The sequence below is a fragment of the Shinella sp. HY16 genome (assembly GCF_028534175.1).
Taxonomy (GTDB): domain Bacteria; phylum Pseudomonadota; class Alphaproteobacteria; order Rhizobiales; family Rhizobiaceae; genus Shinella.
Genome location: NZ_JAHYXL010000006.1, coordinates 1 through 56,003, shown reverse-complemented (window position 1 = coordinate 56,003; position 56,003 = coordinate 1). Strand labels below are relative to the sequence as shown.

54 protein-coding genes, 1 pseudogene and 1 riboswitch (1 of these 56 running past the window's edge) are annotated in these 56,003 nt (G+C 64.2%); of the genes and pseudogenes, 22 read left to right on the top strand and 33 right to left on the bottom strand.

The features are described from left to right. The 4 genes from K0P03_RS31970 to K0P03_RS31955 form a co-directional block, all read right to left on the bottom strand. Positions 1–261 carry the start of a purine-cytosine permease family protein gene (locus tag K0P03_RS31970; RefSeq protein ID WP_050745007.1) on the bottom strand. The gene continues 1,203 nt to the left of window position 1, outside the view, so only the first 261 of its 1,464 coding nucleotides appear in the window; the start codon lies at positions 259–261; its stop codon lies off the left edge, out of view. 1 nt (position 262) lies between these two features. Next, on the bottom strand, positions 263–430 hold the full coding sequence (locus K0P03_RS31965; RefSeq protein WP_023516567.1) for a hypothetical protein: 168 nt from the start codon (positions 428–430) through the stop codon (positions 263–265). Positions 431–564: 134 nt separating this feature from the next. Continuing rightward, a complete protein-coding gene (locus K0P03_RS31960) occupies positions 565–2,073 on the bottom strand; it encodes an aldehyde dehydrogenase family protein (protein ID WP_272791776.1) in 1,509 nt (502 codons plus the stop codon). A 56-nt stretch (positions 2,074–2,129) separates the two neighbouring features. Beyond that, positions 2,130–2,288, bottom strand: coding sequence for a hypothetical protein (locus K0P03_RS31955; protein ID WP_272791775.1), 159 nt, complete (start codon positions 2,286–2,288; stop codon positions 2,130–2,132). A 92-nt stretch (positions 2,289–2,380) separates the two neighbouring features. Here K0P03_RS31955 and K0P03_RS31950 point away from each other — a divergent pair, with 92 nt between their 5' ends. Continuing rightward, positions 2,381–3,313, top strand: a complete 933-nt coding sequence (locus K0P03_RS31950) for a LysR family transcriptional regulator (RefSeq protein WP_272791774.1) — start codon at positions 2,381–2,383, stop codon at positions 3,311–3,313. 96 nt (positions 3,314–3,409) lie between these two features. Here K0P03_RS31950 and K0P03_RS31945 read toward each other — a convergent pair whose 3' ends face one another. Genes K0P03_RS31945 through speB form a run of 4 tightly spaced genes read right to left on the bottom strand, consistent with a single transcriptional unit; the run spans position 3,410 to position 6,788 of the window. Beyond that, positions 3,410–4,300, bottom strand: a complete 891-nt coding sequence (locus tag K0P03_RS31945) for a polysaccharide deacetylase family protein (RefSeq protein WP_272791773.1) — start codon at positions 4,298–4,300, stop codon at positions 3,410–3,412. Then, positions 4,297–5,034 carry an SDR family NAD(P)-dependent oxidoreductase gene (locus K0P03_RS31940; RefSeq protein ID WP_272791772.1) on the bottom strand — a complete coding sequence of 246 codons (738 nt, stop codon included), beginning with the start codon at positions 5,032–5,034 and terminating at the stop codon, positions 4,297–4,299. The genes K0P03_RS31945 and K0P03_RS31940 overlap by 4 nt, the downstream gene beginning before the upstream one ends. Continuing rightward, positions 5,031–5,813 carry an SDR family NAD(P)-dependent oxidoreductase gene (locus tag K0P03_RS31935; protein ID WP_272791771.1) on the bottom strand — a complete coding sequence of 261 codons (783 nt, stop codon included), beginning with the start codon at positions 5,811–5,813 and terminating at the stop codon, positions 5,031–5,033. Before K0P03_RS31935 ends, K0P03_RS31940 begins: the two co-directional genes overlap by 4 nt. A gap of 3 nt (positions 5,814–5,816) precedes the next feature. Then, positions 5,817–6,788 carry an agmatinase gene (speB, locus tag K0P03_RS31930; protein WP_272791770.1) on the bottom strand — a complete coding sequence of 324 codons (972 nt, stop codon included), beginning with the start codon at positions 6,786–6,788 and terminating at the stop codon, positions 5,817–5,819. A 312-nt stretch (positions 6,789–7,100) separates the two neighbouring features. On the opposite strand from speB, the gene K0P03_RS31925 reads away from it, so the two are divergent. Continuing rightward, complete coding sequence (locus K0P03_RS31925; RefSeq protein ID WP_272791872.1) at positions 7,101–7,715, top strand: TetR/AcrR family transcriptional regulator; 615 nt, start codon at positions 7,101–7,103, stop codon at positions 7,713–7,715. Between the two features lie 120 nt (positions 7,716–7,835). Here the strand turns inward: K0P03_RS31925 and K0P03_RS31920 are convergent, their stop codons facing one another. Next, positions 7,836–9,227, bottom strand: a complete 1,392-nt coding sequence (locus K0P03_RS31920) for an APC family permease (RefSeq protein ID WP_023516558.1) — start codon at positions 9,225–9,227, stop codon at positions 7,836–7,838. A 309-nt stretch (positions 9,228–9,536) separates the two neighbouring features. Next, on the bottom strand, positions 9,537–10,463 hold the full coding sequence (locus K0P03_RS31915) for a dihydrodipicolinate synthase family protein (protein WP_272791769.1): 927 nt from the start codon (positions 10,461–10,463) through the stop codon (positions 9,537–9,539). 267 nt (positions 10,464–10,730) lie between these two features. On the opposite strand from K0P03_RS31915, the gene ada reads away from it, so the two are divergent. Genes ada through alkB form a run of 3 tightly spaced genes read left to right on the top strand, consistent with a single transcriptional unit; the run spans position 10,731 to position 13,188 of the window. Continuing rightward, positions 10,731–11,828, top strand: a complete 1,098-nt coding sequence (gene ada, locus K0P03_RS31910; RefSeq protein WP_272791768.1) for a bifunctional DNA-binding transcriptional regulator/O6-methylguanine-DNA methyltransferase Ada — start codon at positions 10,731–10,733, stop codon at positions 11,826–11,828. 16 nt (positions 11,829–11,844) lie between these two features. Then, positions 11,845–12,486, top strand: a complete 642-nt coding sequence (locus K0P03_RS31905) for a DNA-3-methyladenine glycosylase family protein (protein WP_272791767.1) — start codon at positions 11,845–11,847, stop codon at positions 12,484–12,486. Positions 12,487–12,537: 51 nt separating this feature from the next. Beyond that, entirely contained in the window at positions 12,538–13,188 is a 651-nt protein-coding gene (gene alkB / locus K0P03_RS31900) for a DNA oxidative demethylase AlkB (protein WP_272791766.1), read from the top strand. On the opposite strand, the gene K0P03_RS35725 is transcribed toward alkB, so the two are convergent. After that, a complete protein-coding gene (locus tag K0P03_RS35725) occupies positions 13,166–13,366 on the bottom strand; it encodes a hypothetical protein (RefSeq protein WP_443020633.1) in 201 nt (66 codons plus the stop codon). The two genes, alkB and K0P03_RS35725, sit on opposite strands and share 23 nt — an antisense overlap. Before the next feature lie 193 nt (positions 13,367–13,559). Here K0P03_RS35725 and K0P03_RS35720 point away from each other — a divergent pair, with 193 nt between their 5' ends. Continuing rightward, positions 13,560–13,859: a methylated-DNA--[protein]-cysteine S-methyltransferase gene (locus K0P03_RS35720; protein ID WP_443020634.1), complete on the top strand. Its 300-nt coding sequence runs from the start codon at positions 13,560–13,562 to the stop codon at positions 13,857–13,859. After that, positions 13,856–14,605 carry a 2OG-Fe(II) oxygenase gene (locus tag K0P03_RS31890; protein WP_272791764.1) on the top strand — a complete coding sequence of 250 codons (750 nt, stop codon included), beginning with the start codon at positions 13,856–13,858 and terminating at the stop codon, positions 14,603–14,605. Before K0P03_RS35720 ends, K0P03_RS31890 begins: the two co-directional genes overlap by 4 nt. 146 nt (positions 14,606–14,751) lie before the next feature. Here K0P03_RS31890 and K0P03_RS31885 read toward each other — a convergent pair whose 3' ends face one another. The 6 genes from K0P03_RS31885 to K0P03_RS31860 form a co-directional block, all read right to left on the bottom strand. Beyond that, positions 14,752–15,252, bottom strand: coding sequence for a methylated-DNA--[protein]-cysteine S-methyltransferase (locus K0P03_RS31885; protein ID WP_272791763.1), 501 nt, complete (start codon positions 15,250–15,252; stop codon positions 14,752–14,754). 234 nt (positions 15,253–15,486) lie between these two features. Next, positions 15,487–16,245, bottom strand: coding sequence for an amino acid ABC transporter ATP-binding protein (locus tag K0P03_RS31880; protein WP_023516550.1), 759 nt, complete (start codon positions 16,243–16,245; stop codon positions 15,487–15,489). Between the two features lie 29 nt (positions 16,246–16,274). Further along, the gene (locus tag K0P03_RS31875; protein ID WP_272791762.1) at positions 16,275–17,405 is read right to left on the bottom strand and encodes an amino acid ABC transporter permease; all 1,131 of its coding nucleotides are present in this window, start codon (positions 17,403–17,405) and stop codon (positions 16,275–16,277) included. Continuing rightward, positions 17,402–18,610: an ABC transporter permease subunit gene (locus K0P03_RS31870; protein ID WP_272791761.1), complete on the bottom strand. Its 1,209-nt coding sequence runs from the start codon at positions 18,608–18,610 to the stop codon at positions 17,402–17,404. Before K0P03_RS31870 ends, K0P03_RS31875 begins: the two co-directional genes overlap by 4 nt. Positions 18,611–18,675: 65 nt before the next feature. Then, positions 18,676–19,707: a transporter substrate-binding domain-containing protein gene (locus K0P03_RS31865; protein ID WP_050745151.1), complete on the bottom strand. Its 1,032-nt coding sequence runs from the start codon at positions 19,705–19,707 to the stop codon at positions 18,676–18,678. Positions 19,708–19,962: 255 nt separating this feature from the next. After that, a complete protein-coding gene (locus K0P03_RS31860) occupies positions 19,963–20,931 on the bottom strand; it encodes a LysR family transcriptional regulator (RefSeq protein WP_272791760.1) in 969 nt (322 codons plus the stop codon). A gap of 132 nt (positions 20,932–21,063) precedes the next feature. On the opposite strand from K0P03_RS31860, the gene glyA reads away from it, so the two are divergent. The 4 genes from glyA to K0P03_RS31840 all read left to right on the top strand — a co-directional run bounded on the left by glyA (position 21,064) and on the right by K0P03_RS31840 (position 25,716). Further along, the gene (glyA, locus tag K0P03_RS31855; RefSeq protein WP_023516285.1) at positions 21,064–22,341 is read left to right on the top strand and encodes a serine hydroxymethyltransferase; all 1,278 of its coding nucleotides are present in this window, start codon (positions 21,064–21,066) and stop codon (positions 22,339–22,341) included. A 90-nt stretch (positions 22,342–22,431) separates the two neighbouring features. After that, positions 22,432–23,328, top strand: a complete 897-nt coding sequence (gene folD / locus K0P03_RS31850; protein ID WP_272791759.1) for a bifunctional methylenetetrahydrofolate dehydrogenase/methenyltetrahydrofolate cyclohydrolase FolD — start codon at positions 22,432–22,434, stop codon at positions 23,326–23,328. Positions 23,329–23,348: 20 nt separating this feature from the next. Further along, positions 23,349–24,245 (top strand): formyltetrahydrofolate deformylase, encoded by an 897-nt coding sequence (gene purU / locus K0P03_RS31845; protein ID WP_272791758.1) that lies wholly within the window; start codon positions 23,349–23,351, stop codon positions 24,243–24,245. A 139-nt stretch (positions 24,246–24,384) separates the two neighbouring features. Next, a complete protein-coding gene (locus K0P03_RS31840; protein ID WP_272791757.1) occupies positions 24,385–25,716 on the top strand; it encodes a D-serine ammonia-lyase in 1,332 nt (443 codons plus the stop codon). 61 nt (positions 25,717–25,777) lie between these two features. Here K0P03_RS31840 and ribB read toward each other — a convergent pair whose 3' ends face one another. The 5 genes from ribB to K0P03_RS31815 all read right to left on the bottom strand — a co-directional run bounded on the left by ribB (position 25,778) and on the right by K0P03_RS31815 (position 31,053). Next, positions 25,778–26,413, bottom strand: coding sequence for a 3,4-dihydroxy-2-butanone-4-phosphate synthase (gene ribB / locus K0P03_RS31835; RefSeq protein ID WP_272791756.1), 636 nt, complete (start codon positions 26,411–26,413; stop codon positions 25,778–25,780). Positions 26,414–26,503: 90 nt separating this feature from the next. Next, positions 26,504–26,650, bottom strand: a riboswitch (FMN riboswitch). Between the two features lie 67 nt (positions 26,651–26,717). Further along, complete coding sequence (locus K0P03_RS31830; RefSeq protein ID WP_272791755.1) at positions 26,718–27,506, bottom strand: SDR family oxidoreductase; 789 nt, start codon at positions 27,504–27,506, stop codon at positions 26,718–26,720. 14 nt (positions 27,507–27,520) lie between these two features. Beyond that, a complete protein-coding gene (locus tag K0P03_RS31825; protein ID WP_272791754.1) occupies positions 27,521–29,008 on the bottom strand; it encodes a sugar ABC transporter ATP-binding protein in 1,488 nt (495 codons plus the stop codon). Positions 29,009–29,027: 19 nt separating this feature from the next. Further along, the gene (locus K0P03_RS31820; RefSeq protein ID WP_024270639.1) at positions 29,028–29,960 is read right to left on the bottom strand and encodes a substrate-binding domain-containing protein; all 933 of its coding nucleotides are present in this window, start codon (positions 29,958–29,960) and stop codon (positions 29,028–29,030) included. A gap of 118 nt (positions 29,961–30,078) precedes the next feature. Next, the gene (locus K0P03_RS31815) at positions 30,079–31,053 is read right to left on the bottom strand and encodes an ABC transporter permease (RefSeq protein ID WP_023517410.1); all 975 of its coding nucleotides are present in this window, start codon (positions 31,051–31,053) and stop codon (positions 30,079–30,081) included. A 209-nt stretch (positions 31,054–31,262) separates the two neighbouring features. Here K0P03_RS31815 and K0P03_RS31810 point away from each other — a divergent pair, with 209 nt between their 5' ends. The 5 genes from K0P03_RS31810 (at position 31,263) to K0P03_RS31790 (ending at position 36,403) form a co-directional block, all read left to right on the top strand. Further along, positions 31,263–32,072: a transketolase gene (locus K0P03_RS31810; RefSeq protein WP_272791753.1), complete on the top strand. Its 810-nt coding sequence runs from the start codon at positions 31,263–31,265 to the stop codon at positions 32,070–32,072. Continuing rightward, positions 32,072–33,040: a transketolase family protein gene (locus K0P03_RS31805; protein ID WP_272791752.1), complete on the top strand. Its 969-nt coding sequence runs from the start codon at positions 32,072–32,074 to the stop codon at positions 33,038–33,040. Before K0P03_RS31810 ends, K0P03_RS31805 begins: the two co-directional genes overlap by 1 nt. Before the next feature lie 83 nt (positions 33,041–33,123). After that, complete coding sequence (locus K0P03_RS31800; RefSeq protein ID WP_272791751.1) at positions 33,124–34,593, top strand: FGGY family carbohydrate kinase; 1,470 nt, start codon at positions 33,124–33,126, stop codon at positions 34,591–34,593. 23 nt (positions 34,594–34,616) lie between these two features. Continuing rightward, positions 34,617–35,567 (top strand): sugar-binding transcriptional regulator, encoded by a 951-nt coding sequence (locus K0P03_RS31795; protein ID WP_023514057.1) that lies wholly within the window; start codon positions 34,617–34,619, stop codon positions 35,565–35,567. A gap of 50 nt (positions 35,568–35,617) precedes the next feature. Continuing rightward, a complete protein-coding gene (locus K0P03_RS31790) occupies positions 35,618–36,403 on the top strand; it encodes an SDR family oxidoreductase (RefSeq protein WP_272791750.1) in 786 nt (261 codons plus the stop codon). Positions 36,404–36,802: 399 nt separating this feature from the next. Here the strand turns inward: K0P03_RS31790 and K0P03_RS31785 are convergent, their stop codons facing one another. From K0P03_RS31785 to iolE, 7 genes are all read right to left on the bottom strand, one after another. Beyond that, complete coding sequence (locus tag K0P03_RS31785) at positions 36,803–37,729, bottom strand: Gfo/Idh/MocA family protein (protein ID WP_272791749.1); 927 nt, start codon at positions 37,727–37,729, stop codon at positions 36,803–36,805. A 47-nt stretch (positions 37,730–37,776) separates the two neighbouring features. Beyond that, positions 37,777–38,769, bottom strand: coding sequence for an inositol 2-dehydrogenase (iolG, locus tag K0P03_RS31780; protein ID WP_023514061.1), 993 nt, complete (start codon positions 38,767–38,769; stop codon positions 37,777–37,779). Between the two features lie 124 nt (positions 38,770–38,893). Next, positions 38,894–39,709 carry an ATP-binding cassette domain-containing protein gene (locus tag K0P03_RS31775; protein ID WP_023514062.1) on the bottom strand — a complete coding sequence of 272 codons (816 nt, stop codon included), beginning with the start codon at positions 39,707–39,709 and terminating at the stop codon, positions 38,894–38,896. Beyond that, the gene (locus tag K0P03_RS31770; RefSeq protein ID WP_023514063.1) at positions 39,709–40,827 is read right to left on the bottom strand and encodes an ABC transporter permease; all 1,119 of its coding nucleotides are present in this window, start codon (positions 40,825–40,827) and stop codon (positions 39,709–39,711) included. The genes K0P03_RS31775 and K0P03_RS31770 overlap by 1 nt, the downstream gene beginning before the upstream one ends. A gap of 68 nt (positions 40,828–40,895) precedes the next feature. After that, positions 40,896–41,885, bottom strand: coding sequence for a rhizopine catabolism ABC transporter substrate-binding protein (locus tag K0P03_RS31765; protein ID WP_023514064.1), 990 nt, complete (start codon positions 41,883–41,885; stop codon positions 40,896–40,898). Between the two features lie 57 nt (positions 41,886–41,942). Continuing rightward, positions 41,943–42,830, bottom strand: a complete 888-nt coding sequence (locus tag K0P03_RS31760; RefSeq protein WP_272791748.1) for a polysaccharide deacetylase family protein — start codon at positions 42,828–42,830, stop codon at positions 41,943–41,945. Then, on the bottom strand, positions 42,827–43,738 hold the full coding sequence (gene iolE / locus K0P03_RS31755) for a myo-inosose-2 dehydratase (RefSeq protein WP_023514066.1): 912 nt from the start codon (positions 43,736–43,738) through the stop codon (positions 42,827–42,829). The genes K0P03_RS31760 and iolE overlap by 4 nt, the downstream gene beginning before the upstream one ends. A 196-nt stretch (positions 43,739–43,934) precedes the next feature. Here iolE and mocR point away from each other — a divergent pair, with 196 nt between their 5' ends. Beyond that, complete coding sequence (gene mocR, locus K0P03_RS31750; protein WP_272791747.1) at positions 43,935–45,407, top strand: rhizopine catabolism transcriptional regulator MocR; 1,473 nt, start codon at positions 43,935–43,937, stop codon at positions 45,405–45,407. A 15-nt stretch (positions 45,408–45,422) separates the two neighbouring features. Here mocR and K0P03_RS31745 read toward each other — a convergent pair whose 3' ends face one another. Continuing rightward, the gene (locus tag K0P03_RS31745; RefSeq protein ID WP_050745138.1) at positions 45,423–46,337 is read right to left on the bottom strand and encodes a LysR family transcriptional regulator; all 915 of its coding nucleotides are present in this window, start codon (positions 46,335–46,337) and stop codon (positions 45,423–45,425) included. Between the two features lie 269 nt (positions 46,338–46,606). On the opposite strand from K0P03_RS31745, the gene K0P03_RS31740 reads away from it, so the two are divergent. The 5 genes from K0P03_RS31740 (at position 46,607) to K0P03_RS31720 (ending at position 52,008) form a co-directional block, all read left to right on the top strand. After that, positions 46,607–48,103 carry an APC family permease gene (locus K0P03_RS31740; RefSeq protein WP_272791746.1) on the top strand — a complete coding sequence of 499 codons (1,497 nt, stop codon included), beginning with the start codon at positions 46,607–46,609 and terminating at the stop codon, positions 48,101–48,103. 47 nt (positions 48,104–48,150) lie between these two features. Beyond that, positions 48,151–49,344 (top strand): iron-containing alcohol dehydrogenase, encoded by a 1,194-nt coding sequence (locus K0P03_RS31735; protein ID WP_272791745.1) that lies wholly within the window; start codon positions 48,151–48,153, stop codon positions 49,342–49,344. A 150-nt stretch (positions 49,345–49,494) separates the two neighbouring features. Continuing rightward, positions 49,495–50,607 (top strand): tyrosine-type recombinase/integrase, encoded by a 1,113-nt coding sequence (locus tag K0P03_RS31730; RefSeq protein ID WP_272791744.1) that lies wholly within the window; start codon positions 49,495–49,497, stop codon positions 50,605–50,607. Between the two features lie 123 nt (positions 50,608–50,730). Further along, complete coding sequence (locus K0P03_RS31725; protein WP_272791743.1) at positions 50,731–51,198, top strand: hypothetical protein; 468 nt, start codon at positions 50,731–50,733, stop codon at positions 51,196–51,198. Between the two features lie 492 nt (positions 51,199–51,690). Further along, positions 51,691–52,008 carry a hypothetical protein gene (locus K0P03_RS31720; protein WP_023514554.1) on the top strand — a complete coding sequence of 106 codons (318 nt, stop codon included), beginning with the start codon at positions 51,691–51,693 and terminating at the stop codon, positions 52,006–52,008. Positions 52,009–52,291: 283 nt separating this feature from the next. Here K0P03_RS31720 and repC read toward each other — a convergent pair whose 3' ends face one another. From repC to repA, 3 genes and pseudogenes are all read right to left on the bottom strand, one after another. Further along, entirely contained in the window at positions 52,292–53,506 is a 1,215-nt protein-coding gene (gene repC / locus K0P03_RS31715) for a plasmid replication protein RepC (RefSeq protein WP_272791742.1), read from the bottom strand. Positions 53,507–53,703: 197 nt separating this feature from the next. Continuing rightward, positions 53,704–54,723 (bottom strand): plasmid partitioning protein RepB, encoded by a 1,020-nt coding sequence (gene repB / locus K0P03_RS31710; protein WP_272791741.1) that lies wholly within the window; start codon positions 54,721–54,723, stop codon positions 53,704–53,706. Continuing rightward, positions 54,720–56,003, bottom strand: a pseudogene (repA, locus tag K0P03_RS31705) (plasmid partitioning protein RepA). Before repA ends, repB begins: the two are co-directional and overlap by 4 nt.

Here is a 56,003-nt window from a genome sequence, read left to right as displayed (position 1 = left end):
CACGCCGACAATGTTGCCGATGACAATGGCGGCAATGCCCTCCTTCGGCCCGACGAAGAGGCCCACCGCGCCGCCGATCAGGAAGGCCCAGGTGGCGATGGCAAGCGCCGAATTGGCGTAGGTGAATTCCCAGAAGCCCCAGAGCCGCTCGGAGGGCAGCAGCGGCGCGTCGCCGCGTTCGGCGGCGGCGCGGTTGCGCTCGGCCTCAGCCTGTTCCGTTTCGATGGCGGCAAAGCCGCCGTGGGTGACATGATCAGTCATCTCACGCCCCCCAGATCCAGAAGCCCGCGACCAAGGCGAGCGTGAGCGCGCTCATGCAGGCATAGTCGATGACGGACATGGCGCCCTCGAAGCGGTGTTCCGCTTCAATGCCCTCATAGATGCGGGCACGGCGCGCCAGTTCGTTTTGCCAGGCAATATCGTTTTCCATTGTCGTTCCCCTTTCGCGTCGCGCCTTCGGCGTCTTTCCGCGATGCATACGGCTCCATCAGCCGCCGATCATGCGGACGCGCAAAGCGCCCGCGGTGAAGATACCGGCCGCCGATGGATGGCGGCCGGCGGATGTCATGGCAGGGTGATCCACACCGCCTTGGTCTCCATCAGATAGTCGAGCTGCTCGGGCCCGAGGTCCTTGCCGAAGCCGGAATCCTTGAAGCCGCCGAAGGGCATGGACGGGTCGATCGTGCTGTGCGCGTTGACATAGACGGAACCGGCATGAAGGCGCGGAATGAGGCCGTGCACGCGCGCGAGGTCGTTCGAATAGATCGCGGCGGCGAGGCCGAAGGGCGTGTCGTTAGCCAGAAAAACCGCCTCGTCGAGCGTGTCGAAGGGGCTCGTCACCAGCACCGGCCCGAAGATCTCCTCACGCACGATGCGCATCTCCGGCTTGCAATGGGCGAAGATGGTGGGTTCGATGAAATGGCCCGGTCCGTCGAGGCTTGCGCCGCCATGCACCAGCTCCGCCCCTTCGCGGCGACCGGCCTCGATGTAGCCGGCAACGACTGCTTTCTGCTGCGCCGAGACCATGGGGCCGATGTAGCAGTCCCGGTCGAGGCCCGGCGCGATCTTGAGCGTGCGGGTGACCTTGACGAGTTCGTCGAGGAAGGCATCGTGCACCGCGCGCTGGACATAGACCCGGGTGCCGGCGTCGCAGACCTGGCCGGAATTGAAGAACACGCCGTTCGCCACCGCGAGCGCGGCGCTCGGCAGATCGGCATCGTCGAGAACGAGCACCGGCGACTTGCCGCCGAGCTCCAGCGTGACATGCTTGAGACTGCCGACCGCGGCGCGGCCGACGTCCTTCCCGACAGGCGTCGAGCCGGTGAAGGTAACCTTGTCGATGCCCGGATGCGTGGACATGGCCGCGCCGATGACGCTGCCGCGGCCCGTGACGATGTTGACCACGCCATCGGGAATGCCGGCCTCCTGCACCAGCTCGGCAAAGCGCAGGGTGGAGAGCGAGGTCAGCTCAGCCGGCTTGACGATGACGGTGCAGCCGGCGGCAAGGGCGGCCGCAAGCTTCCAGGCCATTGTCTGCAGCGGAAAATTCCACGGCACGATGGCGGCAACCACACCCAGCGGCTCCTTGCGGGTATAGGCGAGGTAGTTGCCGGGAATGGACGGCTCGACGGTGCGTCCGTGCAGCTTGGAGGGCCAGCCGGCAAAATAGCGGAACGTGTCGACCGTGCCCTGGATGTCGATGTCCCGGGCGAAGCTCACGGACTTGCCCATGTCGACGGCTTCGATTTCCGCCAGCTCGTCGCCATGCGTTTCGATGAGGTCGGCAAGGCGGTGCAGCAGGCGCTCGCGCTCGAGTGGCTTGAGGCGGCGCCACTCTCCGCCGTCAAACTGGCGGCGCGCGGCTGCAACAGCCTGGTCGAGATCCTCCGTCGTGCCGGACGGCGCGCCGGTGATCCGCCCGCCGGTGGACGGTTCGAAAACATCGAAGGTCGCACCGTTGCCGCTATCGACCCACGTCCCGTCGATGAACATCTTCTGGGGCTTGGCGAGAAAACGCCGCGTTGCATCGCTGACGTCGTAGCGATCGAGATAGTTTCGGACGCTTTCGTCCATGTGCTGTTCCTCCTCAGCCTGCCGCCCGGACATGCCGGTCTTGCCCTGTTGTTCAGTCAGCGCCGCCGCGCCCATGCGTGCGGCATGTGTCCGGTGAAGGTCATGGAAACCCGTGCCACCAGGGTGAATGCGTCACTGGCGGCAGCGATCCCGACGAGATCCACGCCGGCGAACGGCAGGGTTACGCATTCGGTCGCACAGGATTTGCTGGCCACGTCCCCTCCACCAAAGGTGAAGGGAGTGTGCCAAAGAAAGATACGTTTAAAAATATCTATGATTGCATGTCCACTTGTGCATTAATCAATGAATGATCAACAAGGTCCGGCACCGCATTCTCAATCTCTCGCTTGGCGATGCAGAACTCAGGCTGCTGCGCGTTTTCGCCTCCGTTGTGCAGCATGGCGGCTTTTCCGCCGCACAGTCGGCGCTCGGCATGACGCAGGCGACGATCTCCACCCATATGCGCCATCTGGAGGAGCGGCTCGCCCTTCGCCTGTGCAGCCGCGGCCGCGGCGGTTTCCAGCTGACCGACGAAGGGCGGCTCGTCTACGAGGCGACGCTTGAGCTTTTCGGCTCGCTGGAAAAATTCCAGAGCCGCATCGGGGAGGCACAGGGGGAACTGACGGGCGGCCTCAGCTTCGGCACGGTCGACGCCATGATCACCAACCGCGGCCTCGACCTTCAGGGCGCCCTGGCAGCCTTTCACCGCGCGGCTCCGCGCGTGCACCTGGAAATCGACGTCGCCGCGCCGCAGGTGCTGCATCAGGGCCTGCTCAACGGTTCCTACCAGATCGTGCTGATGCCCTTCGTCGGCAGCGTCATGCCGCATTTTCGCAGCCAGCCAGTCTTCTCCGAGGTCCAGAAGCTCTATTGCGCCGAGGGTCATCCACTCTTCGCCTGCCCCGATGCGGAACTGACCGACGAGGTGCTGGCAGCGCAGTCCTTCGCCGGCCGCACCTATATGCCGAATGAGACGATCTGCGGCGTGAACTTTACCTGGTCCGCTGCGACGCCGCATATGGAGGGCACGCTGCTTCTTCTGCTATCGGGCGCCTATATCGGTTTCCTGCCCGACCACTATGCCGAGGAATGGGTTCGCACCAACCGCCTGCGCGTGCTTTCGCCCGAGCGCATGCGCTTCGAGGACATGTTCCACATCGCCTATCCGCGCAACAAACCCTCCCGCGCCGCCGAAACGCTGGCCGAAGCGATCACCGTGAGCGTGCGCAAGGCGCACTGATGTTTTCCGCCCGGCCCCGGCAGACCAGGACCAGGCGCAGCCTTCGTCCAGGACATGAAGGCACTCCGCAGGGCGGCGAACATGCCGCCGGCCTCGTCACCGCACCCGGACAGGCTCGGCATAGTAGGGCAGCCGGTCGATCCGGGGCGACCACAGCCCCTTGTCGACGACAGAGCGTACATGTGCCGCGATTTCCTCCATCGGCGCGAACCAGACGTCCCCCTGCGCAAGAACCTGTTCGAGGAAACGGTGCACCACGTCCCAGCGCGCAAGGCGGCCCGTGGCAAAGGGATGCACGACCGGCACCCAAAGCGCGCCATACCGCCGAGCAGCCTCGAACTCCTGTGCGAAGGCGGCAAAGCCCTGTTCCGGCGCGCGGATCGGCATCATGTAGTCGAGATCCATCGACTGGACATATTGCGGCCAATCGTCGAGCCCCCAGTGCGAGGGCAGCTCGACCAGCCGCCCGGCCTCGCATTCCAGAAGATAGGGAATGTCGTCGCCCATCAGCGAGGCGTCGTACTCGAAGCCGCGCGAGACCAGAAGGTCGGCCGAACGGTGCGAGAAGTTGTAGAGCGGCGCCCGCCAGCCGCGCGGTCGCTTGCCGCTCGCCTTGACGATCACCTCGATGCCGCGGTCCAGCCAGTAGGCCTCGTCCTCGTCGGAAAGCTCGCGCGGATGCTCGTGCAGGAAGCCGTGATGGGCAAGCTCGTGGCCGCCTTCCAGAATGGCCTCGATGGCCTCCGGATAGCGCTCGATGCACCAGGCCGGCACGAAGAAGGTCTGCCGGATGCCGAGCCGGCGATAGCTTTCGACAATGCGCGGGATCGCCACCTTCGGCCCGTATTGCAGCATGGAGATGCCGGCGACACGGCTGTGGCCATCCTCCGGGTGGGCGATATGGATGAGGCTGTCCGCATCCATGTCGAAGGTGATGCAGGCGGCACATTTCGCACCGTTCGGCCAGGGAATGGGATTTCTGATCACGGCATGATGCTCCCGCCGTTGCTGCCGACACCCTGTCCGGTGAAGTACCGCCCGCCGGGACCGGCGAGGAACAGCGCGAGCTCGCCGATCTCCTCCGGCTGACCGAAGCGGGCAAGCGGAATGGCAAGTTCCCGCGCCCGCCATTCGGCGCTCATATTGGCCGCACCGAGCATTTCCGTATCGATCGGGCCGGGGCAGATGGCGTTGACGAGGATACGCGGCGCGAATTCCTTCGCCCAGGAGCGGGTAAGGCCGAGCACGCCGTGCTTGGAGGCGACATAGGGCGAGAAGGTCTCGCGGCCGTAATAGGCCATGTCCGAGGCAATCAGGATCACCCGGGCCGGCGCTTCCACCGTTCCCTCCATCAGTCCGATCGCCATCTTGCCGACGAGGAAACTGCCCCGCAGGTTGATGGCGATCACCCGGTCGAAATCGGCGACCGGCGTTTCGAGCAGCGGCGCCTCATGGATGACGCCCGCACAGTGCACGACGACATCCAGTCCGCCGAACCTTTCCTTCACCGCATCGCCGACCGCAAGGACTGCAGCTTCGTCGGAGACGTCGCAGGCGAGCGCCAGCGTTTCCGCTGCGCCGGCCTTCATGGCCGCCGCAGCGGTTTCATCGGGCTTGCGGATATCGGCGAGCGCGACACGCGCACCGGTTCCGGCAAAGGCGAGGGCACAGGCTGCGCCAATGCCGCGATAGGCGCCCGTGACGAGAACGCGCCGGCTCATGCCATCACCTCGCCGCGATCGAGCATCAGGCCCTGGCCCGTCATGTCCTTCGCCCCGTCGGAGGCAAGGAAGAGATAGGGCGCGGCAAGGTCTTCCGGTTCCAGCAGGCCGGGCAGAACCTGCGCACCGACGATTTCGGCCAGCAGGTCCTCCTCGCTGCGGCCGGTGCGCAGCGACATGTTCTTCAGCGACAGCATGGCCGCTTCCGTGCGCACCCAGCCGGGGCAGACGGCGTTGACGCGAATGCCCTTCGGGCCGAGCTCCTTCGCCATCACGCGCGTGAAGCCGAGATTGGCGTGCTTTGAGGTGATGTAGGCGGCAAATTCCGGCACCGCGACACGGCTCCAGATCGAGGCTGTCACGATGATGCGGCCTCCCTCCACCATATGCGGCACGGCATTGCGGGTCACGTAGAACGTGCCGTTTGTGTTGATGTCGGTGATGCGGCGGAACGTATCCTCGATCGACGGATCGGGATCGAGCAGCGGCGTGATGCGCTCCAGCCCCGCATTGTTGACGAGCACGTCGATACGGCCGAGCGGCGCAAGCGCGGCCTTCACAGCGGCGCTGTCGGTGATGTCGCATTCGATCGCCGCGACCTTACGGCCGAAACGGGCCGACATTTCCCCGGCCGTTTCATGGATGCCCGAACCGGAGGAAAGGATCGTGACATCGGCGCCAGCGGCGGCAAAACCTTCCGCCACAGCCCGGCCGATGCCCCGGCTCGCCCCCGTGACGAGCACATGCTCGCCGGAGAAATCGTAATGAAGTCGTCCCATGGATCAGCCCTTCCTTGCGTGCATGATGCGTCCGATGAGGTTCATGAGAACCTGGGCGGCGAGGATGGCCGTGCCGCCGGTATGGTCGTAGTCGGGGGCAACCTCGACGAGGTCGATGCCGACGATGTCGCCGCGCCTGGCGAGCGCCGCCAGGATTTCCAGCACCTCGTAGTAGATGAAGCCGCCATGCGAGGGTGTGCCCGTGCCCGGCGCGATCGAGGGATCGAAACCGTCGATGTCGATCGTCACGTAGTAGCGCACGCCGGCCGGGATGCGCTCTACCACCGCATCCGTGCCGAGCGCCCGGATCTGGCGAACAGAGAGGATATCGGAGCCCATGTTCCGCGCATCCTCGTAGCCCTCCTTGGCCGTCGAGGAGACGTTGCGGATGCCGAGTTGCGAGAGGCCGCTGACATAGGGTTTTTCCGCCGCGCGGCGCATCGGGTTGCCGTGGCCGTAGCGCACGCCATGGCGCTCGTCGACGAAATCGAGATGGGCATCGATCTGCACGATATGGATCGGGCCGTTTTTGGCGCAGTCCTCGGCAAAGGCATTGATGCAGGGGATGTTGACGGAATGGTCGCCGCCCAGCACCACCGGCAGCGCACCGGCCTCAAGGATCTTGCGCACGCCGAATTCAATGTTCGCGTGGCTCTTCATCGTGTCGGTGTGCACGATGTCGGCGTCGCCGATGTCGACGATGGAGACCTCGCCGCTCGGAAGATAGGTGACGTCGTCCTCGTGGTCGTAGGCGCCGCCATGGCCGAAGGAGAACAACGTGGAGGCCTCGCGGATGGAGCGCGGCCCGAAACGGGTGCCGGCACGCCACTGGGTGCCGCCGTCGAAGGGCGCGCCGAGGATCGCGACATCGGCGTTGATGGCGTTCCAATCCGGCTGGTAGGGGTATTTGCCGAAGGTACAGATGCCGACGAATGGCAGGTTCAGGCGGCCGGTCTCATAGGAATTGCTGGTCATGGTCGTTCCGTTTCAGGTGGATGACAATCAGTTTGAAGGTTGCGCGCGCCTTGCGGCTCCGCGTCGTTCGGGGCGGCGGATCTCAGGGAAACCGCACACGAAATGGTCGGCTGCCGGCTCCTGCCGCCCCGGTCGGGCAGCGCCCTCGCTAGCGCAGGGAATGTCGGGAAATGCACATGCCGGCTCCTCCTAACCTTTATGCGATAAAAACTTTATGTCACTAAAAATTCTTGTCAACACCAATTTTGGTTGCACATCAAGGAAATCGCAGGCAAAAGCCATTGAGAGAGGCAGACGGGTGATATGGCCTTGATGGGACTGAGAGAACGGCAGAAGGCAAACCGCCGCGAGCGCATCCTGGAAGTCGCAAAGGCGCGCTTCCAGACGGATGGCTACGCGCCGACGACGATCGAAATGATCGCCAAGGATGCCGACGTCTCCGCCGTCACCGTCTACAATTACTTCGACACGAAGGCCGGGCTTCTCCTCGCGCTGGTCGGCGAGAGCGACCAGCTGCTGATCCGCCAGCTGAAAACGATGATCGCGCGCGAGCCGACGGATATCATCGACGCCGTCGCGACCTTCGGCCAGATCCTGCGTCGCCACGCCATGCGCTACCTGGAGAAGTCGACCTGGCGCGAGGTGCTTTCGGCCAGCATCCAGGAGGGCAGCAGCGACTTCGGCCGGACCTATCTGGAACTCGACCGCATTCTCATCGAGCTGATGCGCGCGATGATCCTCGCGTTCCAGAAGCGTGGCCTGATCGCTGAGAGCGTGGACAGCGAGGCGCTGGCCGATTGTTTGTTCTCCCTGCAGAACATCCGCTTCTTCCAGTTTATAGCCGACGACAACAGCGACGATGCGGAAATCGACCGCCGCCTGCGCAGCGACCTCACCGCCCTCAAGGGGCTGTTCTCCGCACAATAAAGATCCCGCACGGCCGGCGTCGGCTTCCCGACCGGCCTGCTCCATACTGCCGTCCGGCCGTGTAAAACCCGCCGCATCGGACGATGCGACGGGCTGAACGGTTCTTAGATGTCCCGACCGTCAGGCCGTCTTGCGCCAGAGCTTCGAGAGAGCCCAGAGGCCGACGGCAATACCGGCCAGCACCAGTTCGCCGATCAGGAAGTCGGTGGTCTGGGTCACGAGAGCATAGCCGGTGAAAGCGACGACGATGACGGGCGGAAGCGGCCAGAACGGCATTCTGAAGGGCCGGTGGACATGCTTCTGGGAGATGCGGCTCCAGAAGGCGGCGATCCCGACGAAGAAATAGACGGTCGCGATCATGGTTCCCGCGAACATGATGAGCCAGTCGAGGCTGGACATCATGATCAGGAAGACCGAGGGAACGAGCAGTGCGGCGACACCCCAGCCGGGCGAGCGGAAGCGGTTCAGTTCGGCGAGCCTGTTGCCGATCGCCGGCGGCCAGAGACCGTCACGCGCCGAGGCGAAGACACCACGGGCAAAATACATCTGGAGCGTGAGCGCCGCATTGAAGAGCGCCGCGATGACGCCGATATTGACGATCGTGCTGGCCCAGGGGCCGAGCGCGCTTTCCACAGCGGAAACGATCGGCGCATCCGACTGCAGGAAGGCGACGAGATCCGGCGCGGCGATGACGCCGGCAAAGAGCGGGATCGTGATGAGGATCGAGGCGAGGATCGCGGCATAGATGACGGCCCGGCCGACATCGCGCGCACCGCCGACAAGCTCCTCGACGAAGCCGCAGACCGCATCGTAGCCGTTGAGGACGTTGAAGGCCGGAGCCAGCGTCGCCAGTGCGATACCAAGTGTCAGCGGCACGAGCTGGCCGTTCTCCAAAACGACAGGATGGAACACGATATCGACAGGGTTCTGGACCGGAGCGACGATCGCCGCCAGCACGATGAGCCCGACCACGACGAGCTGCACCAGGAGAATGGCGATGTTCACCTTCGCGCCGATTTCGACCTTCGTGATGGCGATGGCGCCAGAAATGGCCAGCAGCAGGAAGGCGATCACCTCATTGGGCACGGTAATCCACGGCAGCAGGTTCTTCAGGAAGATCGGAATGCCCAGCAGCAGCGAGGCCGGGATCACGATACCCTGCGTCACGAAGTTGAAAAGCGTGATCCAGGCCAGCGGTTCCGGCAGGGCACTGCGCACCATCGAATAGGAACCGCCCGTCGACGGGTAGGTCGAGGCGAGTTCGCCGAGGCACATCGCGATCAGGACCACGACGACGCTAAGGATCAGCATCGCCCCGACGCCAAAGGTTCCGCCCACCTGGAAGACCCCCGCCGTCAGCAGCAGCACAGCCATGGCCGGCGAGGCGTCGGCCATGGCCAGGCACACCACATGCGACACCTGGAGCCGCCGCCGAAGCGTATGCGCCTCTCCATCGGCCCCTTCAAACTCCGAGCTTTGCCCGGATCCTTCCATCACTTTTGTCGATGACATCGCTCACTCCCCCTCTTTGCATCCGGCATGGATGCAACCGTCTATCCCTCGGCCCGACGTCCACCACGTCATAGGGCGGGCTCGATCCCTCCGATCGAACACGCCATGCAGGGCCCAATAATCTATAGCCGCTTAAAACTTTTACTGAGTAAATTTTTTAGTCACGAAAACTTCCTTCGTCAACGGCGAATCTTCTGAAACACGCACGGACGGCTTGGTTCACCGCTGGACTATCCGGCCAGGCAACGCCAAGCCCCTCCATCCGTGTTCGCGGAGGAGCGGAACGAGAGAAGGGTTTCTGGCTGTGGCTTACACGGCGGCCCGCCTGTCGTATCTGGCGATACGCGCGAGGAGGTAATCGATCTCCGCCTTCGCCGTTGCGGAGAGCAGCTGGGCCGGCTTGCGCTGCGCGTCGGAGGACAGGACGCCGCGCCGCTTCAGAACGTGCTTCCGGATAGCAAGGCCGATGCCGAGCTGCTGCTCGTAGCGGATCAGCGGCAAATGGGCATCGAACAGGTCGTGCGCCTCGTCACGCCTGCCGGCGGAGAAGAGATCGACGAGTTCACACAACATGTCCGGAAAGCCGTAACCGGTCATCGCGCCGTCGGCCCCGCGTTCCGGCTCGAAATCCAGGAACAAGCCGCCATTGCCGCAAAGGATCGAGAAATCCCGAAGCGTACCGGCCTTCTGCATGGCGCGAAGCTTCGAGACCTTCTCGAGGCCCGGCCAGTCCTCATGCTTCAACATTTGGCACGACGGATGATCGCTCATGATCCTTGCGATCACTCCCGGCGTCATCACGACGGTGAGGGTGAGCGGGTAATCCTGCAGCACCCACGGAACATCCTCGCCCACCGCTTCGACGGCACCGGCGAAGTAGTTGACGATCTGGTCGTCCGTGCGCAGGGCCGGCGGTGGCGCGATCATCACGCCGGACGCGCCGATCTCCATCGATTCACGCGCCAGCGAGCGCATGGCGGCAAAACCCGGCGCCGAGACGCCCACGATGACGGGAACCGCGGCGCGCGACACGACGCGGCGGACGATGGCACGGCTTTCATCCGGCTCCAGCTTCGGTGCCTCCCCCATGATGCCGAGAATTGTGATGCCCGTGCATCCGCTCTCCACATAGAAATCCGTCAACCTGTCGATCGAGTCGAAGTCGATCGAGCCGTCATCGAAGAACGGCGTGGTGGCGATCGCATAGACGCCGCGGGATCGCGTATCGAATGTCATGTCCCGCCCTCCTGCCAGGCCTGATGCCGCTTCGTTGTCTCCGCATCCATCTGTCTCGTCCTCCCTGAAAGCGCCTCCGTGGAACCTTACCATCAGATTTCGGACGCGAGGACCGGTGTTGCGAACCATTCCGAAATCTTTCGTCTCCCTGCCCACGCATCTCGGCAAGAATCGGGTGGGCGCCCATTCGATTTGAGCGCAAGGATCGGAGTGTGGCCGCGATGGAACGGGAGCATGGTCGGGCTGGACCGATACGGGAAGACAACGATGACGACCGCCGCGCAACAGACCCCTGCCCTTCGCCTAGCCTCCCTGCCCGTCACGGAGGATCCTCGCTGGGCGCGTATCGTCAGTCGCGACAAGACCGCCGACGGTCAGCTCTGGTATTCCGTCTCGACGACCGGCGTTTACTGCCGCCCCTCCTGTCCCTCGCGCACGGCGAACCCGAAGAACGTCACCCTGCATGACACGATCGATGCTGCCCGGGCGACGGGTTTTCGCCCCTGCCGGCGCTGCAATCCCGACCGCCCCACGCTCGAATGCGAGAACGCAGCCCTGGTCGCCAGAGCCTGTCGCCTCATCGAGGGCAGCGAAGAGGAGCCCTCGCTGGAGGAACTGGCGGCGGCCGTCGAGCGCAGCCCGAGCTATTTTCATCGCCTGTTCAAGGCATCGACGGGCCTGACGCCGAAGGCCTATGCCGCCGCCGACCGCGCGAAGAAGGTGCGCGAAGGCCTTGCGACCGGCAACAGCGTCACCGCAGCGATCTACGATGCGGGCTTCAATTCGAGCGGCCGCTTCTACGAGAAATCGACCGGTCTGCTCGGCATGACACCGACCCGCTATCGCGCGGGCGGCGCCAACGAGGAGATCAGGTTCGCAGTCGGCGAGGCTTCCCTCGGCACGATCCTGGTCGCCTCCAGTACGAGAGGCGTTGCCGCCATTCTTCTCGGCGACGATCCGGAGGCGCTGGTGCGCAATCTGCAGGATCGTTTCCCGAGGGCGCGCCTCATCGGCATGGATCGCGACTATGAGGCGCTGGTCGCCTGCGTCGTCGGCTTCGTCGAGAACCCCGGCATCGGGCTTGATCTCCCGCTCGATGTCCGCGGCACCGCATTCCAGCGCCGCGTCTGGCAGGCGCTGCAGGAGATTCCGGCCGGCGCGCGCATGTCCTATGCGGATGTCGCCCGCCGGATCGGATCGCCCAAGGCCACCCGGGCGGTCGCCGGCGCCTGTGCCGCCAACAATATCGCCGTCGCCATTCCCTGCCATCGCGTGGTGCGCAACGACGGTGCGCTCTCCGGTTACGCCTGGGGTGTCGATCGCAAGCGCGCACTGCTCGCGCGCGAGGGCGCACGGATCGCCTGAAGCCGGAGAACTGCGAATGAACCTCCTTTCCCGCTACGATCAATCGGTCGCCTTCCTGTCCCGGCACGACGAGGACTGGGCGCGGCTGATCGACCTGGTTGGTCCCTGCCGGCACGATCCCAAGGCCGCCCGCGAACCGTATGAAGCGCTGGTGCGGGCCGTCGCCTATCAGCAGCTGACCGCAAGAGCCGGCGACGCGATCATCGGCCGTCTCAGGGACCGCTTCGAGGGACGCGACTTTCCAGGCCCGGAAGATCTTGTCGAGGCCAATTTCGACCTGTTGCGGGCCTGCGGCTTCTCGGCCAGCAAGATCGCCACCATCAAGGCGGTCGCGCAGGGCGCCCTGGACGGCCTGGTTCCGACGCGTGCCCTTGCCACCGCCATGGACGACGAGACGCTGGTCGCGCGCATGACCGGCATCAAGGGCATAGGCCGTTGGACGGTCGAGATGCTGCTGATGTACTCGCTGGAGCGGATGGACGTGCTGCCGGTCGACGATTTCGGTGTCCGCGAAGGATATCGCGTGCTGAAATCGCTGCCCGAACAGCCGAAGCCCCGGGTGTTGCGCGAGATTTCGCAGGCGTGGGCGCCGCATCGCACGGTGGCCGCCTGGTATCTCTGGCGCATCCCGCGCGAACGCGGAAACGTGCTGTCCTGAATGCCGGGCCGGCGTTCTCCCAACCATCACCCGAACCCGAAAGGCCGCAGGATGCACGATCTGTTCGACGCACTCGTTCCGCCGATGCCCGCGGCCGAGGCCATGGCCGAGGGCGCCATGCTGCTGCGCGGCACTGCGCTCGCCTATGAAACGGACCTTCTTGCTGCGCTCGGCGACATCACCGCCCGGTCCCCGTTCCGCCACATGGTCACGCCGGGCGGCTTCACCATGTCCGTCGCGATGACGAATTGCGGCGCGGCGGGTTGGGTTACGGACCGCACGGGCTACCGCTACGACCGCAACGATCCGCAAACCGGCCGCCCCTGGCCCGGCATGCCGGAATGTTTCCTCGCCCTTTCCGTAGAGGCCGCGACGGCCACCGGCTATCCCGGCTTCCGTCCCGACGCCTGCCTGATCAACCGCTACGAGCCCGGTGCCCGTCTGTCTCTCCACCAGGACAGGAACGAGCGCGACTTTGCCAACCCGATCGTCTCGGTCTCGCTCGGCCTGCCGGCGACCTTTCAGTTCGGCGGGCTGAAGCGCACCGACCCCGTGAAGAAATTCGCTCTCCGGCACGGCGATGTCGCAATCTGGGGCGGCTCGTCGCGGCTCTTCTATCACGGTGTGCCCGAACTGAAGGACGGCATGCACGAGACAGTCGGGCGCATGCGCATAAACCTCACGTTTCGCGGCGCCCTGTAGCTCCCGGCCAGGCGGTTTCTCCGATTTGAAAACAAGGATCGGAGTTTGGTGGTGCGGCACGGGCGATAGGTTCGATCATCAGCCCAGAACAAGGAGTGACGGTGATGAACCTGATGATCAGAACGAAGACGCTGCGGCCCAGGCTGGAGGTAAAATCCTCCTCGGCACCCGTCGACATGCTTTCCTATGCGATCGCCGCCAGCGCCTTCGGCAAGGTGCTGGTCGCGCGCAGCGGAAAGGGCGTCTGCGCGATCCTGCTCGGTGACTGCGCCGAAGACCTTTCGGCAGACCTTGCCGCCCGTTTCCCCCGGTCCACGCTGGTTGAGGACGGGGAACGCGTGAAAGACGACATCGCGAAGGTGCAGCACTACATGGCAATACCCGCACGCGGGCTCCATCTCGCGCTCGATATGCGCGGCACGCCGTTCCAGCGCCGCGTCTGGGAAAAATTGCAGACCATCCCCGTCGGCAGGACGGTGAGCTACCGGGAGTTGGCCGGCTGGATCAGTCCGCTTGCCAACCCCCGTGCCGTCGGCAGCGCCTGCGCCGCCAATCCCATCGCGCTCGCCGTCCCCTGCCACCGCGTCGTGCGTGGAACGGGCGAACTGGCCGGCTATCGCTGGGGCCTCGAGCGCAAACGCGCCCTCATCGAGAAGGAAGCCACGGCATGAACGGCGCTGCAATCGATATCGTCCCGACCTTCGCGGAGATGTCCGCGGAGGCACGGGTCGCTACCTGCGACTGGACGGCGCTTGCCAGCGACCTCGACCGCTATGGCTGCGCCGTCCTTCCGGGGCTTCTCGCTCCGGAGGAATGCCGCAACCTCGCCGCGGTCTATGCCGACGAAACCCATTTCCGCAGCCACATCGTCATGGCGCGGCACGGCTTTGGAAGAGGCGAATATCGCTACTTCAAATACCCGCTTCCCGACCTGATCGGCGGCCTTCGCACCGCGCTCTACCCACGCCTTGCCGGCATCGCCAACGACTGGAACGGGCGGATGGGGCTGGACCGGCAGTTTCCCGAAGCACACGCGGCGTTCCTGAATCAATGCCATGCGGCCGGCCAGACCCGGCCGACGCCGCTCCTGCTGCAATATGTACCCGGCGACTTCAACTGCCTCCATCAGGACCTCTACGGCGATCTCTCATTCCCGATCCAGGTGGCGATCCTGCTTTCCGAGCCCGGCCGTGACTTCACCGGCGGCGAATTCGTGCTCACCGAACAGCGGCCGCGCATGCAAAGCCGTGTCGAGGTCGTGCCGCTGCGCCAGGGCGATGCCGTCGCCTTCGCCGTCCACAATCGCCCGGTCCAGGGCACGAAAGGCAGCTACCGCGTCAACCTGCGCCATGGCGTCAGCCGCGTCCGCTCCGGCCTGCGCCACACGGTTGGCATCATTTTCCACGACGCCCGCTGACGGCGCAGCCTGGATTTCCCACCCTCTGCCCGCCCGTCGCGCAATGCGCGGCGGGCTTTCCTGCCAGGTCCACAGCGCACACGACAACGCCGCGCCGGAGACCCGGCGCGGCGTCCGCAACGATTTTCTATCCGCTTTTCAGGGGTCTACCGGCTGCCGCTCTCGCGCCAGAAGAACGTGCTTGCGGCGGACGCCCACCGATAGCCCGATATCGAGCCGTCCTTCTTGATGACGCGATGGCACGGCACGATCACAGCGACTGGATTGCTGGCGATCGCAGCCGTCACCTCGCGCGCATCGCGCGTGCCGAGCCTTCCCGCCAAAGCCCCGTAGCTGGTGGTCTGTCCCGCCGGGATCTCGCGCAACAACTGCCAGACCTGTTTCTCATAGGGCGTTCCGCGCAAGTCGAGCGGCAGGTTGCAGCCGGCGGCAGGATCATCAACGAGCCCGGCCACGATCGCCGTCATGCTTGCGATCCCCTCATCGCTGCGTTCCAGCACCGCCTGCGGGAATCGCATGCGCAAGGCATCCTCCATCGCCATGCGCGCGGAGCTGAATTCGAGGGCCACGATGCCCTTCTCGGATACGGCGAGCAAGAAGTCGCCAAGGGAGCTGATCCCCCACGCAAAGCGGATGGTCTCGTGCATCGTCTGTTGCCTTCCCGGTTCGATATCGATCGAACATAGACGCCGGCACGACGGGCCTCTCTCCGTTCCTTGCTTTCAAATCGAAAGATCGATGGCCAACAGCTCCGGAAGGCGTGCCACGGCCAAGGTACATCAAGGCGGTCGGATGGCCCTCAGCCAAAGCAGAATCGCTTCGGCTGAGGGAACGCAGGAAAAAACAGGTAACCAGAGCAGTTCCGGTGTGCGGGTGTTGTTCTAGTGCTTCAGCACGCGGGCGAGGAAGGAGCGGGCGCGCTCGTTCTGCGGATTGTCGAAGAAACTGTCCGGCTTGCCGATCTCCAGGATCGCGCCCTGATCGATATAGACGATCCGGTCCGCCACCTCGCGGGCAAAGCCCATTTCGTGCGTTACGATCATCATCGTCATGCCATCGGCGGCCAGCTCGCGCATCACGTCGAGCACCTCGCCGATCATTTCCGGATCGAGCGCCGAGGTCGGCTCGTCGAACAGCATCAGGTGCGGCTCCATCGCCAGCGAACGGGCGATCGCCACGCGCTGCTGCTGACCGCCGGAGAGCTGGCCGGGATATTTGTGCGCATGCGCCTTCAGGCCGACGCGGTCGAGCAGCCGGAGCGCGGTCGCCTCGGCCTCGGCCTTCGACTTGCGGTGCACGCGCATCGGCGCGATGGTGATGTTCTCCACCACCGTCTTGTGCGGGAAGAGGTTGAACTGCTGGAACACCATGCCGACGCCCTTGCGGATGGCGGCAAGTTCGCTTTCGCCGCCGAGAAGGCGGTCTTCCTCGACGGGCATCGGATATCCGTCCACCACGAGGCTGCCATTCTGGTACATTTCCAGCCCGTTGACGCAGCGGATGAGCGTCGACTTGCCCGAACCGCTCGCGCCGACCACCACAACCACCTCGCCGCGCGCGACGGAAAGGTCGATGTTCTTCAGGACGTGGTGGCTTCCGTAGAACTTGTTGAGGGTCTTCATTTCGACGATGGTGCTCATGGAGCGGCCTCCGGTGGTGTTCGTCTCGCTCATCGGCCGCCCCTTGCAAGATGCTTCTCGAGCTTGCGGGCGGCGAAGGTGATCAGGGATCCGACGAGGAAATAGGTCAGGAACAGGAACGAATAGACTTCATAGGTGCGGTCGCCATATTGCGGGTTGGCGAGGATCATCTGGCCGGCACGCAGGAAATCCGTAAGGCCGATGATGAAGACCAGCGGCGCCGTGTTGAAGATGTCGAGCACGTTGCCGACGAGCGGCGGGACCACCACGCGAAGGGCCTGCGGCAGGACGATCGAGCGGTTGATGTCGAACTCGCTCATGCCGAGCGAACGGGCGGCTTCCGTCTGCCCGCGCGGCACGGCCTGCAGGCCGCTGCGGACATATTCGGCGACATAGGCGGAGTAGAACAGCGTGAAGCCGATCATGCCGCGGACCACATCCGCCAGATTGAGCTGCGGCGTCAGCACGGGCATCAGGATCCAGATCCAGTAGACGACCATGATGAGCGGGACCGAGCGCATCACCTCGACATAAGCCGTGCAGATCCAGCGCACGCTGGAAAAGCGGCTGCGACGGCCGAAGGCGAGCAGGATGCCGATCGGCAGGGTCACGATCGCTGTGACGAGCGTCAACAGGATGCTGAGCAGCAGGCCGCCCCACAGGCCGGCGCCGGGCGGTGCCATCACGGCGAAGATCGCAATCAACCCGACGAAGCTTGCCGGCACGAGCCCCTTGCGCACCGCCGGAACGCGGGAAATCAGCGCCCAGGACAGCCCGAAGACAACGACCAGCGCGGAAACGAGCAGGACGTTCGCAAGATCGTTCGTCCCCGTAAGGACCAGCGCAGCCGCCACCACGAGGAGAAGGCCGCCGGCATGCCGCCCGCGGAACGCGAAGACACAGCCCAACGCCGCGCCCAGCAGGGCGGCGATGATCATGGCTGCGACCCAGGTGCGCCACACCTGATCCACCGGGAAGATGCCGATCATCAGGACGCGCAGGCTTTGCGGAATGATGTCCCACTGCGCCACCGTCAACGCCCAGCTGGCAATCTGCCAGAAAAGCCAGAGCACCCCGGGAATGACAGTCAGGGACAGGAGAATATCGAACGGCTTGGCGAACAGGTTGTGCCGCGACCATTTCAGGGATTTGGCGATCATCGCGACGCTCCGTGTCTCGTCATGCGGCGGTCGGCCCAGCCGACGGCGGCGCTGATGGCCCAGCTGAGGATGAGGTAGGACGCCATCACGATGACGATGCCTTCGAGGCTGTGACCGGTCTGGTTCGCGATGGTGCCGTAGATGTTGAACAGCTCGGGATATCCGATGGCGATGCCGAGGGCGGTGTTCTTCGTGAGGCTGATATACTGGTTGCCGAAGGACGGGAGCACGACGCGGAAGACCTGCGGCAGGATGATGTCGTTGACCGTGTCGCGGCGCGTCAGACTGAGGGAAGCGGCCGCCTCCCATTGCCCCTTCGGCAGCGCGTCGATGGCGCCGCGCACGATTTCCGCGATGTAGGACGCGCTGTTGACGACGATGGCAAGCAGCAGCGCGGCCATTTCCGGGCTCATGCCTGTACCGCCGCGAGCCTGGAATTTCGAGGCGATGGGAACGTCGAGACCGACGATGCCCGTGGCAAACATCACTCCGCCAAGCAGGACGACGGCACCGGCGCAGACCCACCGGACTGTACCATGGCGATCGAACAGAACGCCGAGGATGGCGACCCAGAATGCCGTTGCGGCTGCGATGGCGAGGACCGAGTCGCCCCCCTGCCAGACGGGAACCGGAAAATAGAGACCCTGCTGGCTGATCACGACGCCGTAGAATTTCGCGGCAGCGGCGATCGGCGGGAAATGCAGGACGACGGCGAAATACCAGAAGACGATCTGGATCAGCAGCGGCGTGTTGCGCACGAACTCCACGCACCAGAAGGAGAGGTTGCGCACCACCCAGTTGGTCGAGAGCCGGCCGACGCCGAGCAGCGTTCCGAGCACGGTGCTGAGAAGGATGGCGAACACGGCCACCTTGACCGTGTTGAAGATACCGGTGACGAAGGCCTGGGCGATCAGGTGATCCGGCGTGAAGGTCAGGAACGTCGGCCAGACACCGTCCTCGAGGGCAACCGTCTTGCCTTCGCTGATATCGAAAGCCGCGGCATCCCAGAGGAAGGAAAAGCTGAACCTGATCCCGTGCCGGGCCAGCCCTTCCTTCACGGCAAAGGCAAAGAGGACCACGAGGACGATGGCCGCCGCAACAATGGCGGACTGGGTGGCATTGTACCGGATCCGGTTGCGGCGGCGGCGAGCCGGGAGATCGTCGTCGGCCGCGTTACCGGCCACGTTCGCTTGGTGCACAGTCATGTCGAAATACCAGAACCGATTGGAGGCCCGGGGCGTGATGCCGCCCCGGGCCGGTCAGGAAGGGATCAGTTCCAGAGGGGCGAGTAGATGGCGCCGCCTTCGGTCCACAGGGCATTCGGCGTGCCCTTGCGGTCGAGGAACATCCGGGTGTCCGGGCCGAGATTGCGCGCATAGACCTCGCCATAGTTGCCGACGGCCTTGACCGCCTGCGCGACGAAGTCGTCGGAAAGGCCGAAGTCCTTGCCGTAACCACCACCGACGCCGAGGAACTTCTGGACGAACGGGTCCTCGCTCTTCTGCTTCTCTTCGAGATTGGCCTGCGTGATCCCGGATTCCTCTGCCTGGAACAGGCCGTAGGTGACCCAGCGCAGCGCGTTGCGCCACTTGGAATCATTGGCCGCGACGAAACCGCCGAAGGGCGACTTGTCGAGCGTGTCGGGCAGGATCAGATAATCGGCCGGCTTCGGCGCGTTGCCAGCCCAGGCGGCAAGCGCCGACTTGTCCGTGCTCATCGCGTTGCAGCGGCCGGAATTGAGGGCGGCGAAGAGCTTTTCAAGGTTCTCGTAGGTCAGAACCTTGGAGCCTTCCCAGCCGCGTGCCTTGAAGGCGCTGGTGAGGACCGTTTCGGTTACCGAGCCCTGTGTCGTGCAGAAGGTGGCGCCGTCGAGATCGGCAAATTCCTTCACGCCCGACTCCGTCTTCACCATGACGCCCGTGCCGTCGTAGAAATTGACCGGCAGGAAATCGATGGCGATGGAGGATTCGCGCGCCGGCTTGATGGTGGTGTGCGCGAAGACGACATCGACCTGGTTGGTGAGGACCGCATCGAAGCGGCTCTTGTCGGTGACCGTGACGAACTTGACCTTCGATGCATCGCCGAGGACCGCGGCGGCGACGGCGCGGCAGAAGTCGACGTCGAGGCCTTCCATCTGGCCCGTCGTGGTGTTGAGGTAACCGAAACCGGGCGCGGTGTTGTCCGTGCCGCAGTTCAGCGTGCCGCGCTGCTTGACCGTGTCGAGGACGGACGCCGACGCGTGACCTGCGGTAACGGCGAGACCGGCAAACACGCCGGCCGTGAGAAGCTTGATCAGTTTCATTGCAGTCCCCTGTGAATATCGCGAGCGCCCTGCACGCTGGTGCAGAGCCCGGTTCTCATGCCGAGAGCTGATTTGGGCGATAGGGCAACAGCGGCTCTTGCCGTTCTGTAGCGATTGTTCCCGCCATTGGCCTAAGTCCGCCGTTTGGTAGACAAGCTGCGAACCCATATCAATCGACAGGGGGACGATAGGAACACGATTTGTTCAGGTCTACTTAATTCTGCTTTACGTACTATTTAGCAAAACTGTTTGATTTTAATCGTCGGCATTGCCTTCGGAGCCCGCGTCGAGCGCAATCGGCGCTTCGTTCTTGCCCGTGGGGAGCCGGCGACGAGAACCGATCCGCGCGTTGATTTCCGCGATGAAGGCCTGAACGGCGGGGCTGCGTTTCTCCCCCTTGCGGAAGGCCAGCGAGATCTTGCGGCGGATCTCCGGCTCGACCTTGCAGACCCAGACGTCCTCGAGGTCATAGCTCGCCCGAAGGCCCGGCAGGATCGAGATGCCATAACCTTCCCGGATCAGCGCGATCGTCACCTCGAACCCCTTGCAGCGGGCGACGATGTTGGGCGTGAAGCCGGCCTCCTGGCACGCATCCGTGATCATGCGGTTATAGGTCGAGGAGGCGGTATCGAGCGCCCAGCGCTCGTCGCGCAGCTGGTGCAACATGACGGTCGGCTGCTCGGCCAGCGGATGGGTCTGGGACACCATCACATTGAAGACGTCCTCCATCAGCGGGATCGTTTCGATGTTCGGATCAACGGCGCCGGCGGGCACGTTGAGATCGTCAACGATCGCGATGTCCGTCTGCCAGCTGCGCAGGGCCGCAAGGCTCTCGGCGGGTTCCATCTCGTCGAACTGCACCGTCAGATGCGGATGGAGCCGATGGAGGCCCTGGATCGCCCCCGCCACCACCGCCGCAGCGACAGAGGGAAAGGCTGCCACCCGCAGCTCGCCGGCAATCACCTTCTTCAGCTCGGCGATGTCGGCTCGGGCTGATTCGAGCTCGATGAGGATCCGCTCCGCCCGTTCGACAAGCTGCTTTCCGGCCGGCGTCAGCTCGACGCCGCGGCCCCGCCGCTCGATGAGGTCGATGCCGACCTCCTGTTCCAGCAACGCGATCTGCTGCGAGACGGCGGACGGGGAGACATAGAGCGCCTCGGCCACCGCGGCCATGGTCTTGCGGATCGACAGTTCGCGCAGGGCGCGCAAGCGGGCAAGGTCCATTCATTCCTCCTCATGTCGAGGGAAGAATGATTAGCAAATCAGAACGCATGTGCAAATATTATTAACTTTTTCTGGATCGAAGCCATGGCTAGCCTTTCTCCAAGCCCTCATACCCTCTTGTGGAGACAGGTCATGACCGAACAGACGAAAGCCTATTTCAACGCCCCCGTTCACGAGCGCGACCCGCTCGTCGCCGGTGCCATCGACAACGAGCGCAAGCGCCAGCAGGACCAGATCGAGCTCATCGCATCCGAGAATATCGTCAGCCGCGCCGTGCTCGACGCTCTCGGCCACGAGATGACCAACAAGACACTGGAAGGCTATCCCGGCAACCGCTTCCACGGCGGCGGGCAGTTCGTCGACGTCGTCGAGCAGGCGGCAATCGACCGCGCCAAGCAGCTCTTCGGCTGCGCCTATGCCAACGTCCAGCCCCATTCGGGCACGCAGGCCAACCTCGCCGTCTTCTTCCTGCTGCTGAAGCCGGGCGACAAGGTTCTTTCGCTCGATCTCGCCGCCGGCGGCCACCTCTCGCACGGCATGAAGGGCAACCTGTCGGGCCGCTGGTTCGAATCGCACAACTACAATGTGGACCCGGAAACCGAGGTCATCGACTATGACGCGCTGGAGCGTATCGCCGAAGAGGTTCGCCCGACGCTGCTCATCACCGGCGGTTCGGCCTATCCGCGCGAACTCGACTTCGAACGCATGGGCAGGATCGCCAAGAAAGTCGGCGCATGGTTCCTGGTCGACATGGCGCATATTGCCGGCCTCGTCGCGGGCGGCGCCCACCCCTCGCCGTTCCCGCATGCCGATATCGTCACCTGCACCACGACCAAGACGCTGCGCGGGCCCCGCGGCGGCCTGATCCTCACCAACAACGAGGCCTGGTTCAAGAAGCTGCAAGCCGCCGTGTTCCCGGGCGTCCAGGGCTCGCTGCACAGCAACGTGCTCGCCGCCAAGGCCGTCTGCCTCGGCGAAGCGCTGCAGGACGACTTCAAGGTCTACGCCGCGCAGGTCAAGGCCAATGCCCGCGCGCTTGCCGAGACCCTGATCGACCGCGGCGTGCGCATCGTCTCCGGCGGCACGGACACCCACATCGTGCTGGTCGACCTCTCGAGCAAGGGCCTGATCGGCAAGCAGGCGGAAGATCTTCTGTCGCGTGCCAACATCACCGCCAACAAGAACCCGATCCCGGGCGACAGCCCGCGCCCGCCGGAATGGGTCGGCATGCGGCTCGGCGTCTCCGCCGCCACCACCCGCGGCATGAAGGAAGAGGAGTTCCGCACGCTCGGCACCATCATCGCCGACCTCATCGAGGCGGAAGCTGCCGGCACGGCGGACGAGGTTGTTGACGGCGCCAAGGCCAAGGTGGCCAGACTGACGGCGGCCTTCCCGGTCTACGCACACTAAGCGCACGAAATCCGAACCGAAAAGGGCCGCGCTACGCGCGGCTCTCCTTCCGGCCCGCGGCCGGGCCTTGGGGATGCGAAAGGGAGCGTCATGGGAATGGATAGAGTTGCCGGCGGGGCGATCATCGACGGCAGGATGTTCGCGGCCGGCCTGCTGGACGATGTTGCGGCGAAAGTTGCCCGGCTGAAGACTGCCACCGGCACCGTGCCGGGGCTCGCCGTGGTGCTCGTCGGCAGCGATCCCGCCAGCGCCGTCTATGTCGGCTCGAAACATCGCCAGACGGCCGCCGCCGGCATGAATTCCTTCAAGCACGAACTTCCGGCCGACACGACGCAGGACGAACTGATGGCGCTCATCGGCCGGCTCAACGTCGATCCTGCCGTGCACGGCATCCTCGTCCAGCTACCCCTGCCCGCTCATCTCGACGCCAACGCCATTATCCAGGGCATCAACCCTGACAAGGATGTCGACGGCTTCCACGTTTCCAATGCAGGACGCCTTTCCACGGGCCAGTCGGCGCTGGTGCCCTGCACTCCGCTCGGCTGCCTCATGCTGCTGAAAGATCGGCTCGGCGGCGACCTTTCCGGCCTGCATGCCGTGGTGGTCGGCAAGTCGAACATCGTCGGCAAGCCGATGGCGCAGCTGCTGCTTTCGGAAAACTGCACGGTGACGATCGCCCATTCGCGCACGCGGAACACCCCGGAGCTCTGCCGCGCCGCGGATATTCTCGTCGTCGCAGCCGGGCGGCCGGGCCTCGTGCGCGGCGACTGGATCAAGCCGGGCGCCACCGTCATCGACGTCGGCATCAACCGGGTGGAGATCGACGGCAAGTCGCGCATCGTCGGCGATGTCGCCTTCGAGGAGGCCCGCCGTGCCGCCGGCGCGATCACGCCCGTTCCGGGCGGCGTCGGACCCATGACCATCGCCTGCCTGCTTTCCAACACGCTCACGGCCTTCAGCCGCCAGCACTCCGTCGCCATCGACTGATCGACCCGAAAGGATCGCCAATGTCCGCTCTTTCCAACCGCTATGCCCTGCGCGTCGCCTGCCCCTCGATCCGCGGCGTGACCGCGGCCATCGCGACCTACCTCTCCGCCAACGGCTGCAACATCTCCGACAGCGCCCAGTTCGACGACAAGAGCACCGGCCGCTACTTCATGCGCGTCAGCTTCCAATCCGAAGAGGGCCGCACGCTGGAAGACCTGCGCGAGGGCTTTGCCGAGATTGCCGCAACCTATCAGGCGGATGCCGAATTCTTCGACGAGACGACCAAGCGCAAGGTCGTCCTGATGGTCTCGCGCTTCGGCCATTGCCTCAACGACCTGCTCTACCGCTGGCGCATCGGCGCCCTGCCGATCGACATCGTCGGCGTCATCTCCAACCATTTCGATTACCAGAAGGTGGTCGTGAACCACGATATTCCCTTCCACCACATCAAGGTGACGAGGGAGAACAAACCGGAGGCCGAGGCCGAGCAGATGCGCGTCGTCGAGGAGACGGGCGCCGAGCTCATCGTGCTCGCCCGCTATATGCAGGTGCTCTCGGACGAGATGTGCCGGACCATGTCGGGCCGGATCATCAACATCCACCACTCCTTCCTCCCGTCCTTCAAGGGCGCCAACCCTTACAAACAGGCCTTCGAGCGCGGCGTGAAGCTGATCGGCGCGACCTCGCACTACGTAACCGCCGACCTTGACGAAGGCCCGATCATCGAGCAGGACACGGTGCGCGTGACGCATGCCCAGAGCGCCGAAGACTATGTCAGCCTCGGCCGCGACGTGGAGAGCCAGGTGCTCGCCCGCGCCATCCACGCCCATATCCACGGTCGCGTCTTCCTCAATGGCAACCGGACCATCGTCTTCCCGCCCTCGCCGGGCTCCTATGCCTCCGAGCGCATGGGATAGGGTCCACCACTGCGGCCCATGAAAGACATCGCCGCCGGCGCACGCCTTGCCAGGCCGTTGTCGCCGCGGCTATCGCAACGCCCCGAAGACCGGCAAGCCAATGGCGCGGCGCGCGCCTTCCCCGACGCAGGATCACGACATGGCCATCCACCTTCCTGATAATCCCGCCCGTTCCGATGTGCTGGCGGGACGCCCGACGCTCTGGACGAACCCGCACTACACCGAAAACGCAATCGCGGATGCGACGCTTCCCGTGCAGCCATCGGATGTGGACGAGGCGCAGGAAAACTGGCGGCGGCTGGCGCCGCTACTGGAAACCTGCTTTCCCGACCTGAAGGCAACGCGGGGCGAAATCCGCTCCGATCTCGTGCCGCTGGAGGCCATGCGCAAGGCGCTGGACTATGACGACGCGCAATTCGGCACCCTTCTCGTCAAGGCGGACAGCGCCCTTCCCGTCGCCGGGTCGATCAAGGCGCGCGGCGGCGTCTACGAGGTCTTCCTGTTTGCCGAACTGTTGGCCCGGCGCGAGGGTCTGCTGATGGCGGATGAAGACATCCGGCGCCTTGCCGCGCCGGACGCGAAAGCCTTCTTTTCCCGCTACACCATCGCCGTCGGCAGCACCGGCAATCTCGGGCTCAGCGTGGGCGTCGCGGCCCGCGCCCTCGGCTTCAGGGCGACGGTGCATATGTCCGCCGATGCCAAGGCCTGGAAGGTGGAACGGCTGACGCGGCTCGGCGTCGAGGTTGTCCGGCACGATGCCGACTATACGACCGCGGTGGAAAATGCCCGCATCGCCGCCGAGAGTGACCCGACGATCTATTTCGTCGACGATGAGCAATCCCGGCACCTTTTCCTCGGCTACAGCGTCGCCGCGCTGGAACTCGCCGAACAGCTTCAGGCCCGCGGCATCGTCGTCGATGCCGACCATCCGCTGTTCCTCTACCTGCCCTGCGGCATCGGCGGCGCACCGGGCGGCGTCGCCTATGGTGCAAAGAAGGTCTTCGGGGACAATGTGCACTGCTTCTTCGTGGAGCCGGTTCAGTCGCCCTGTGCGCTGGTCCATCTCATGAGCGGTTCCGAAGATCTTGTCTCGGTCTACGATGTCGGCCTGACCAACAGAACGGAAGCGGACGGCATGGCCGTCGCCCGCATGTCGGCCTTCGTCGCCACCGTCATGCGCCGCATGCTGGCCGGCATCTTCACCGTCGACGACGCATCCCTCTTCCGCTGGCTCCTCAGCGCCCACCAAAGCCAGAACCTGCGCCTCGAACCCTCCGCCGCCGCCGGCTTTGCCGGCCCGGATTTCATCGTGAAACATCCGGCGGGCAAGGACTTCTGCGCATATCAGCGGATCGGCGACCATCTAACCGGGGCCACCCACATCATCTGGACCACGGGCGGCGCCTTCGTGCCGGAGGAGCAGTTCCAGACCTTCCTGCACACCGCGAACGACATCGCCGCAACGGATTGACGGAACTGCCACGCCCATGCCGCCGAACTCACGCGCAGCGGCATGGTCCTTGACCTGATCGTTATGCGGCGACGGCAGGCATGTTGCCGTCACGGGCGGCGACATGGGCGATGAGATCCTCGATGCTGATCAACGGCAGCTGGTGGATGGCCGCGAAATCGATCAGTTCGGGCAGACGGGCCATCGTGCCATCATCGTTGGCAACCTCGCAGATCACGCCCGACGGGCTCCTGCCGGCAAGGCGCGCGAGATCGACCGCAGCTTCCGTGTGGCCCGGACGGCCGCGCACCCCACGCGGATGCGCGCGCAGGGGAAAGATGTGGCCCGGACGGGCGAAGTCTTCCGACCGGCTCGCGGGGTCCATGAGCGCCTTGACGGTTGCCGCGCGATCGGCGGCCGAAATTCCGGTCGTCGTGGCGGGAAGGTAATCGACGGAGACGGTGAAGGCCGTATGAAGATATTCCGTGTTCTGCGGAACCATCAGCGGGATGTCGAGCGCATCGAGCCGCTCGCCTTCCATCGCCACGCAGATCAGCCCGCGGGCGTGTTTCATCATGAAGGCGATCGCCTCCGGGGTCACCGCATCCGCGGCCACGATGATATCGCCCTCGTTTTCCCGGTTTTCGTCATCCACGACGACAATCATGCCGCCGCGCGCAAAGGCCGCGATTGCGTCTTCAATTTTCGAGAGTGCCATTTCATTGCCTTTCAAGGGTTGCCGATGCCGGCGTTTCAATCCCTTGGGCGAACAGGCCCGCGACCGCCCGGGTGAAGGACGGTTCCGCAGACATGTCCTCTTCCATCCGGACTGTGACCGTCGGCCCCGGCATCGCACCGGATCTGCTGACCTTCCGCGTCAACGGAAGCGCTCGCGGGCTCCCGGATCGCTCCGGATACCGCCGGTGGGGAGTTTCACCCCGCCCTGAGAACAGGCGTAAATAGGGAATTCTGGTGGAGGAATGCAAGGGCCGGCATCGCCGGCCGCGCAGAATTCCCGACGGCTACCAGCAGCAGAAGCCGCCGTCGACGAGGAGGTCGACGCCGGTGACGAAGCTCGCGGCCTCCGAGAGGAGGAAGACGGCCGGGCCGACCATCTCGTCGACAGCTGCCATGCGCTGCATCGGCGTCTGTTCCTCGAAGAGTTTCGTCTGGTGCACCATTTCCGGCCGGGTGTTCATCGGCGTCGCGGTGTAGCCCGGGCTGATCGTGTTGACGCGGATGCCGCGGCCGACCCATTCCATCGCCATCGACTTGGTCATGTGGATGACGCCGGCCTTGGAGGCATTGTAGTGGCACTGGCTGAGGCCGCGGTTGACGATGACACCGGACATCGAGGCGATATTGACGATCGCGCCGCGGCCGGTCTTCAACATGGCACGGGCTTCGGCCTGGCAGGAGAGGAAAACGCCCTTCAGGTTGATGTCCATCATCGTCTGGAACTGGTCTTCCGCCATCTCCTCCGCCGGATTGGCGTTGGCGATGCCGGCCGCATTGACGGCGAGCGTCAGGGAGCCGAGTTCCGCTTCGGTGCGGGCGACCGCCTCGGCGAGCGCCGCGCCGCTGGTGACATCGGCGGCGATCTGGATGCTGCGGCGTCCGGCCCGGGCGATGAAGTCGGCCGTCCGGGCGAGGCCGTCGTCGGTGCGCCGGTCGAGCAGCGCGACATCGGCGCCGCACTGGGCGAGGCCGATGGCGATGCGCTGGCCGATGCCGCTGCCGGCGCCGGTCACGAAGGCGACATTGCCGGAGAGATCGAACAGTTTCGGCGCGTTGAGCGTGATGTCGGACATGAATGCTTCCTTGTTCAAATCGTTGCCAGTTCCATGACCGAGACGTCGTTCGCGTCCTCGCGGTTCAGGATGCCGGCCTGCTTGCCCTGGGCCATGACCATGATGCGGCTGGACACGCCGAGCACCTCTTCGAGGTCGGAACTGACCACGATGACGGCGACGCCCTCCCGCGCAAGGTCCATGATGAGATCGTAGATCGACGAGCGGGCGCCGACGTCGATGCCGCGCGTCGGTTCGTCCAGCACCACCACCTGCGGCTTGCGCGCCAGCCATTTGGCCAGCACCACCTTCTGCTGGTTGCCGCCGGAGAGTTCACCGGCATTCTGTCCGCCGCGGCCCTTCACGCCGAATTTCTTGATGTAATCCTCGGCGAATTCGCGAATGCGGCGGGTGGAGAGCCAGCCGCTGCGCGCGATCTCGCCGAGGTTGGCATAGCCGATATTTTCCGCGATCGAATGGTCGAGCACCACGCCCTGCAGCTTGCGATCCTCCGGCACGAGGACGATGCCGTTGCGGATCGCATCGATCGGCGAGCGCGGCGTCACCGGCTTGCCATGCAAAAACACGTCGCCGGCAGAAATCGGATCGGCGCCGGTGATGGCACGCACAAGCTCGGTGCGGCCGGCGCCCATCAGCCCGGCAATGCCGAAAACCTCGCCCCTGCGGACGGCGAAACTGATGTCACGAAAGGCTTTGGTCGGTGAGGATAGGCTGCGCACCTCCAGCGTCACCTCCTCCGTCGGCACGGGGAGCGCGGGGAACATGCGCTCCAGCGAGCGGCCGACCATGGCCTCGACGATCGTGCGGATCGGCACGTCGCCGCTGTCGAATTCCTGCACCTTGGCGCCGTCGCGCATGACGACGATACGATCGGTGATCTGGCGGATTTCCTCCAGCCGGTGCGAGATGTAGATGATGCCGACGCCTTCGGATTTCAGCCGCTCGATCTGCCGGAAGAGGGCCTGCGTCTCCTCGCCGCCGAGCGCCGCGGTCGGCTCGTCGAGGATGAGCAGGCGCGCATTGAGCGTCAGCGCCTTGGCGATTTCGATGAGTTGCTGTTTTCCGGTCGAAAGCCCTTCGACGAGGCGATCAGGCGAAACGTCGAGGCCAAGGCGCTGGAGGCCGGCGCGCGCCTTGTCCTCCATCGTCTTGCGGTCGAGCCGGCCGGATGTCATGGGATAGCGGCCGACGAAGACGTTCTCGGCAATGGACAGCTTCGGCAGCAGCTTCAGTTCCTGGTGAATCATGCCGACCCCCTCGTCCATGGCGGCGCGGGGATTTGCGGGGGCATAGGGCTTGCCGAGCCAGGTCATCTCTCCGGCGGAGGGTTGAACGGTACCGGAAATGATGTTCGACAAGGTCGATTTCCCGGCACCGTTCTCGCCGAGCAGCGCCACGACCTCTCCCGGATGGATGTCGAGATCGACACCGTGAAGAACCTTGATCGGACCGTAGGATTTCTGAATCCCGCGGAGCGACAGGATGGGAGAGCGGGTCGTCATGGCGCTGCTGCCTTTGCGGTTACGGGTGGCTCTTGACGAATTCCGGCGCATTCTCGCAGGTCGTCAGCACGGCATTCGGCGTCTGGCGCTCCTCGACCTTCTGGCCTGCGGCGACGGCGAGCGCGGATTCGACAGCGAGAACGCCCATCTTCTGCGTGCTCTGCGTCGCAGTGGCTATGAACGGGCCCTTGCACTTGGCGAGGTATTCGAGGGCCGAGACGTCGCCGTCATAGCCGCCGATGATCACCTTGTCCGAGAGGTTGGCGACGTCGACCGCCTTGGCGGCACCCATGGCGAGACCGTCGGCCTGGCCGAAGATGATCGTGATGTCCGGGTTGGCCTGCAGCATGTTCTGCGCGATCGTGAAACCTTCGTCGGCCGACCACATGTTGCTCCACTGCTGGTCGATCAACTCGACACCCTTGGCCTCATCGATAGCGCGCTTGCAGCCGGTGAAGCGGTCGACTTCCGGTGTCGTGCCCTTCTGGCCGTGAATGATCGCCATCTTACCCGCGCCACCGGCCTTGCCGATGATGTACTTGCAGACTTCATAGGCGGATTCGACGCTCTCGCCGGCGATGAACGTATCACCCGGCGCGCCCTCGGGCGTACGGTCGACGTTGATGACGGGAATGCCGGCCTCGCGGGCAAGGCGGGTCGGCACGGCGGCGGCGGCAGCGCCCGCCGGAATGTAGATGAAGGCGTTGATGTCCTGCGTCATCAGGTCCTGCACCTGGCTGACCTGGGTGTTGGTGTCGTTCTTGGCATCGACCACGACGACTTCGATACCCTTTTCCTTGGCATGTTTCTCGACGCCGAGCTTGATCTGGTTGAAGAAGTCGGCCTGCAGGTTCGGCACGGCAAGGCCGATCTTCTTGACCTCGGCGGCGGTTGCGGGAAGTGCGAGCACGGACACGGCGCTCGCCGCGATCAGCATTTTGGACAGTTTCATGGTTTCTCCTCCGGGTTGCCCGGCAGCCCCCGCCCCTGCAGGAAGCCGCCTTCCTTTTGCCGGCCCGCACCATTGCGGGCCGTTTTCGCCTCCCCGCCGGCAGCGGGGGTGAACGGTCCTACTTGCGCTTGCGGTAGGTCTCGGCCGTCACGGCGAGCACGATGACGGCGCCGATGATGACCTGCTGCATGAAGGGCGAGACGCTGAGCAGGTTGAGACCGTTGCGCAGCACGCCGATGATGAGGACGCCGATGATGGTGCCGCCGATGCCGCCCGTGCCGCCCGAAAGCGAAGTGCCGCCGATGACGACCGCCGCGATGGCGTCGAGTTCATAGGAGACGCCCGAGGAAGGCTGCACGGAGTCGAGCCGGGCGGCGAGCACCATGCCCGAGAGGCCGGCAAGGAAGCTGCACACGACATAGACGAGCACGGTGGCGCGCTGGACATTGATGCCGGCAAGACGCGCGACTTCGGCATTGCCGCCGATGGCGTAGAGCACGCGCCCACCATGGCGGTAGCGCTGGTAGAGAAGGCCGACGATGAAGACGACGATCATCACGGCGACGGTGAGCGTCAGGAAGCCGCCGAAGCGCACGATGGCCATCATGTTGAACCAGGCCGGAAAGCCGATGATCTGCTGGCCGTCGGTGATCATGTTGGCAAGGCCGCGGGTGATCGACATCATGGCGAGCGTCGCGATGAAGGCCGGCACGTTGAAGCGCGTGATCAGAAGCCCGGCGATCAGGCCGTTCAAGGCGGCCGCCGCCAGCGCCAGCGGAATGGCAAGCCCCATCGGCACGCCGGCGACGACGTTGAGATAACCCAGCACCATCATGGCGAGCGCCATGACCGAGCCGACCGCAAGGTCGATGCCACCGATCAGGATGACCATCGTCATGCCGACGGCCATGACGCCGAGCACCGTGATCTGGTCCAGAACGTTGAGGAAGTTGCGTACCGACAGGAACTTGTCCGTCGCAAAGGTGAGAAAGAGGCACAGCACGATGAGGCCGATCAGCGGCCCCGTGGCGCCGCGCAGCGACGGCAGCATCACGCCTGCGAAGCCCTGTCTTTCCTTCACATCCGCCACCATGAGCACTCCTCCCGGCCGTTCTCGGTCTTGCGTTTTCTCTGCAGCATAAATATTCATTAGTGTGTGTAAATTCGTATCGCATCCCGTTGGAGTGTGTCAAGGCGCCCTTCCCGAATTTTTTAGAACTCACTGATGGAATTTTTCCTTGACTTGCAGACCACTCGTGCAAATATATCTATCAATGTATATTTATTCATCATGAGGATTTCATGCATCCGAACGATCTCGACCGTATCGCTCGCCAGATCCGCCTTCGCGATCTGCAAGCGGTGTTTGAAGCAGGCGCAGGCCATATCGGTGGGGAAATGTCCGCCATCGACATCCTGACGGCGCTTTATTTTCGCATCCTCAACGTTTCGCCGGACGAGCCGAAGCGGCCGGATCGCGACCGGTTCGTGCTGTCGAAGGGACATGTGGCCCTGGCGCTTTACGTCACGCTCGCCAAGCGCGGTTTCATCCCCGAGGAGGAAATCGCGACCTTCCTGAAGCCGCATTCGCGACTTAACGGCCACCCGAACTGCAACAAGGTGCCGGGCGTCGAGACCAATACCGGCCCGCTCGGCCATGGCCTGCCGGTCGCGGTGGGCATGGCGAAGGCCGCCAAGCTGACCGGCGCGACCTACCGCATCTATGTGCTGACCGGGGACGGCGAGATGCAGGAAGGTTCCAACTGGGAGGCGATCGCCTCGGCCGCGCAGTTCGGCCTCGACAACCTGACGCTGATCATCGACCACAACCGCTTCCAGCAGGGTGCTTCGCTTGAGGACACCAACAATCTCGCCCCCTTCCCCGCCAAGCTCGAAGCCTTCCGCTGGGATGTCACCGAGATCAATGGCAATGCCATGGACGAAATCGTTCCAGCGCTGGAAAAACGAGGGGCTCGCCCGCATTGCATCGTCGCCCACACAAACAAGGGCCACGGCATTTCCTTCATGCAGGACAAGGTCGACTGGCACCACAAGGTGCCCAATGCCGAACAATACGAAATTGCCGTGGCTGAGCTTTCGGAGGCCCTTTGATGAACGCCGTAACCCCTTCCGTTAAGCTTCACGATTGCCGCGACGCCTTCGTCGCGGTGCTGGAGCGCCTCGGCGCCGACAATCCCAAGGTCGTGGCCGTCTGCAACGATTCCGTCGGCTCTTCCAAGCTCGGCGGCTTCAAGGCCAAGTGGCCCGAACGCCTCGTCAATGTCGGCATCGCCGAGCAGAACCTTGTCGGCGTCGGCGCAGGCCTTGCCAATGGCGGTCTGCTGCCCTTCGTCTGCGCCGCCGCCTGCTTCCTCACCGGCCGCTCGCTGGAGCAGATCAAGGCCGACATCGCCTATTCCAACGCCAATGTGAAGCTCGTCGGCATTTCCTCCGGCATGGCCTATGGCGAGCTCGGCCCGACGCACCATTCGATCGAGGATTTCGCCTGGACGCGCGTCCTGCCGAACCTGCCGGTCATCGCGCCTTGCGATTCCATCGAGACCGCCGCCGCCGTGGAATGGGCCGCGAAATATGACGGCCCCGTCTTTCTGCGCCTCTCGCGCGTCGGCGTACCGGACCTGCTGCCGGCCGGCCACACCTTCGCGCTCGGTAAGGCCAACCTGCTGCGCAACGGCGATGCCGTCACCCTCATTGCCAATGGCACGCTGACCCATCGCATGGTAAAGGCCGCCACCATCCTCGCCGAACAGGGCATCGAGGCGCGTGTCCTCAACATGGCGACCGTCCGGCCGATCGACGTCGAGGCCGTGGTCGCCGCGGCGCACGAGACCGGCGCCATCCTGACGGCGGAGGAGCACTCGACCTTCGGCGGCCTCGGCTCCGCCATCGCCGAAGTCGTCGTGGCGGAAGCGCCCGTACCGATGAAGATCCTCGGCGTGCCCGGCATTTTCGCACCCACCGGCTCCGCCGAGTTCCTGCTCGACGAGTTCGGCATGTCGCCCGCCGCCATCGCCGAGGCGGCCGTCGCCCTGATTGCGCGAAAAGCTTCCCACGCGTGATCCCGCGCGGTTAGATTTCGCGCCGGGCGCGGCAAGACCTCCCTTTCGCCGCGCCCCCTCCAATTCCGCTCACCGGAGCCACCATGACGACCGCCATCCTCGCCATCGACCAGGGCACCACGAATTCGAAAGCCGTGCTTGTCTCCACGGACGGCGGGATCCTTGCCCGCGGCGCCTCCCCTGTCGGCATCGAGCATCCGCAGCCGGGCTGGGTTGAACAAAGCCCGCTACGTCTCTGGGCCTCCGTGCAGGAGGCGATCGCTGCGTGCCTTGCCGCCGGCCCCAGCGTCGAGATTATCGGCATCGCCATCTCCAACCAGCGCGAATCCGTCACCATCTGGGATGCCGAGACCGGCGAACCGCTCGGACCCGTCGTGAGCTGGCAATGCCGCCGCAGCGCGCCGGCCTGCGCCGAGCTGATCGCGGCGGGCCATGCGCCGCGTGTTGCTGCGCTGACCGGCCTTCCCATCGATCCGATGTTCCCCGGCCCCAAGATGAAGTGGCTGCTCGACCGCGTACCCGCCGGGCGCGCCGTCCGGCTCGGCACGATCGACGCCTGGCTCATCCATTGTTTTTCCGACGGTGCGGTCCATGCCTGCGATGCCGCCAACGCCGCGCGCAGCCAGCTCTACGACCTCAACCGGCAGGAATGGAGCGATGAACTCTGCGCCCTGTTCGGTGTCGATAAGACGGCCCTGCCCGAGGTGCGCGACAGCGCCTCGCGCTTCGGTGTGACAAAGAACGTGCCGGGCCTTGCCGACGGCATCCCGATCGCCTCGGCCATCGGCGACAGCCATGCCGCACTCTTCGGCCACGGTGCCTTCAATCCCGGCGACGGAAAGGTGACCTTCGGCACCGGCTCTTCGATCATGACCACCCTGCCCCGCTTCATTGCGCCGCAGCAGGGCATCACCACGACCGTTGCCTGGTCGATCGGCGGCCGGCCGACCTATGCCTTCGAGGGCAATATCCTGGTCTCGGCCGCCTCGCTGCCCTGGATGGCCGAGATGCTGGGCCTGCCGGGCGTGCAGGCGCTGACCGAGCTTGCCGCGTCAGCCGAACCCGGCGGCCCCGGCTTCGTGCCCGCCTTCGTCGGCCTTGGCGCACCCTATTGGCACGCCGATGCGCGGGCGCTCTTCTCCGGCATCACCTTCAACACCAGCCGCGCCCAGATGGCCCGCGCGGTGACGGACAGTATCGCCTTCCAGGTGCACGACGTCTTCAAGGCGATGTCGGCGCAATCGCCGGCGCCGCTCGGCCGCCTCTATGCCGATGGCGGCCCGAGCCAGAACACGTTTCTCATGCAGTGCGTTGCCGACACGCTCGACCACGCCGTCATCCAGTGCGACGCGCCCGAGGCCTCCGCGCTCGGCGCGGCCTATCTCGCCGGCCTCTCGCTCGGCGTCTGGCCGGATCTTGCCGCCATCGCCGCCCTGCCGCGCGCCGCCAACCCCATCGCGCCGCGTCTTTCCGACGCCACACAGCGACTTGTGGTTTGGCAGGACGCAATCTGCCGCTCGACCCTAACGTGTCCATCGACTATGAGTGAATAAAAATTCACTCATGGAGACCCCCTATGGGAAGGCTGAACGAGTTGCGCCTGATCGCCCGCGTCGCCCAGATGTATCATCTGGAAGGCAAGCGGCAGGCTGACATTGCCGAGATCATGCACATGTCGCAGGCGACCGTCTCACGCATGCTGAAACGCGCCGAGCAGGAAGACATCGTGCGCACGACGGTCATCCCGCCCGCCGGCACATTCGCGGAGCTGGAGACCGCATTGCGCGATCGCTACGGCCTGACCGAAGCCATCGTCATCGACTGTTCGGAAGACCGCGACGGCGCAATCATGGCCCGCATCGGTGAGGCCGCTGCCCACTTCCTTGAAGTGACACTACAACAGGACGAGGTCGTCGGCGTCTCGAGCTGGAGCCAGACCATCTTGCGCATGGTGGACAATATCCACCCGCTGAAGAGCGCCAAAGCCAAGTACATTGTGCAGATCCTCGGCGGTATGGGCGATGCCTCGGTGCAGATGCATGCAACACAGCTCACCGCGCGCCTTGCCAAACTCACTGGCGGCGAGCCGCGGCTCCTGCTGGTCCAGGGCATCACGTCCTCGCGCGAGGCGAAACTCGTGATGCTCGCGGACCCGGCCGTGCGCGAGACCATGGACCTCTTCGGTCGCCTCAGCCTCGCCATCGTCGGCATCGGTGCGGTCGAGCCTTCGGAAATGCTGGCTCGTTCGGGCAACACCTTTTCCCGCCAGGAAATGGCGATGCTGCACGAGGCCGGCGCGGTCGGCGAGATTTCCTATCGCTTCTACGACCGGCAGGGAAAACCGGTCGAAACGCCACTTAACGACCGCGTCATCGGCGTTTCGCTGGAAGAGCTGCGCAAGACCAACCGCGTCATGGCGCTCGCCGGCGGAGAATCGAAAACCGAGGCCATCGCCGGCGCCCTGAAGCTGGGCGTCATCGACGTGCTCGTCACCGACAAGTTCACTGCGGCCCGGCTCACGGCCTGATCCATCCCCGGACCAGACCACGGCCTGCCGCGCATTATGGAGAAAAGACCATGAGACGTTTTGCAGGCCAGACGGTGTTCGTCACTGGAGGCAACAAGGGCATCGGCCGCGGTATCGCCAAGCGCTTTGCCGAAGAGGGCGCGAAAGTCGCCATCGCGGCGATCGAGAAGGATACCGTCGCTGCCGCCGAAGCGCTGGCCGCAGAAACCGGGGCGGAGGTGATCGGCCTTCCACTCGACGTGACCGATGCCAAGGCGGTGCAGGCGGCCTATGGCGAGGCCGAAGCGAAGCTCGGCGCGATCTCCGTCTCCGTGCAGAATGCCGGCGTCATCACCATCGCCAAGGTGGAAAACCTCACCGAGCGCGAATGGGACCTCAATCTCGACGTCAACACCAAGGGCGTGTTCCTGTGCTGCCAGGAGGCGATCCGCCGCTTCCGGGCCAGCGGCACCAAGGGCCGCCTGATCAACACCGCTTCCGGCCAGGCCCGCCAGGGCTTCATCTACACGCCGCACTATGCCGCCTCGAAATTCGGCGTCGTCGGCCTGACACAGAGCCTTGCCAAGGAACTGGCGCGGGAAGGCATCACCGCCAACGCCATCTGCCCCGGCATCATCCACACCGAGATGTGGGACTATAACGACCGCGTCTGGGGTCAGATGCTCGGCGAGTACGGCCCGGGCGAACTGATGGCCGAATGGGTCGAGGGCATCCCGATGGGCCGCGCCGGCACGCCCGCCGAAGTCGCCGCGCTCGTTGCCTTCCTCGCCTCGCCGGACGCCGCCTACATCACGGGTCAGACGATCAATGTCGATGGCGGCCTGATCATGTCGTAAGCGTCCATCCGGCGGGCGCAAAAAACGATTGGCGCGCGCCGGATCGCACGTCCCCGCGGCCGTCGCACTTCATCCACATCGTGCGTTGCCGCAACAGCCGCAGTGGGCAGGCTTCACGGGGATTTTTCGGAGATTTCACGCAGATGTGCGCGGAAAACACCCCTAAAATCCCGAAAATTCTTGAAGCCGAGTCGACGGGCCAGGCGGTCGACGGTTTGCGGCGGGACGCCGGTCCGTCTTGCGAAAGCATTGCCTGTCTCGAAGGCAACGAGATCAGGCGCCTCGAAGGCGGACCGGGCCGTTTTCTCCAGCATCGTGGACAGGACGATCTCGCGGGAAATGATCTGAGACTTCAGCTCGGCGAGGGTGCGGGGCGTGCTCCGGCTTGGCATGGCACACCTACCGTGCCCGCCGCAGCGCAGCCGTTGCGGCTTCCGCGGCGACGAGAGCGGCAACGGCATCCGCCGCCGTGGCCGCCGCCGACGGCTGTCCCTGCACCGCCCGGGAAAAATCCTCAAGCTGCGCGCGGAGGGCCGCGAAGAACACCGCTTCGCCGGCGGGCGGCCAGAAGAACCGCGATTCCGCAAAATCCATCGTGCCGAACGCCTGCACCCAGCAGGCATCACCGATGGGAAATCTGCGCCCGAGCGAAACGAGGCCATTGCCGCCTTTCGACAGCGTGCACAACAGCTGGACGGCATCGGGATCCTCCGGGACCACCTCGGCGAAAGCCGTGCTCGCCGCAGCCACCCGATAGTCCTCGAGCTCCTGCCCGGTCAGCCAGCGAAGCTGATCGAACTCATGCACGCCCATGTCGATGAAGGCGCCGCCACCGCTGGCCCTGAACGACGCCGGTGGTGGCGTCTCGTCCCATTGGAAGCAGGAGACCAGATAGAGTTCGCCGAGGGAGTGTGCCATGATCCGCTCCCGCAGCGCCTTCAGTTCCGGCACGAAGCGGCGCCAGTAGCCGATCTGCAGGTGAACCCCGGCGCTTTCGGCGATCGCCGCCGCCTCCTTCGCTTGCACCGCGCTGATGCCGCACGGTTTCTCGCAGAGGATCGGCAAGCCCCGGGCTGCCACCGCGGCGATGGTCGCGACATGGGTGGGGCTCGGGGTGGCGATAAGGACCCCGTCCAGCCCGCCCGCACCGATCATCGCCATGGCATCGGCATGGACCGCGACGCCGAACGGGCGCAGCATCTCACGCGCCGCAACGGAGGGATCGGCGACGGCGGCAATCTCGACGAGGGCACTGTCGGCCGCCGCACGCAGATGAACCAGCCCCATCCGGCCAGCGCCTACAAGTCCAAGGCGGAATTTCTTCATCGGATTTCCCTTTCACGATAGGCAAGGAGCGGCCGCTGCGACGCGTGTCAGAAGGAGACGGGCTCGAAGCGTCCCGATTTGGCGGATGCCAGTGCGGCCTCGCACAGGATCATCGCCTTGCGGCCATCGCTCGCGCCGACATCCGGCTTCCGGTTGGCAACCACGCATTCGATGAAATGGTCGAGTTCCGCGGCATAGGAGCCCTGGTAGCGCTCCACGAAGAAATAGAGCGGCTTGTCGGTCGCGATCTGAAGAGGCCCGGAGACCTCCACGGAGGTGGGCGTCTGGTTGCCCGCGCGCAGCATGCCACCGGAGCCATGGACCTCGATCCGCTGGTCATAGCCATAGACGGCGCGCACGCTGTTGTTGATGTGGCACTGGCGCCCGCTCGCCGTGCGCAGGATGAACATGGCCGTGTCGTATTCGCCAAGCTTGGCATAATAGGGCAGCACGAGCGAGGAACCGGTCGCGAAGAGTTCGACGGGCTCCTCGCCGAGCAGGTAACGCGCCATGTCGAAGTCGTGGATCGTCATTTCGCGGAAGACGCCGCCGCCGCCGGCAAGCGCTTCTTCCGTTTCGGGCTCCGGATCACGGCTGGTGATGATGACCTGTTCGACGGAACCGATGTCGCCTGCATCGATCCGCGCCTTCAGGCTTCGGAAGCTCGGGTCGAAGCGGCGGTTGAACCCGATCTGGAAGACGATCCCTGCCTTTTCGACGGCCGCCAGGCACTCGTCGGTGCGGCCGATATCGAGGTCGATCGGCTTTTCGCAGAACACCGCCTTGCCGTGCCGTGCAGCGGCGATGGTCAGGTCTGCATGCGTCCGCGTGGCGGAGGCGATGACGAGCGCCTTCACCGCCGGGTCGGCAAGTACGGTGGCCGTGTCGGCGATCTTGGCGCCGGTCTCTGCGGCGATCCGTTCCGCCGCAGGCCGGTAGGGATCGACAATGTAGCGCAGCCGCACGCCCGGATGGCGCGCAAGGTTGGCGGCGTGCACGGATCCGATCTGGCCCGCACCGAACAGACTGACATCAATCATGGAGTTCCTCGTCATTTCATAGCCCGCCATCCGCACGGATGGGCGAACGGGATCAGGGACCGGCGGGGAGAACCCCGCCGGATTGGGTGTGTTCATCTGCCGGAATCCGGAGCGGTCGGACCTGTCAGAGGGCCGCCTGCTCCCCCGACCTGCGGCCCGCGACCATGTCGAGTTCGGCCTGCAGGTACTTCAGGTCCCGCCGCCCGGCCATCATGTCGAGCACCTCTTCCTCGCTGATCTCGTCCTTTCGGAACGAACCGAGCGAGCGGCCGCGGTTGAGCAGGGTGAACCTGTCGCCGACCGGATAGGCATGATGGATGTTGTGCGTGATGAAGATCACGGCGAGCCCCCTCGCCTTGGCCTGGGCGATGTAGCGCAGCACGATCGACGCCTGGTGCACGCCGAGCGCCGACGTCGGCTCGTCGAGGATGAGAACGCGGGCGCCGTGATAGACGGCACGGGCAATGGCGACGCATTGCCGTTCGCCGCCCGAAAGCGTCCCGACCGCCTGCTGGGGATCACGCACCGTGATGCCGATCTTGGCCAGTTCCTCGCTGACGACGGCATCGGCCTGCCTCGTATCGATCCGGCGGAACGGGAAGACGCCCTTCAGCATCTCGCGTCCGAGGAAGAAGTTGCGGCTTATGCTCATCAGCGGGATCATCGAAAGATCCTGGAAGACCGTAGCGATGCCTTTGTCGAGGGCATCGCGTGGCGAAGAGAACAGCACCGGCGCGCCATCCACCTCCATCACGCCTTCCGACGGCGGATGAACGCCCGAGAGGGTCTTGATCAGGGTGGACTTGCCCGCGCCGTTGTCGCCGAGCAGGCAGTGGACCTCTCCTGCATGAGCGGTAAACGAGATATCCTGGAGCGCCGTGACGGAACCGAAGCGACGGCTGACATCCTTCAGTTCGATGATGGGAGTGCCTGCGGCCATTAGCGTGCCTCCGTTGCCTTGCGGCGGACGTAGTTGTTGACGAGCACCGCAATCAGCAGCATCACGCCCAGAAAGACCTGGAACCAGTCGGTGTCGATACCGGTGTAGAAGATTCCCATTTCGACTGTGCCGAAGATCAGCGCACCGAACATGGCGCCGACAGCGGAGCCGTATCCACCCGTCAGGAGGCATCCGCCGATGACCGCCGCGATGATCGCCTGGAATTCCTTCTGGAAGCCGCGTAACGTGTCGGCGGAGCCGGATTCCAGCACCTGGATGGTGGCAAACAGAGTTGCGGCACAGGCCGTCGAGATGAAGAGGGCGATCTTCACCCGGTCAACCGGCACACCGACATTGCGTGCCGCGAGGGCATCGCCGCCGACGGCGAAGATCCAGTTGCCGTAGCGGCTCTTCAGAAGAACCCATGTCGCAAGCGCCGTGACCATACACCACCAGAGGATGGACATCGAAAGGCCCTGGACCATAGGCAGGCCATCCGCACGCTTGGCAATCATGCCTATGTCCGCCAGCCACTGGAAAAACCCGGCACCGAACTTGCCACCGAAGATCTGGACGAAGAAGCTGCCTTCCTGCCCTTCGGTGATGTAGGGGATCTGGGTCCGTCCCGTGATCGTCCGGGTCAGCGCCAGCGTCAGCCCACGCAGGACGAACAGACCGGCCAGCGTCACGATGAAGGACGGCAGCCGCGTTCGCACGACGAGAAACCCGTTCGCCGCACCGATGGCGATAGCGAACACGAAGGCGATCATGACGGACAGCCAGATAGGCAGGCCGAATTCCGTCACGCCCAGCCCGATCGTCACGCTCGCAAAACCGATCATCGAACCGATCGACAGATCGAATTCTCCGCCGATCATCAACAGCGCGACCGCCGCCGCGAGGATCCCTAGCTGAGCCGAGACCTGCAGGAAGTTGCTGATCCCCAGCGGGCTGAAAAGGCCGCTGTTTCCAGCAAAGATACCGAACAAGGCAAAGACAAGGATCGTGCCGGTAAGCGCGCCGAGTTCAGGGCGCCGCAGTGCCCTTGTCAGCCTGCTGGAGGATTGCCCGCTTGTGGCCTGTAGGGCACGGGGTGGCTTGATAGCTTCCGCCGTCATCAATGTTCTCCCAATTCTATTCCTCATGATCCAGGCCGGCGGTTCTCCTCCCGCCGGCCTGGAAGGTCTCAGCGAATACCTTCCTTGCTGAGATCACGCACCGCGGCCGCATCCTTCTGAAGAATGAAGGACGGTCCCGTGCGGACGGCAGAGGCGGGGAAGGTCTTGTACATCGCCTTGTTGGTAAGGAAGACGACGGGGAGGTAGCCCATCATGAACTGCTGGTTGTCGATGGCGAACATGGCACTGCCGTCGCTCACGGCGTCGAGCAGCTGCGGCGAGAGGTCGAAGCTGCCGATCTTGTAGTTGGCCAGCGTACCGCGATCCTTGAAAAGCTGGAGGATCGGGGTTGCGACAGTCGGGCCGAGCGCCAGAACCCCCGTCACGCCGGGATTGGCCGACAGATAGGCTTCGACCCGACGGGTGACGTCGGTCGGATCCATCGTTGCCGCAACGACCGAGGACTTGCCGCCGCTTTCCTTCAGGCCATCGTTGAAGCCTGCGCAACGCTTGTCGAGGCTCACATTGCCGACCTCGTGGTTGACGCAGATGCCTTCCTTGACACCCGCCTCGCCCATCATCTTGCCGGCACGCACACCATTGTCGTATTCGGAGCCTCCGCCGACGAAAAGGTCGAGCTTCCACGGCTCCACCTGATCCTCGCCGGAATCGATGACCACGACCGGAATACCGGCGGCCCTCGCCGCCTCGACAGGCGCCTTGAGCGCATCCGCATCGGGGATCGAAATGACAAGGCCATCAGGCGCGGAGGCGGTGGCAGCTTCGATCATACGCGCCATACGCACGACGTCGAAGGTTTCCGGTGCCTGGTAATCGACCTTGACGCCGAGCTGCTTGGCCGCCGCCAGCATGCCGTTCTTCACGACGGTCCAGTAGACGTCGTTCGCCTGTCCGTGGGTGACGAAGACGATACGGACGTCTTCTGCCTTCTTGGCCTCCGCCGACGCACTCGTCACGCCGAGAAGCGCGACCGTCGCCGCGAGGACACCGGTACGGACGAAACGGGCGGATTTCGATTTCAAGACTGCTGCAATCATGGTTGCTGTTCCCTTTTTATGGTGGATGTATCCTGCCGGACGGCGATGGATTTCGTCTCAGGCGGCCAGTCTTGCCGCTGCATGCTCCTTCATCGATCCCCTGCGCACCGGAAGCGCCTCTGCCCACCGGCGGAAGGCAGGGCTCTTGAGCACCTCGTATTCATCGATGCGGATCTGTGCCGAGGTCGGTTCGATGACCTCGATCTCCCCGGGCGCATTCGCATGGAGACACAGGAAGTTCAGCCCCGGCCCGATCTTTCCGTAGAGTGCCTGGTAGCGCTCCTGTGCCGGCTGCTCCCTGTGCCACGGCGTCTCCAGGACTGCCGTCGCGCAAACCTCGCCGGCCGCCGTCAGGCGCGCGGCCGCGGCGTCATAGGCGGATTGATCGACGGCACCGAGATTGTGGACAGGTCCGTAGGACTGGATCGTGGCGGGGAACAGGGTCGGCAGGCCATATTCGACGCCGACCTCGACATATCGCTCGACGAATTCTGGCGAAAAGACCCCACCCATGTGACCGTCGATATGGGTCGCCGTCAGCCCGGCATTGCGGAACGCCTCGATCTGCGCGCGCATCTCCGCCTCGACAGCATCCGGATGGGCGTTCTTGCGCAGATCGATCACCGAGCGCCACAGGAAGCCGTCCGCATCCACGAGACCCGATGCGGGTGTCGCCTTGGTGAGAGGGCGCCAGCGGTAGTGGCGCTTCTCCGAGGTCAGCGTGATATGGACGCCAAGATTGAGCGTCGGATCAAGCGCCCCCGCCTCCGCAATTTCGAGAAACCACGGACACGGAACCATCACCGATCCGGAATCCACCACGCCAAGCCGCCGCAACTCGATATAGGCCGTGTTGGCACCGTGGCACATGCCGACATCGTCGATATTGACCACGACGAGGGGCGTCACACTGGCCGCGGCCTCCGTCCTCCCAGAACCGTTCATTCTCCTGTCCTCCCGTTCACGACGAAACCGGCTTCCTCCGCCAGCGCCTTCAAGTTCCTGTAGCCCATGGTGGCATAAGTCAAAGGATGAGCCTTGGCCGGATCCTGCTCCGCCTCCACCACGAGCCAACCGGCATAACCGGCATCGGCAAGAATCTTGAGGAGCGTCAGATAGTCCAGAGCGCCGTCTCCCGGGACCGTGAAGATCCCGTCCATGACCGCCCCCATGAAACTCATGTCCTGTGCTCGCGCATGCTGAAGGATCTCCGGACGGTAGTCCTTGCAGTGAACGTGCACGACGCGATCGACATGCCGCTGCAGCAGCGATTTCGGATCGCCGCCCGAGAAGGCGCAGTGGCCCGTGTCGTAGAGCAGACCGAAGGCCTCACCGGTGTTTTCCATCAGGCGGTCGATTTCCGCATCGGTCTCGATGATCGTCCCCATATGGTGGTGGAAGGCCATGCCGACACCAAAGTCTGCAAACCGCTCTGACAGCCGCGTGATCTTCTCGCCGTAGCCCTTCCACTCGTCCTCCATCAGGTGCGGGCGCTGCGAGATCGGGTCATGGATCGCGCCATGCCGGCCTCTCGACGTGTCGGCATAGACCACATGGCGCGCACCGAGATCGCGCAGAAGAGCGAGGTGCGGCAGGATCGCCTCGAATTCCTGGTCGACCGTATTTTCCAGGATACGCCCGTCATACCAGCCGGATACCAGTTCAAGGCCGTAGCCCGACAGGATGGGGCCGAGCTCCCCTGCAGCACGCGGGAACTTCCCGCCGAGCTCCGTGCCGGCATAGCCCGCCTTGCGGGTTTCCTCCAGGCAGGTTTCGAGCGGCGTGTCTCCCCCGAGCTCCGGCACATCGTCATTGGTCCAGGTGATTGGATTGATGCCTATTTTCACACTCATCTCACGCACTGCCCTCGATTGAATTCTGGTCTCCGGCCGCCAGTCAGGGGGGGTGGATCGATACATCGGCTCCCGTCCGGAATCGATTTCCTTGAATGCGGCATGCGGATACCTTACCGGTTACTGTATCCGTCACGAGAGCCAGTTCGGTAGAAATTGATGGATCCAGTTTCGCCATCTCGGAGAGGGAAATTCCGTGAAATCAACCCCGCGCAGCAGGCAAGTCTTCCCCCTCGATGCTCTGGCGATCGACAGGGGCAGCCCGGAGCCGTTGCAGCGGCAGCTCTACCGCGCGATTGCCCAGCTCGTCGGTTCCCGCATCCTGCCGGCAGGAGCGGAGCTGCCCTCGACCCGCTCTTTGGCCGCCGAACTCGGCCTGGGGCGCAATACGATCGTCGCCGTCTACGACCAGCTCGCGACAGAAGGCTACCTGCTGAACCGCCCGGGCGCGCGCCCGGTCGTGGTCGCCCTGCCCGCCGTTTCGCCGCGACCCAGCCCGGCCAGCGCCGCCGGAGACACTCGCCCCGTGTCAAAACGGGGACGCGTGCTGCTGGAACAGCCCGTGCATCACGGCCGGCCCGGCAGCCAGGCGTTCCATCCCGGCATGCCCGATGCCCATTCCTTTCCATTCGGCGTATGGGCGAAGCTCGTGGCGCGCAGGGCCGCCTTTGCCGGGGGCAAGCTTTTCGGAACCTACGACGTCAGCGGGTTGCCGGCCCTGCAGGAGGCGATCGCCGGCTATCTGGCGTCCGCCCGCGGCATTCATTGCCGGCCGGAACAGATCGTCATAACGACCGGCGCACAGGCCGCGTTCGACCTGCTTGCACGCCTGCTGCTCGACCCGGGCGACCCGGTCTGGATGGAGGAACCCGGATATTACGGCGCGCAGGCGGCCTTCACTGTCGCCGGCGCCCATATTCTTCCGCTTCTCGTGGACGCCCAGGGCTGGCGCTTTGCTCCCCCGCCGCGCGCCGCGCGCCTCATCTACGTCACCCCGGCATGCCAGCATCCGCTCGGCATCACCATGCCGCTCGAACAGCGCCTGTCCCTGCTCGACGTGGCCGACCGCCTGGACAGCTGGATCATCGAGGACGACTTCGATGGCGAGTACCGGTTCGTCGGGCGTCCCGTGCCGGCCTTGCAGAGCATGGATGCCAGCGGCCGGGTGATCTATGTCGGGACGTTCGCAAAACTGCTGTTCCCGGCGCTTCGTCTCGGCTTCATTGTCCTGCCGCAGGCCTTGCAGAAAGGCTTCGTCAACGCGCTCAGCACGACGGGACAGTTCGCACCACTTCTGCTGCAGGCGGCCCTTGCCGACTTCATCATGGAGGGGCACATGACCCGTCACCTGAAACGGATGCGCCGCCTGTATGCCGGTCGGCGGGAGGCCTTCGTGGAAATCTGTTCCCGGCGCCTCGGTGCGGACATGGAAATCCTGCCCTGTGAAGCCGGAATCCAGCTCATCGGCCAGCTCAGGGACGGGCTGGACGATATAGCCGTGGCCAACGCGCTTGCCGCCCGCGGCGTCAATGCCAGTCCGATGTCGAAATTCTTCCGGAACCGCGCGGCCATGCAGGGCCTGGTCATGGGCTATGCCGCATGCGACGAAACCCAGACCGCAACCGGAATCCGCCAGATGGAGAGCGTTTTCCAGATGTTCCGCAACTGAGCGCGCGGGATCGGATCAGACGGGTTCCGCCGTGGGCAGGTCGTGGGCGCGAAGCAGGTCATCGATGAAGGCGCGCGCCGCCTCGCTCAGCGGGCGCCCGGCATAGGTGATCATGCTGTGCTCGACTTCGTATGTCAGGCGCTCCGGCAGGAGCGCCGTCATCTCGCCGCGGCCGACCCAGATCTCGGCATAGTGCCGCGGAAGGTATCCGACATGCGTCCCCGCCAGGATCATCTGGGCGACCGCTTCCATGTGGTGCGCCGTCGCGCGGCTGCGCAGCGGTCGAAGAGGCAGGATCGAGCTTTCCGGAAGAAAACCGTGCATGACCCAGTTGGCCGCCGCAATATCCGCCTCGTCCGGCGATACCACGGCGAAGAGCGCATGCCGGGCACCGCAATAAAGCGCGATCTCCTCCATGTAGAGTGGGAAATAGTCGAGCGACGGCCGTGAGCGGCTGAAGTAGGAGATCGCCAGTTCCACCTGCCCGTCGATGACCGCAAGCTCCAGATCGGTCGGCGCATTGACGAAGAGGTTCAGCTGAACATCCTGGTCGCGGCGAAAGAACGCCCCCATGGCCTCGCCGAACCGGGTCCCCGGCAGGGTAACGATCGTATCGGCAAGGCCGAGGCTCAAATCGCCGACAAGCCGTCCGGAGAGGCTCCCGGCCTGCGCGACGAACACGCCGATCGCCTCGAACAGGCTCTGTGAGGCCTCGAGGATGTGGCGGCCCTTCGAGGTAAGACGAAACCCGCCCTTGCCGCGCTCGCAGAGCCGGTAGCCGAGCCGCCGTTCGAGATTGCCGATATGCATGCTGATGTTCGACTGGCTCATGTTGAGTTCGGCCTGCGCGGCTGTAAAGCCGCCGCAGCGGACCACGCGGGCAAACAACCGCAACAGGCGCAAATCGACATCCGTGACATTCTTCAGCATCGCCCCTCCGGCGAGCGGCCGCATCGCACGGCCACCTCTTGCATGGCAACCATTACATCAGTTTCGATTGATGCCAACGCAATCAAATTGGAATTCCACCTGACGTTACCTTTGTCTACCGTATGCTTGGAGGCGGCCACGATCTCAAAGAAAACAGGGACCGGGCCGGGATTCTTTCAAAGCAACCCCGACCGCAGGCCCGCGCAGGAAACCCCTCGCGGCCAATGGCGCCCTGCGCCCGGTCGCAAGGCGGACGACGGGAGGTCATCATGCCGGATACCAAGTCAGCAGCGTCAAGCAACGACGAGCGGTTCCTTGCCAGCCACGGCTATCGACAGGAACTGGACCGCGGCCTCAGCCTCTGGTCGTCGTTTTCCGTGGGCTTCGCCACGATCTCGCCGGTCGTCGGCATCTATTCGGTGATGTCGCTCGGGGCGATCAGCATCGGCCCGTCCTGGGTCTGGATCGTCCCGCTCTGCCTCGCCCTTCAGTTCACCGTCGCCCTGGTCTATGCCGAGCTCTCCTCGCAATACCCCCTTGCCGGGGGATGCTATCAATGGGTCCGCCATCTCGTCGGTGACCGCCTCGCCTGGTTCACCGGCTTCCTCTACCTCGCTTCCGCTCTGGCATCGCTGACCACCGTCTCCTATCTCGGCGGCTTCTGGCTCAGCCTCTTCGTCACCGGATCCCCGCCCTCGGCCGACGGCCAGGTGGCCTGTGGCGCGGCGCTGCTGGCGCTCGGGCTCGCCGTCAATCTTCTCGGCATCAACCCGCTCAAATACTTCGTCAATGCCGGCATCATCGCGGAAGCCATTGCCTCGATCGGCATCGGCGTCGTGCTCCTTCTGTTCTTCCGCAACCACTCCTTCGACCTGCTGTTCACGAGCATGGGTGCGGAAGCAGCCTCGGACGGCTCCTATCTGAGCGGTTTCCTCACTGCGCTTGCGGTCGGTGGATGGGCGTTCCTCGGCTTCGACGCCTGCTCGCAGATCTCGGAAGAGACGACCGACGCGCGGATCTCCGTACCGCGGGCCATTCTCCGCTCGATGCTGGTGGTAGGCGGCACGGTGATGCTGACCGCTTTCGCCGTCACCCTTTCCTACAAGGATCCGGCTGCCGTGGTCAGCGGACAGATCATCGACCCCGTCACGCCGGCCGTCGTCGATGCGCTCGGCGCCTGGTCGGAACGCCCGTTCGTCGCCGTCGTCGTGGTCGCCTTCGTCGCTTGCGTCGTCTCCGTGCAGACCTATATCGGCCGCGCGATCTTCGGCATGGCGCGGGACGGCATCCTGCCCGGCTCCGCCCTGCTGCGGCGCGTCGATCGCCGCAAGGTGCCCATGGCCGCCATGCTGTGCAGCACCGTCATCGCCGCCTTCGGCCTGGTGCTGGGCCTCAACGCCACCGCCGTCGGCACGCTGATCGCCTTCGGCAGCGGCGGCTTCTTCTTCGTGTTCCTCATCGTCACGGCGAGTGCGCTGGTCGCCCGTCTCAACGGCCGGTGGAATCCGGCAAAGGGAGCCTTCCAGCTCGGCCGCTGGAGCCTTCCGGTCAACATCGTCGCTACCCTCTGGCTCGTCTTCGAGGCGATCAACGTGGCCTGGCCGCGGGTGCTTCTCGCACCGCCCGGCGCACCGTGGTTCCAGGTCTGGGCGGTCATCCTGGTCTTCTCCGCCCTCTCGGCTTTCGGCCTTCTCTACCTTGCCGTCGCCAAGCCGCACCGACGCATCCCCACCGCCGCGAGCTTCGCAACGACGCCCCTTCCCTGAGGCCCGCGCCACCCGCCCCTCATTCCCTTTCAATGCCTGGACATCCAATGACCGACATCCACTACTGGACCTATCCGACCGAAATCTTCTGCGGCAAGGGCGCGGTCGAGCGACTTGCGCATCGCTGCCGGCTCGCCGGCGCAACCTATCCACTCCTGGTCACCGACCCCGGATTGCTGACGCTGCCACCAATGCAAAAAGTCCGGGCATGCCTGGACGAGGCCGGCATCCGCTATGACGTGTTTCATGCACTTTCCGGCAATCCGACCTTCGAAGAAGCCCAGGCGGGCGGCCGCGCCTTCGTGGCGGGTGGGCACGATCTCGTCATCGCCGTCGGCGGCGGAAGCGCCATCGACGTGGCCAAGGGCATCGCCCTGACCAGCCGCGATCCGCAGGGCCTCCGGCGCTTCGAGTGGAGCGAGCTGCTCGCCCGCTATGCCACGCTGGCGGATTTCCCGGCCCTGGCGCTCCCGTCCCTATTCGTCGTGCCGACGACGGCGGGAACCGGCTCGGAACTCGGGCGTGAAGCCGTGCTGACCGATACGGCGCTGGGCATCAAGAAAATCATCGGCCACCGTGACCTTCTGGCGGCCTGCGTCTTCCTTGATCCCCTCCTGACAACGGGCCTGCCGCCGGCGCTCACCGCCGCGACCGGGATGGACGCTCTCACGCACCACCTCGAATCCCTGTTCTCGCCGCTGCACCACCCGATGTCGGCCGGCGTCGCCACGGAAGGCGTCCGGCTGGTGCATGCCTATCTGGAACGCGCGGTCAACGACGGCAACGATCTTGAAGCGCGCGAAGGCATGCTGGTCGCCTCCGCCAGCGCCGCCGTCGCCTTCCAGAAGGGCCTCGGCGGGGTCCATGCCCTGGCCCACCCGATCGGCGCGCGTCATCACCTGCACCACGGCCTGCTCAACGCCGTCCTCCTGCCTTATGTCCTCGTCGCCAACCGGCCGGCGATCGAGGAGCACGCGGCCCGGCTCGCACGCTATCTCGACCTGCCCGGCGCCGGCTTCGACGGTCTCATGGCATGGCTGCTGGCCCTCAGGACCCGCATAGGCATCCCGCCCTCCCTGGTGCATCTCGGCCTCGACGGCACGGATGCAGACTGGGTCGGAGCCCAGGCACTCGCCGACATCTCCTCCTCGGACACCAATGCGCGCCCGCTGGGGGCCGACGACTATGCGGCGATCTATCGAAAGGCGGTGGCCGGCTCGCTCGAGGTGAGCACCACATAGGACGCAACCTTACACCTGCCCCGCCGATCGGATGGAGTGGGATAGGCGCGCAGTTTTCCTGTCCTATACGAGAAAAACCGCACAGTCTCTCCTTCCTGTATAAAGAGAGATAAGATTGCCTTATCGGTCATTCTGGTCTTTATAGGAGAGATGGCACGAATCATCGACGAAACCAGCGAAAACCACCACCAGGAGCATCTTGCACAGCCGCAGGAAACGCCAGTGGCTGACAGCAATTCCACTGCCCTCGTTGCGGCAGATGCGCCGCCGCCTTTGCCCACTCATCTGCAGGATCTCACGGATCGCGCCCGCGGGTATGTTGAGGCAGCAAGTTCCGCCAATACAAGGAGAGCCTACGCCTCGGACTGGAAGCATTTCTCGGCGTGGTGCAGGCGTCAGAACCTCGACGCCCTTCCCCCCGATCCGCAGGTCGTCGGCCTCTACATCACCGCCTGCGCGTCCGGTACGGCCGAACGTGGCGGCAAACCGAACACCGTTTCGACGATCGAGCGTCGCCTCGCGGCGATCGGATGGAACAGCGCACAGCGCGGCATGAAGCTCGACCGCAGGGATCCCGCCATCGCCACCGTCATGGCCGGTATCCGCAACCGGCATGCCGCCCCGCCGCGCCAGAAGGAGGCCCTGCTTCCCGAAGATCTCATCGCCATGCTGGAAACGATCGATCGCGGCACGCTGCGCGGCCTGCGCGATCGGGCCATGCTGCTCGTCGGCTTTGCCGGGGGCCTGCGCCGCTCGGAGATTACGGGACTGGACCTCGGGCGCGACCAGAGCGAGGACGGGCGTGGCTGGGTCGAAATCTTCGACAAGGGCGCCCTGGTGACGCTGCGCGGCAAGACCGGCTGGCGCGAAGTGGAGATCGGCCGCGGTTCGTCCGATGCCACCTGCCCCGTGACCGCGCTCGAAACCTGGATCCGGTTTGCGAAGATCGCCCGCGGGGCCCTGTTTCGCCGCGTCACCGGCCAGGGCAAGGATGTCGGACCGGACCGGCTGAACGACCAGGAGGTGGCTCGCCTCGTCAAGAAGGCAGCGCTTTCCGCCGGGGTACGCGGCGATCTGTCGGAAGCAGAGCGGGCACAAAAATTCGCCGGCCATTCGCTGCGCGCCGGTCTTGCCACCTCGGCCGAGGTGGACGAGCGCCATGTCCAGAAGCAGCTCGGCCACGCCTCGGCTGAAATGACACGCCGCTACCAACGTCGCCGCGACCGCTTCCGGGTCAATCTTACAAAAGCGGCAGGGCTCTAAAACACCGCAAGCGCTTTCACCCACTCCCAGTGCTATCCCCCTGATTGTTGCGCGCTGGCTCCGATCTGCGGCTCATTTTGTGTGGTATGCTTTGATAGCGCTGCACAGGATTGGGAGGGTTCCATGGGTTTGCGACTTGCCACAGCTGTCTACTGCATTTTCTTGTCTATGTCCGCTCACGCTCAATCGAGCACGCCAAAAGGCTGGTTTCTGCATGACGACCAGGCACCGACACTGACCCTCGCTTACTACGATCCCTCTTCCGGCAACGTGATCTTTGCCGCCACCTGTACGCAAGGCTACAGCGACACCGTCATTGCCTTCTATCCCGAAGCCGCTCTTGCAGAGGGGAAGAAAAACGTGGAGCTCGCGCTTTCCCGCGACGCCGGCAGGCTCGCCTTTGATGGAACCGCGCAAGTGTACAACGGCCGCTACGCGATCGATGGCCAGACATCCATGGAGCCGGAACTGGTCGACCTGCTGCAGGGCGGCTTCACGCTTGCCGTGGATGGACAAGAGATGCGGGTATTTACGGCCACCGAACAGGATAGCGCACACATTCGCAAACTCACCGAAGCGTGCCGGGGCTGACATTCATACTTTCGCGAGTTCCAACCCGCCGATCGAGAAATAACGGGAAAGCTCCGAGGACGACGAAGACACAGCCTCTCCGGGGTGCCGCAAAAGCGGCTCTCATTCTGTCCCTCCCCCCACTATGGCTCGCACACACGAGCAACCCAATAGCAGCCCGCCGCCGCTGACAATCAACGCATGTCTGCCTGAGCATTCCGAAAAGGCGCGAGCCATTGTCGCCTACCCTGCTTGCTGTTTCTTCCCGCCGGCGACACGAAAAATGAACACCGCTTTCGCTTTTGGCGCATCGATATGCAGAGCCTTCGCAGCCGATGCATTGTTGATATCACTCACTGTAAAGGTGCCATTCGTCATTGGCTTGCAGACTGCAAGAGCAAGCTATTTTCCCTCGCCGGATATCGTCTGGGTTGCACGCAAGGCTCGGGCGAGGTTTGTAAGGGTAGATTCTCCGAAACCCGGCACCAAACGCATCGGCAACAGGATACCAATATGAGCGAACTGCAGAACAAGGCGGTCACGCTGGCATCGCAGGGAGAAGACGATCTCTCCTCTCAAGCGTCCTCGGACCGATGCATTCCATTTCTCAAAAGCGCGCTGGATCTTCACTTCGCCCTTGGCGGCAATGTCGAGGCATTGGATGCGCTTCTCCAGGCACATCGTTCACGGCGCCAGCTCAGGGTGGACGCAGCCGTTGCCAACGTGGTGATCGAACTGGCCGTCGCCAGCCACCTCAGCGATATCGACATGGTCCAGGCCACCTACAATCGCCTGGACGCAGAACTCGACATATCCCGCCATTCGAAATAGTCCGGCTACAAATTACTGTTCCTGAGGCCGAGCAGGTAAACCGCAGCCTCCAAGCAGTCTTGCCCTGATGATGCTACGAAGTTCAAAACGGGGCTGCGCCTCGACGGCATCGACGGCTTGCTCGATTCTCTGCCTTCCCGATCGAGTTCTCACAAGCGCCCACCCTCAGCTTGACCGGGGTATAGATATAGCGAACCGAACAGTAGGAGCCGAAGGAAGACAAAAGGGAAACGTAAGACGGCTCCAAACCCTGACAGCTGTCAGGGTTTTCTGATGTCCGCCATCATCCCACCTTTCTGCCTGTTCCGCCCTGTCCCCGAAGAAGCGCCATCAAAGCCGGCCCCAGCGAGAACTCACCCCGCTCTGCCCGGCGCGTCAAATCCCTGAGATATCCCCCGGGAGAGTTGATGTGCCCCGCTCGTTCGAGGATGCACGCGATCGCGACGGCCGCATTTTCTGCCCCCATCACCTCGCAGGCCACCTGATAGGCAGAAGGACTGACGCCCAGCATCGACCGGACCACCACGGCCGCCGACATCAAGTCCCTCCATCCATCGATTTGGCCACTGGGACCGTACATCACGATCTCAGGGCATGCGTTCAGAACCATGCCAAGTGGGAAATTACGGATAGGCGTCCTCGGGATTTCGTCGTTCATCCTCCACGCCGCTCCCTGCTCTCTTTCAGAGCGAGGTTCAAATTCATGGATGGAGTCGGATTTTGAATTCTGTATGTGGCGCCCACAATGAGCATCATTGGTGCTTGAATCTTCAGAAAATTGCTGCCTTTCCAGAAGGTTGACGATCTCGCTGCGCAGAAGTTCCATCTCGACGAGCGCCGTATGGATGTCGTTTCGCGTGGGTGTCCGCGGGAGACTTGCGAGAATGCCGATGTAGGTCGCTTCGATCGCCCCCCAATCTCCCTGGGCGCCCTCTTCCATCGCGGCGGTAATCAGCTTGCGGACATCCCTCCGGCAGATCGTCAGGTTCTCCTTGGCCCGCCGAAACGCCATGCGATCTGCAACGACCTGCTGGGCCAGCATGGCCAGCTCCTCCGCGCGCGCGAGCAGCGGCGACATGTCGAAGCCGAACGCCGTTTCGATGCCGCCCGCATCGTCCTTGCGCGCATAGCGTTTGCCGTTTGCGCTGTCCTTGCGCACGATCAGGCCCGCGTCGATAAGCAAGGCGAGATGCCGCCTCAAGGTCGCGCCGGCGATGCCATGGGCGCGCAGGGCAAGCTGGGCATTGGACGGAAAGACAACAAGCTGGGCGTCCTGGCGCAGTTCGCTTTCCGGGTAGAAACTCAGGAGGGCGTCCAGCACAGCCAGACTCCTGTCCTGCAGGCCAAGCACTATTCTCGCCTCCGAGACGTCCCGGAAGACCTTCCATTTGTCCACTGTCTTGCCTGGCTTGATTTCAGCCGTCGCCAATTGCCGGCGTACGAGCGCAAGCGACATCGGCCGCCGCCCGAAGGGCGTCGTCACATTTCCACTCTGCATTTTCCTTCACCTTGCAAAAGGCAAAAGAAATCCGCCCGCCAAAAATGACGCCAAAGACTCTTGACTACGATTCGTGGAAATGCGATTCTCGGGGTGCTAAATCAGAGAGGGGCTTCCACGACGGCAACGTTTTGGGGGCCTTTTTCTTTTGCTGCGCTTCCTTTCATTTTCCAGAATCCTGACAGCTGTCAGGGTTGTCATTCATCCCGCAAGCGGGCAAATCGATCGGCAAGGCCCGGCAGTTCGGCCTCCACGAATTTCAGGAAAGCCGCGCCACGGGCGCCTTCCGCCGAAATCCGGACTTCCCTCGCCGACGCCGTCACGGCACCAAGCTTCCTGCCACCCGCATCCGCAAGCGCGGTCACTGAAGTGTTCTTCCCTGGAGCGGCGGGTTTCACCGCATCGAGCACGCGCTGAAATCGTTGATCGGACAGCTGGGGGCTATCTGTCCCGTTCGACAGGACCGCCCTGATCGTGCCGAGAGACTGCGCATCGCCGGCAACGATCTTGGCAAGGTCGAGCCAACGCGGTCTGCCGACCTTCGGAGCCCGGCCGATTGCCTCGATGATATCGGCCGGGAGCGCGCGGTAGACACTGCGCATCCTTGCAAGCTCGGCGTCCTCGATCGAAAGCGCCGCGTAGATGTGACGCGCCTTTATCCCCGCATCATCCATACGCGACGCGAAGAGGGCACGCTCGATCCACGTCAGGTCCTGGCGGCTGGCATTCTCGATGCCCTGCGCAAGAACCAGATCGAGATCCGATATCTCCACCTCGATCGCGCGTATGGGCCTGCCGAGCTGCCTGGCGGCAAGCCAGCGACGGTGGCCATAGACGATCTGGTAGCGCCCGGCGGAGGAGGGGTGCTTGCGAACCTGGATGGGAACCTGTTGTCCCTCGCTCTCGATCGAACGCCTGAAAGCCTCGAAGCTTGCCGTATCGTCGTCGGGCAACCGGTCGGGATAGGGCGAGGGGTCGATCAGCGCAGTATCCAGCTCCCGTACGGAGCCGCCGCCGGCCTCCACAAGCGCCTTGAGCCGATCCCGTTCCGAGCGGATATCGTCGATTGCACGGTGGGCAGCACCAATCACGCCAGCACCGACGCGCTGCGTCGGAGCCGCAGGGGCCGGCTGCTCGTCGCCTGCCAGCTTGTTCTCCAGTTCCGCGGACAGCAGACCGAAGCTGGCGACAATCGATTTGCGAGAGGATTTGCTCATGTCCGCCCCCAGCTGTCATTGATGAGCCGGATGATCGCTTCATTGACGCCATCGACGGCTTCGCGCGCGCGCTTGTGGGTGTCCCGCCCGATCTGGCCCATTTCCAGCTCGTAGATCGAGCGTTTTGCGAGGCCGGCCGCTTCGACTGCCGTGCTTTCGATCGCGGTCGGAAGAAGCACGTCCGTGCCGAACATATGCCGCAGCATCGCGACGACCTGTGATTGCGGCGCATCGTTCGGATCATGGCGCGTGACCAGGTACCGGATGAAGTCCTGATCCAGCTGCGCGCCGCTTTCGTTCAGAACGCTGATAAGGTCACCCATCATCAGCAGGAACTGGCTCATTGATGCGACATCCAGCATGGCGGGATGCACGGTGATAATCATGCTGGTCGCGGCATAAATCGCGCTCAGGGTCAGGAAGCCGAGCGAAGGCGGCGTGTCGAGGATGACGACATCATAGTCTGCCTCGACCTCCGCGAGGGCGAGCTTCAGCCTTTCGAAGAAAATTGCGCCCGAACCTGACTTGCTCGCCAGAACACGGGGCGTTTCGTGCTCGTATTCCATGACCTCCAGGTTGCCAGGAACAAGATCGATCCCTTCGAAATAGGTCTTGCGAATGACCTCGCGGATCGAGCGCCGCTCGGTATCGTCATAGCGCAGCGCTGCATAGATCGTCTCGTTCGAGCCGACATCCACTTCCGGCTGAAAGCCGAACATAGCGGACAGGGACGCCTGCGGATCCAGATCGAGCGCAAGAACGCGATAGCCCTGGAGGGCGAGATAATGGGAAAGATGCACACAGGTCGTCGTTTTCGCACTGCCGCCCTTGAAGTTGGCGATCGCGATGACCTGGAGATGCTCGCCCGGGCGACGGCGGGGAAGAAAGCGCAAAGCCTCGGCCGGCTTCTGTTTTGCAAACAGCGCGCGAAGCTCGTTGATCTGGCCCAGCGTGTAGACGCGATGATTGTTCTCGAGCCGGCTTGGAACAGGTCCGCGTCCCTCGGTAGACATGAGCTTCAAGGTGGAATCAGGTATGGAAGTGAGCTTCGACACCTCGTTGGTCAAAAACGAACGAAGGGTCTTCTCCGACTTCGGAGGATACATACGCGTTCTGAGTTGCTGCAATTGCGCCGACAGAAGCCCCGCATGGCGCATGATCTTGCCGCCTGCGTCTTCCTTGGTGCCAACAATTGGGTCTACTCGGTTTGCTATCGCCATGTCTTCCTCTTGGCGGCCTTAAGCCGGTTTGCCGGCCATTGCCCGCCAAAGATAGAACAC

Excerpts from the sequence above, each read along its gene's own strand:
- K0P03_RS31965 (WP_023516567.1), bottom strand. The coding sequence starts at position 430 with ATGGAAAACGATATTGCCTGGCAAAACGAACTGGCGCGCCGTGCCCGC.
- K0P03_RS31960 (WP_272791776.1), bottom strand. The coding sequence starts at position 2,073 with ATGGACGAAAGCGTCCGAAACTATCTCGATCGCTACGACGTCAGCGAT.
- K0P03_RS31950 (WP_272791774.1), top strand. The coding sequence starts at position 2,381 with ATGATCAACAAGGTCCGGCACCGCATTCTCAATCTCTCGCTTGGCGAT.
- K0P03_RS31940 (WP_272791772.1), bottom strand. The coding sequence starts at position 5,034 with ATGAGCCGGCGCGTTCTCGTCACGGGCGCCTATCGCGGCATTGGCGCA.
- K0P03_RS31935 (WP_272791771.1), bottom strand. The coding sequence starts at position 5,813 with ATGGGACGACTTCATTACGATTTCTCCGGCGAGCATGTGCTCGTCACG.
- speB (WP_272791770.1), bottom strand. The coding sequence starts at position 6,788 with ATGACCAGCAATTCCTATGAGACCGGCCGCCTGAACCTGCCATTCGTC.
- K0P03_RS31925 (WP_272791872.1), top strand. The coding sequence starts at position 7,101 with ATGGGACTGAGAGAACGGCAGAAGGCAAACCGCCGCGAGCGCATCCTG.
- K0P03_RS31920 (WP_023516558.1), bottom strand. The coding sequence starts at position 9,227 with ATGTCATCGACAAAAGTGATGGAAGGATCCGGGCAAAGCTCGGAGTTT.
- K0P03_RS31915 (WP_272791769.1), bottom strand. The coding sequence starts at position 10,463 with ATGACATTCGATACGCGATCCCGCGGCGTCTATGCGATCGCCACCACG.
- ada (WP_272791768.1), top strand. The coding sequence starts at position 10,731 with ATGACGACCGCCGCGCAACAGACCCCTGCCCTTCGCCTAGCCTCCCTG.
- K0P03_RS31905 (WP_272791767.1), top strand. The coding sequence starts at position 11,845 with ATGAACCTCCTTTCCCGCTACGATCAATCGGTCGCCTTCCTGTCCCGG.
- alkB (WP_272791766.1), top strand. The coding sequence starts at position 12,538 with ATGCACGATCTGTTCGACGCACTCGTTCCGCCGATGCCCGCGGCCGAG.
- K0P03_RS35725 (WP_443020633.1), bottom strand. The coding sequence starts at position 13,366 with ATGTCGACGGGTGCCGAGGAGGATTTTACCTCCAGCCTGGGCCGCAGC.
- K0P03_RS35720 (WP_443020634.1), top strand. The coding sequence starts at position 13,560 with ATGGCAATACCCGCACGCGGGCTCCATCTCGCGCTCGATATGCGCGGC.
- K0P03_RS31890 (WP_272791764.1), top strand. The coding sequence starts at position 13,856 with ATGAACGGCGCTGCAATCGATATCGTCCCGACCTTCGCGGAGATGTCC.
- K0P03_RS31885 (WP_272791763.1), bottom strand. The coding sequence starts at position 15,252 with ATGCACGAGACCATCCGCTTTGCGTGGGGGATCAGCTCCCTTGGCGAC.
- K0P03_RS31880 (WP_023516550.1), bottom strand. The coding sequence starts at position 16,245 with ATGAGCACCATCGTCGAAATGAAGACCCTCAACAAGTTCTACGGAAGC.
- K0P03_RS31875 (WP_272791762.1), bottom strand. The coding sequence starts at position 17,405 with ATGATCGCCAAATCCCTGAAATGGTCGCGGCACAACCTGTTCGCCAAG.
- K0P03_RS31870 (WP_272791761.1), bottom strand. The coding sequence starts at position 18,610 with ATGACTGTGCACCAAGCGAACGTGGCCGGTAACGCGGCCGACGACGAT.
- K0P03_RS31865 (WP_050745151.1), bottom strand. The coding sequence starts at position 19,707 with ATGAAACTGATCAAGCTTCTCACGGCCGGCGTGTTTGCCGGTCTCGCC.
- K0P03_RS31860 (WP_272791760.1), bottom strand. The coding sequence starts at position 20,931 with ATGGACCTTGCCCGCTTGCGCGCCCTGCGCGAACTGTCGATCCGCAAG.
- glyA (WP_023516285.1), top strand. The coding sequence starts at position 21,064 with ATGACCGAACAGACGAAAGCCTATTTCAACGCCCCCGTTCACGAGCGC.
- folD (WP_272791759.1), top strand. The coding sequence starts at position 22,432 with ATGGGAATGGATAGAGTTGCCGGCGGGGCGATCATCGACGGCAGGATG.
- purU (WP_272791758.1), top strand. The coding sequence starts at position 23,349 with ATGTCCGCTCTTTCCAACCGCTATGCCCTGCGCGTCGCCTGCCCCTCG.
- K0P03_RS31840 (WP_272791757.1), top strand. The coding sequence starts at position 24,385 with ATGGCCATCCACCTTCCTGATAATCCCGCCCGTTCCGATGTGCTGGCG.
- ribB (WP_272791756.1), bottom strand. The coding sequence starts at position 26,413 with ATGGCACTCTCGAAAATTGAAGACGCAATCGCGGCCTTTGCGCGCGGC.
- K0P03_RS31830 (WP_272791755.1), bottom strand. The coding sequence starts at position 27,506 with ATGTCCGACATCACGCTCAACGCGCCGAAACTGTTCGATCTCTCCGGC.
- K0P03_RS31825 (WP_272791754.1), bottom strand. The coding sequence starts at position 29,008 with ATGACGACCCGCTCTCCCATCCTGTCGCTCCGCGGGATTCAGAAATCC.
- K0P03_RS31820 (WP_024270639.1), bottom strand. The coding sequence starts at position 29,960 with ATGAAACTGTCCAAAATGCTGATCGCGGCGAGCGCCGTGTCCGTGCTC.
- K0P03_RS31815 (WP_023517410.1), bottom strand. The coding sequence starts at position 31,053 with ATGGTGGCGGATGTGAAGGAAAGACAGGGCTTCGCAGGCGTGATGCTG.
- K0P03_RS31810 (WP_272791753.1), top strand. The coding sequence starts at position 31,263 with ATGCATCCGAACGATCTCGACCGTATCGCTCGCCAGATCCGCCTTCGC.
- K0P03_RS31805 (WP_272791752.1), top strand. The coding sequence starts at position 32,072 with ATGAACGCCGTAACCCCTTCCGTTAAGCTTCACGATTGCCGCGACGCC.
- K0P03_RS31800 (WP_272791751.1), top strand. The coding sequence starts at position 33,124 with ATGACGACCGCCATCCTCGCCATCGACCAGGGCACCACGAATTCGAAA.
- K0P03_RS31795 (WP_023514057.1), top strand. The coding sequence starts at position 34,617 with ATGGGAAGGCTGAACGAGTTGCGCCTGATCGCCCGCGTCGCCCAGATG.
- K0P03_RS31790 (WP_272791750.1), top strand. The coding sequence starts at position 35,618 with ATGAGACGTTTTGCAGGCCAGACGGTGTTCGTCACTGGAGGCAACAAG.
- K0P03_RS31785 (WP_272791749.1), bottom strand. The coding sequence starts at position 37,729 with ATGAAGAAATTCCGCCTTGGACTTGTAGGCGCTGGCCGGATGGGGCTG.
- iolG (WP_023514061.1), bottom strand. The coding sequence starts at position 38,769 with ATGATTGATGTCAGTCTGTTCGGTGCGGGCCAGATCGGATCCGTGCAC.
- K0P03_RS31775 (WP_023514062.1), bottom strand. The coding sequence starts at position 39,709 with ATGGCCGCAGGCACTCCCATCATCGAACTGAAGGATGTCAGCCGTCGC.
- K0P03_RS31770 (WP_023514063.1), bottom strand. The coding sequence starts at position 40,827 with ATGACGGCGGAAGCTATCAAGCCACCCCGTGCCCTACAGGCCACAAGC.
- K0P03_RS31765 (WP_023514064.1), bottom strand. The coding sequence starts at position 41,885 with ATGATTGCAGCAGTCTTGAAATCGAAATCCGCCCGTTTCGTCCGTACC.
- K0P03_RS31760 (WP_272791748.1), bottom strand. The coding sequence starts at position 42,830 with ATGAACGGTTCTGGGAGGACGGAGGCCGCGGCCAGTGTGACGCCCCTC.
- iolE (WP_023514066.1), bottom strand. The coding sequence starts at position 43,738 with ATGAGTGTGAAAATAGGCATCAATCCAATCACCTGGACCAATGACGAT.
- K0P03_RS31745 (WP_050745138.1), bottom strand. The coding sequence starts at position 46,337 with ATGCTGAAGAATGTCACGGATGTCGATTTGCGCCTGTTGCGGTTGTTT.
- K0P03_RS31740 (WP_272791746.1), top strand. The coding sequence starts at position 46,607 with ATGCCGGATACCAAGTCAGCAGCGTCAAGCAACGACGAGCGGTTCCTT.
- K0P03_RS31735 (WP_272791745.1), top strand. The coding sequence starts at position 48,151 with ATGACCGACATCCACTACTGGACCTATCCGACCGAAATCTTCTGCGGC.
- K0P03_RS31730 (WP_272791744.1), top strand. The coding sequence starts at position 49,495 with ATGGCACGAATCATCGACGAAACCAGCGAAAACCACCACCAGGAGCAT.
- K0P03_RS31725 (WP_272791743.1), top strand. The coding sequence starts at position 50,731 with ATGGGTTTGCGACTTGCCACAGCTGTCTACTGCATTTTCTTGTCTATG.
- K0P03_RS31720 (WP_023514554.1), top strand. The coding sequence starts at position 51,691 with ATGAGCGAACTGCAGAACAAGGCGGTCACGCTGGCATCGCAGGGAGAA.
- repC (WP_272791742.1), bottom strand. The coding sequence starts at position 53,506 with ATGCAGAGTGGAAATGTGACGACGCCCTTCGGGCGGCGGCCGATGTCG.
- repB (WP_272791741.1), bottom strand. The coding sequence starts at position 54,723 with ATGAGCAAATCCTCTCGCAAATCGATTGTCGCCAGCTTCGGTCTGCTG.